This is a genomic window from Flaviaestuariibacter flavus, assembly GCF_004337505.1.
GTDB lineage: Bacteria > Bacteroidota > Bacteroidia > Chitinophagales > Chitinophagaceae > Flavisolibacter > Flavisolibacter flavus.
On record NZ_SJZI01000050.1, the window covers coordinates 112,009 to 167,858 of the forward strand.

The window sequence follows — 55,850 nt, forward strand, 5'->3', positions numbered from 1 at the left end:
CATTTGTACTGGCGGATCAATCCTGCACAAACCGCAATTGCACACCTTTCTGCTCAAGCCATTCCACCAGTTCCTGCACACCCTCCGGTGTGCGGGCGATGCGTGATGGATCTGTTGCAAGTACCACATCATATTGCTTCGACCCGTTTTCGATATTCGCGCGCAGGCGGCTCAGTTCGGCGCGTTCCGAAAACGCGGAGCCGCCGCCTACCTGGTCACCATAGATATCGTCCGGGTCAACATGGTAGTTGCCGGCGGCAGCCTGCTTCAGTTTCAGGATCTGGTCGCAGACGTTGGCTTCGGAGGAGCAGCGGGCGAGCAGGGCGGCACGGCGTTTAATATGATCGGTCATGCTTATCTTTTTATCCGGCAGTTGCTGATCGCGATGCATTCGACCATTCGTTACCGGATGCCAAAGCTATCAACAAAAGCCCAGGTGGCGGGTAACATAACGAAAAAGGCCACCGCGTGCGGTGGCCTTTTGTATCGTAAAAGATCGGCTTAGAAACCTTTCTTCTCGCCGGCTTTCTGCATCGGGTTGATACCGGTGCTCTGGCCGCGGGCTGCGCCCTGCTTCTGCTTGAACATCTGGAAGCGGGTCGGCTCGGGGATAGGGTTGCCGTAGGTGTTGTTGCTCTCGTCGATGTCGGCGGTCTCGCGGTTGGGGTCCAGCTTGATGCCGGTTACGCGCTTGTCCTTCATAAAAAACTTGGTGACCTTGCCTTCGTTGAGGCGCCATACCTGGGCGGGGATGCGGTCGATCTCCTTGGTGCCGTCCTCGAAAGTCCACTCCACGATGATAGGCATCACGAGGCCGCCCTTGTTGGAGAAGGAAAGCTCGTAGAAGTGTTTGTCACCAAACTTCTGGGCCGAAGCCGCGTCAACGGCTTCCACCGAAGCATTCTGGGGCACGCGGTAGCGGGCGGTGTCCACGGGCTCGAGGCCGCGGTCGTAGCGCCAGTAGAAATCGCGCAGCGAGGTGTCGGCGTCCGTCCGGAACTTGATGCTCGGGTCCTGGCGGTTGCGCTGCTTCGAGATGTCGTCGTATGCGGGCACCTGGGGCTTGGGCAGGGTCGCCATACGAACGGTGTCGCGCATGAAGGGCGAGTTGCTGCCGGCTTCCACCTTGGCGTATTTCACGCTGTCGATGGAGATATCAGTGGCATCAGTGCTGTAGAACCAGCCGCGCCAGAACCAGTCGAGGTCTTCGGCGGAGGCGTCTTCCATGGTGCGGAAGAAGTCGGCCGGCTCGGGGTGCTTGAAGGCCCAGCGGCGGGCGTACTCCTTGAAGGCATAGTCGAACAGCTCGCGGCCCATAATTGTCTCGCGCAGGATGTTGAGGCCGGTAGCGGGCTTGGTGTAAGCGTTGGGGCCGAAGCCGACGATGTTCTCCGAGTTGGTCATGATGGGCTCCAGCTGGTTTTTGGGGAGCTTCATGTAGTCGGTGATCGTCCAGGCCGGGCCGCCGCGGGTGGGGAACTTGTTGTCCCACAGTTCTTCGGTGAGGTATTCAACAAAGGAGTTGAGGCCTTCGTCCATCCAGCTCCACTGGCGCTCGTCGGAGTTGATGATCATCGGGAAGAAGTTGTGGCCCACTTCGTGGATCACCACGCCGAGCATGCCATTCTTCGTCGTCTCCGAATACGTGCCGTCCTTCTCGGTGCGGCCGTAGTTGAAGCAGATCATGGGGTATTCCATACCGTTGGCGGCTTCCACCGACTGGGCAACGGGGTAGGGGTAGGGGATGGTGAACTTCGAGTAGGTCTTGATGGTGTGTGCCACGGCCTTGCTCGAGTACTTGCGGTACAGGCTGTAGGCTTCCTTGCCGTACTGGCTCATGCACATTACCTTTTTGCCTTCCACGTTGGCGGCAAGGGCGTCCCATACGAACTTGCGGGAAGAGCCCCAGGCAAAGTCGCGTACGTTGTCGGCTTTGAAGATCCAGGTCTTCGTGTTCTTCGCTTTTTTCATTTCCGCGGCCTTGGCCTCGGCCAGGGTCACGATCTCAACAGGCTCGGAAGATGTCTGGGCTTTCTGCCAGCGGCCATACTGGGCGGGCGTCAGCACCTGCTGCAGGTTCTGGCACAGGCCGGTGCCGGCAACCACGTGGTCGGCCGGAACGGTCATCTGCACCTTGAAGTTGCCGAAGGAGAGGGCAAACTCGCCGCGGCCGGTGAACTGGTGGTTCTGCCAGCCCTGGAAGTCGCTGTACACGCAAAGGCGGGGATACCACTGGGTGATGGTGAAAATATGGTTGCCGTCTTCGGGGAAGAATTCGTAGCCACCGCGGCCGCCCATGGAGATGCGGTCGGGTATCTTGTAATTCCAGTCGCAGTTGAAGACGAATTTCTGGCCCGGCTTCACGGGTGCCGGCAGCTCCACGCGCATCATCGTTTTGTTGATGGTGTACCTGAGGGCTTTGCCGGTGGCGTCGGTGAGCTTTACGATGTTGACGCCGTAGCCGTTATCCTGCTTTGCTTTCTCCAGGTTTTCGAACTGGGCCACCGAAGTCTGGCGGGGCATGCCCGAGGAGTTCTGGTAGCCCGCGTTCTTCGTGGAGCTGTGCTCGTTTTCATCGAGCTGCAGCCAGATGAAGGTGAGCTCATTGGGTGAGTTGTTGAAATAGGTTACGGTCTCGGAGCCGCTGAGGCGCAGGGCGGGCTCGTCGAGGGTGGCCTTGATGTCGTAGTCGACGCGCTGCTGCCAGTACTTGGGACCCGGCGCGCCGCTGGCCGTGCGGTATTCGTTGGGTGTGGGCAGAATGCCACCGAGCTGCTCGAACTTGTTCCCGTGGTTGGAGCCCGGGTTGTTCTGCGAGTTCTGGGCACAAAGAAAGCTGCCGGCTACCAGCTGAACGCTGCAAGCTAGAAGAAGCTTTTTCATGTTGATCTATTGTGTTTTTTAAGTGACTAAGGGAGACGCTCAAGCGCCATTTTCAAAGCTAAGCCAAAAACCCCGGCTGAAACAAAGAGCACCCATTCGCGGCGCGGCACCCGGAGGCGCTCCACGAAAAGCCAGGAAAGCAGCAGCACCACGCCCACCACCACGATCTGCCCGGCCTCCAGGCCCACGTTGAAGCCGAAAAGGCTCCAGCCCATGCTCTGTCCTTTTGCCAGCAGGAAGCGGAGCGTGTTGGCGAAGCCGAGGCCGTGTATGAGCCCGAAAACGAGGGCGAGCGCATAGTTGATACGCAGCAGTCGCGGGGTGAAATCCTTCCGGAACAGGTTGCTCGCCGCCGTAAACACGATGGTGCAGGGGATGAGAAACTCCACCCAGGCAGACGGAACATCCAGCACGTTGAAAACGCTCAGCCCAAGGGTGACGGAATGTCCGATGGTGAAGGCCGTCACCAGTACCAGCACCTGGCGCCAGTCGCGCAGCAGGTACACTGCCGACAGCACCCAGACGAAAAGCAGGTGGTCCAGCGCGTCAATACTCATGATATGTTCCCATCCCAGCTGGAAATAAAACCCGAAATCGCCCATGTAGGTGTTTTGCCTTTTAACGTTTTTCAGCAGAGCCGGTCCAAAATAATCCAGAGTTTTGCAGCAAGCAAAAATAATCCGTCAATGGCGCTCCTGTCGTTTAAATGGTTCCTTCCGCTCCTTGCGTCTTTTTTCCATCCGTTCTATGTTTCGGTGACCGAGATCACGCACAACGCCCGGGAAAAAGAATACGAGATCTCCTGTAAGATGTTCGCGGAAGACCTTGAGCAAACGCTCAGGAAGCAGCATAAATTGTCCGTGGATCTTTCCTCCGATGCGCAGCATGCGCAGAACGACAAGCTGGTGGCTGCCTACATGCAGGCGCACCTGGCGGTGAGCGCCGACGGCAAGGCGCTGAAGCTGCACTACCTGGGTTTCGAGCGCGACAAGGAAGCGGTCTGGTGCTACTTCGATGTGCCCGGTGATGCCCCGAAGAAGGTAGACGTGCAGACATCGATCCTCCACGACTTCACCGAAAAGCAGATCAACATCGTCCATGTGTCGGTATACGGCAAGCGTCAAAGCCAGAAGATCGACTACCCGAACAGGGGGGCGAGCTTTAACTTTTAATCGCGCACGCGCTCGCACAAGAGGGCCGCTTGCGGCCCTCTTGTCATCCTGAGCGTAGCGAAGGATCTGAGGATCCGGGCTTAGTGAATGACCACAACCATTCGAAAGCTCCCGGCCGAAAAGCGCTATCGCAACGGGTGCGCATCCTGGGGCGGCCAGTGCGGAAAGAACCGGGTGTTGAGAAAATCAAGTCCGGGATTTATTTGCGCGATCAGCTTCATTTTCTTCGCCCTCGTCCAGCCCTTCAATTCTTTCTCCCGCCGTATGGCGTTCAGTACATACCGGCTCGTTTCGTAATAGAGCAGGTAATGAACCCCATATCTTGCGGTAAACCCGCTAACACCGAGATAATGTTCCACCAGGCGCGCCTTGAGATTGTTGGTGATACCGATGTACAACACCGAGCGCAATGCATTGGTCAGGATGTATGTATAATAACAGCGTTGTGGCATTGAGTAAAGCTCTAACGCCTCATACTCCTCACCATGATGTTTTCACCAGCATCTGGTGTTTTTTTCCTGCTGGCAACGATTTTCCGTTGCAAAGTCTCTCTGCTTTCGGGCTTTTCCTGATTGGTAGCTCAGATCCTTCGCTACGCTCAGGATGACAAAAGGACCGCGGTGCGGTCCTTTTGTGCTCAAACTATGGCTTATTCCTCTACTTCGCTCTCTTCCGGCGGTAGCTCCGCCTTCACCAGCACTTTGTCGATGCGGTGGCCGTCCATGTCGATGATCTCGATGTGAAAGATCTTCCATTCGAGGGTGTCGCCGGTATGAGGGATGCGCTCCAGCTCGTGGAGGATGCAGCCGGCAAGCGTATCAAACTGGTACTCGTCGTCGAGGTATTCGGTTTTGTCGAAGTAGGAGAGGAAGTCGTAAAAGTTGATCTGGGCATCCACCAGGTAGGTGCCGTCCTCGCGGGCCACGATCTCGTAGTCTTCCACGTCGTCGGTATCGGGGATGTCGCCGATGATGGCTTCCATGATATCGGTGAGCGTGATCATGCCCAGCACGGAGCCGTATTCGTCTACGATGAAAGCCGCGTAGTTCTTGGTGGCGCGCAGCTTCTCCATCACCTGGTAAGCGGAGTTGTTATTGGGTACAAACAGGGCGGGCTTCATGATCGAGCGCAGGTGCGTCAGGTCGGTAAGGTCGGCGGCTACGTACAGGTCCTTGATGGAAACGATGCCTTTCATGTTGTCGACGTCGCCCTCGCAAACGGGGTAGATGGAATGCGGTTCGGCGATGATCCGCTCGCGCACCTGCAGCGTTACGTCGGTCAGGTCGAAGCAGGCCATGTCGCTGCGGTGGGTCATCAGGGAAGTGATGTTGCGGTCGCCGAGGTGGAAGATGCGCTCGATCATTTCGCGCTCCTCTTCCTCGATGGTGCCCGCTTCGCTGCCTTCGGTGATGATGGCCTTGATCTCTTCTTCCGTCACCGTGTCGTCCGACACCGTGCGGATGTTGAATATGCGGAAGAACGAGTTGGACGTCTTGTTCAGAATCCACACAAAGGGGTGTGTGATCTTGGCGAAGATCCGCATCGGGGCAGCCATCATCTTGGCGATGCGCTCGGCACGCTGCAGGCCGATGCGCTTCGGGATGAGCTCGCCGAACACGATCGAAAGAAAGGTTACCAGTATTACCACAAGGGTGGTGGACAGGCCTTTGGCATAGGGGCGGAGGCTATCGAAGCGTTCGAAAAACGGTTCGATGTAGGCACCGAATTTCTCACCGGAGTACACACCGGTCAGGATCGCTATCAGGGTAATACCGATCTGGGCGGCGGAGAGAAAAATTTCGGGGTTTTGAGAAAGGTCAAGGGCCGAGCGGGCACGGTCATCTCCTTTGTCGGCCATCACTTCAAGACGTGCCTTCTTTACAGAAACCAGGGCGATCTCCGACATCACAAAAAGTCCATTCAGTAAGATCAGTCCCAGCAATATAAATACTTCCATCTACAGGTCTTCGGTTGTTTATCGGGGTAAAGCTATCACTTTTTGGGCCAAAGGGGGACCCAGCTCAGCGGCAATCATCCCCCGAAAGGGGCCGTTTATCGGAATTCAGCTCAGCGGCAACGCTTTTTAGGGGAAATTTGCCGTCCGCCAACATAGTCTGCATTTATGCTCGCCCGAACCCGTCTTCCTAAAACCCTGCTCTGGGTCACCCAGCTGCTGTTTATCTACGTCGGCCTGTTTACGGCCATGCGCGTGCTCCTTTTGCTGCTCTTCGGCCCGCAGGGCGAGCGGATCGGCGACCTGCTGCCTTCCTTTTTCCTGGGGCTCCGCTACGACCTCCGCTGGATCAGCGCCCTGCTGCTGCCCATCGTGCTGCTGAGCCTCATGCCGCGCCTGTCGCCCTTTTACGCGGCACGCAACAGCCGGGCTTGGACCTGGTACCTGGCCTTCGCCACGCTCTTCGTCGTCTTTTTCTTCGCGGCCGATTTCGGTTGCTTTGCCTACAACAACACCCGCCTCAATGCTTCGGCGCTCAACTTCGCCGAAGACCCGGGCATCTCGGCCCGTATGCTCTGGCAATCTTACCCCATTCTCTGGATGGTGGCGGGGCTCGCGCTCGTGGTGCTGCTGCTCCGCTGGGTATTTCGCCGCACGCATAGCTATGTAGACGTGCGCACCGCGGCCAAAGAGGCGCCCGACCGCCGCCGTTTTGTGCTTTGCTTTGCCCTGCTGCTCGGCTTCTGGGCCTGGGGCGGTGTTACCGGACCGCTGCGCTGGAAAGATGCCTTTGGCCTGCAGGATTCTTTCCGCGCCTACCTGGCTCTCAACCCGCTGCAAAATTTCTTTACCACCCTGCGCTTCCGCAAGCCGCAGGCCAGCGAGACGGAAGCCCGCCGCTATGCCGCCGACCTGCGGGGCTGGATGGGATTGCCGGGCGATGGCGTGGACTACCGCCGCACCGTAACGCCGGCCGCTCCGTCGCAAAGGCCCAACGTGGTGCTGGTGCTCTGCGAGTCGTTCAGCATGTACAAAAGCAGCATGAGCGGCAACCCGCTCGGCACCACGCCTTATTTCGATTCGCTCGCCCGTGGCGGTGTCTTTTTCGACCGCTGCTTCTCCCCGCATTTCTCCACCGCCCGCGGGCTCTTCGCCACGCTCACCGGAATTCCCGACGTGCAGCTGTCCAAGTTCTCCACCCGCAACGAGGCCGCCCTCGACCAGCATATCATCTTCAACGATTTCGAGGGTTACAAAAAGCTTTATTTCCTCGGCGGCGACCCGGGCTTCAACAATTTTTCCGGTATCCTGCGCAATATCCAGGGGCTCCAAATGCACACCGAAAACCAGTTTGCGCAGACGCCGGTCGACGTCTGGGGTATTTCCGACAAAGACCTTTTCCTGAATGCCGCCGCTACGCTGTCGCGGCAGGAAGGACCTTTTGTAGCCCTGATCCAGACAGCCGACAACCACCGACCTTTTACCATTCCCGAAAAGGAGCGCGCCTTCCGGCCCCGGGCAGTACACCCCGATACCCTGAAGAAATACGGGTTTGAGTCGCTGGCTGAATACAATGCCTTCCGTTATGCCGACCACAACATCGGCACCTTTATGGAAGCCGCCCGCCGGCAGCCCTGGTTTGCCAACACCATCTTCGTCTTCGTGGGCGACCATGGTGTGTCGGGCAACGCACAGGAGATCTACGGGGATGTGTGGACCCGCGAGCGGCTCACCGACGAGCACGTGCCGCTGCTGTTTTATGCGCCCGCCATCCTGCAGGCGCAACGACGCCACGAGGTGGTTTCCCAGATCGATGTGCTGCCCAGCATCGCCGGAATTGCAGGTATCCGCTATACCAACAGCACGCTGGGCCGCGACGTCGTGAAAGGCAACGAACGCCACTATGCCTTTACCATCCAGCACGACGAAGGCCGCATCGGCATCATCACCGATGATTTCTATTACTCCCGCAATCTCAACTTCAACCGCGAGGAGCTGCATTTTCTTCCGGGCTCCCGTATTTATACGGTCCGGCAGCAAGACTCCATCCGGCGCAGCATGGCGCCTGTGACACAGGGTATGTATGAAACGGCCCGGTGGATGCTCCTGAATAACAAAAAGACGTACGTAAAGCATTAGCGCAGGTCCTCGAAAGAGAAAGAACGCAGATCTTTTATAATCCTTATGACTTACGCAGCCTTCGGCTACGCTCAGGCTGACCACTTCGGCTACGCTGAGGCTGACAATGCCAGGGTGAGTTTGCCGAACCGTTCGAGCATGAGCAATCCTAAAAAATCATAACCCATCTGCGTATTTCGCTTGCGGAACCAGCGTTCCTTCTCTCCGTGAGCGGTTACTATCTTCGCGCCATGGACGACGAGTTTTTCATGCGCCAGGCACTAGTGCAGGCACAGCGTGCATTCGATGAGGACGAAGTGCCGGTGGGTGCCGTTGTGGTGTTGGGGGGGAAGATCATTTCACGGGGTTATAACCAGGTGGAGCGGCTCAATGATTGTACGGCGCATGCCGAGATCATCGCACTGACTTCCGCTTTTTCCTACCTGGGCAGCAAATACCTGCCGGAGGCGACATTGTATGTAACGGTAGAGCCCTGCCTTATGTGCGCCGGTGCATTGTATTGGAGCAAGATCGGGCGGATCGTTTTCGGCACCACCGACGAGAAGAACGGGCACCACCGGGTTACTGGCCCTAATTCGCCTTTTCATCCAAAGACCGTGGTGGAATACGGGGTGCTGGCTGAAGACAGCCGGGCGCTGATGAAGTCTTTTTTCGCCCGTAAACGCGGCTGAGCTGGCCCGGTTCTTTGAAGCGAATTCGCCCAATTAGGCCACCCGGGCTTATTTTTGGGCTTCCCTTAGCTTTGAAACCCAATGAGACTTTCCTATAGTCAGGCTACTTCTTTTCTTGCCGGTGGCGGAACCATGGGCGAGCTGGCCCGGAACCACAATTGGGCCGACACAGCGCTCGGCCCGCCGGAAACCTGGCCGCAGAGCCTGCGTACCACCGTCAGCATCCTGCTCAATTCGCAATTCCCCATGTTTGTATGGTGGGGCCCGGAGCTGACGGCCATTTACAACGATTCCTATATCCCCATTGCCGGCAAGAAGCATCCTAAGCTCCTGGGGCAGTCGGGCCGCGAGGCCTGGGCGGAGATCTGGAGCGACCTGGGCCCCCTGGTGGAGTCCGTGTTTGCGGGAATTTCCACCTGGTCGGAAGACCAGCTGCTGGTGATGAACCGCCACGGCTACGACGAAGAGACCTATTTCACGTTTTCCTATAGCCCGGTGCTTAACGAGCAGGGGGTTGTCAGCGGGCTTTTCTGCGCCTGCATCGAAACCACCGAAAAGGTGTTGGCCGCGCGCCGCCTTCACGAGAGCGAGCGCAACCTGCGCAATACGATCCTGCAGGCGCCGGTAGCCATGTGCATCCTGCGCGGGCCCGAGCACCGGGTGGAGATCGCCAATGAACGCATGTTTGCGCTCTGGGGACGGCAGGCAGCGGAGATGCAGGGGCGACCCATTTTTGAGGCCTTGCCCGAGGCGCGCAACCAGGGCCTGGAGGAATTACTGCACCGCGTATTTCATTCCGGCGAAAGCATCGTGGCCAACGAGCGCCCGGTTGACCTGCCGCGCGCCGGCGGCATTGCCACCGTTTATGTCAACCTTGTATACGAGCCCTTCCGCGATGGCGACGGTACAATTGGTGGCGTGCTGGTTGTGGCCTATGATGTGACCGACCAGGTGATGGCCCGCCAGAAGATCGAGGAGATCGTGGTGCAGCGCACCCGCGAGCTGGCGGCGGCCAACGAAGCGCTGACGCGCAGCAACCAAGACCTGAAGCGCTCCAACAACAACCTCGAGGAATTTGCCTACGCGGCCTCGCATGATATGAAGGAGCCGATCCGGAAAATCCACTTTTTCGCCGACCGCCTCAAAGGCGAGCTGCAGCAACAGCTGAGCCCCGAGCAGAGCGCGCTTTTTGGTCGCCTGGAAGGTGCCGCGCGGCGCATGGGCAACCTGATCGACGACCTGCTCAGCTACTCGCAAACAACCCGCGGCGCGGCCGAGCAGGAAGAGACTGATCTTGGCAAACGCCTCGAGCAGGTGCTGCACGACCTCGAGCTTGAAATTGAGGAAAAAGGTGCCGAAGTGCGCCCCGACCGGCTCCCGGTGATCTACGGCAACGGGCGGCAATTTCAGCAGCTCTTTCAGAACCTGCTGAGCAATGCGCTCAAGTACAGCCGTCCCGGTGTGCCTCCGCAAATTGATATCCGCTACCGGGAGGTTCCTGCCGCAGCCGTGCGCGCCCATCTTCCACCAGAGGCTACGGCACACCGTTACCACCTCATCGAGGTAACCGACAATGGGATCGGCTTCGAGCAGAAAGATGCCGACCGCATCTTCAACGTGTTTACGCGGCTGCATGGCAACAACGAATTCCGCGGCACCGGCGTGGGGCTGTCGATCGTTCGGAAGGTAGCGGAGAACCACGGCGGTTACGCCTGGGCGGAAAGCGACCCGGGCTCCGGCGCCTCCTTCTATATCCTGTTGCCGGTGGCCGGCAATGACACCGCGTGAGTTCGGTTTACCGATCCTGGTACTGCCTTACATTTGTCGTACTAAAAATTATCCCTTATGGCATTTACACTCCCCGCACTTCCGTATGCGCACGACGCACTGGAGCCCCATATCGATACACAGACGATGCAGATACACCACGGCAAGCACCACCAGGCTTACGTGGACAACCTGAATAAAGCCATCGCCGGCACCGAGCACGAGAACAAGAGCCTCGAAGAACTCGTGAAGAATGCAGGCGCTATCTCGCCCGCCGTGCGCAACAACGGTGGCGGCCACTGGAACCACTCGTTTTTCTGGACGGTGATCGGCCCTAACGCCGGCGGACAACCGACCGGCGCCCTGGCGGAAGCCATCACCAAGGCCTTCGGTTCCTTCGACGCATTCAAAGAGAAATTCAACACCGCCGGCGCTACCCGCTTCGGCTCCGGCTGGGCCTGGCTGATCAAAAAAGAAGACGGCTCACTCGAAGTAACGTCCACGCCGAACCAGGACAACCCGCTGATGGAAATCGCCGATGTAAAGGGCACGCCGCTGCTGGGTTGCGATGTGTGGGAGCATGCTTACTATCTCAAGTACCAGAATCGTCGCCCCGAGTACCTCGCTGCGTTCTGGAACGTAGTAAACTGGAACAAGGTGAGCGAGCTTTTCGAAGGCAAATAAGCAACAACCTGCTTTGATAAAGCCCTGGCATCTCTGCCGGGGCTTTTTTTGCGGTAAAGGGGCATGGTTTTTTTGCCGGGAGCCGAAACGATAAATTCATGAAACGCTTCACCTGCCGGCTGCTCCCGGCTTTGCTGGCTACGGGCCTCCTGCTGTTTTCCTGCACCAGTAACGACACCGCTAAATCATCAGGCGACAGCACAACAACGGTTGTCGGTGGGCCGGATACCGCACAAAAAGGGGCTGCCCTCGAGCTGGTGTTCAGCGATTCGTTGTTTCAGCTGACGGGTGTAGCCAGGGAACCGGGCGGAAGGTTGCTGGTAAATTACCCGCTCTGGAATGGCCCGTACCGGTATGCGGTAGTAGTGGCCACGGGCGGTACGGCAAAGCAACCTTACCCGGACTCCCTGACCAACATGTGGAAAGCAGGCAGCCCGGGCGGCAACAAGTGGGTTTGCGTGCAATCGGTTTATGTGGACGACAGCAGCCGCACCTGGGTGCTCGACCCGGCGGCGCCCAAGCTGATGCGCGTTACCGGCGGCGGCGCCAAGCTGGTGCGTATGAGCCGCGACGGCAAAATGGAGCGCACCTACTCTTTTAACGGCGTGATCAGCGATACGTCTTATGTCAACGACGTGCGGATCGATGTGCAACGCAACTTTGCCTACATTACCGATTCCAAGGTCGGCGGCATCGTGTTGGTGGATCTTGCCACCGGAAAAATGCGCGAGGTGTTGAAAAAGCATCCGTCCACGCAGTCGGATCCCAATTTCAAATTCATCATCGACGGGCATGAGCTGATGAAGAACGGCAAGCCGGTAAAATTCAATTCCGATGGGATTGCCCTTACGCCGGATGGCGCATGGCTGTATTACAAGCCGCTCACCGACGACAAGCTCTATCGCATCAGTACGGAATACCTGCGCGACCCGAAGGTGAGCGATACGGCGCTGGGCGCCAAGGTGGAAGACCTCGGTCACTTTACCACCACGGACGGAATGATCTTCGACAAGGCGGGCAATCTCTACCTCGGGGATCTGCAGAACTACCGGATCGTTCGCGTAGACAAGAACCTTAAGGTTTCAACGCTGGTTCAGGATCCGCGGCTCATCTGGCCCGACAGCTACTCGATCGCCGACGGCTACCTGTATATCTCCTGCTCGCAGATCAACAAGCAACCCGAATACAACAACGGGCAGAACAAGCGAACAGGTCCGTACACGGTTTACCGCGTGCGGCTTCCCTGAAGCCGGCAAAGGTGTAGTTTTGATTCATGTTTGAGCGCCTGATTGCAAACGTGGCCCGGAGGGTGGAACTCAACGCCGGGGAGCAGGAATATTTCACGTCGCTGCTGCAGGTGAAGACCGTGCGCCGCCGGCAGTTCCTGTTGCAGGAGGGTGAAGTGTGTCGCAACGAATATTTCGTAAACAAAGGCTGCCTCCGCGCCTACGTCACCGATGCGCGGGGCACCGAGCATGTGCTGCAGTTTGCCATTGAAGACTGGTGGATCGGCGACATGCACAGCTTCATTACCCAAACGCCCGCACGCATCACCATAGATGCGCTTGAAGACAGCGAAGTGTTCTCCATCAGCCGGAGCGGCTGGGATGAGCTGATGGAGCGGGTGCCCAAGTTCGAGCGCTTCTTCCGGATGCTCCTCCAAGGCGCTTTTATCACCTTGCAGAACCGCGTTACCTCGGCGCTGAGCGCTACGGCCGAGCAACGCTATGCCGAGTTCCAGGAACGCTACCCGCAGTTTGAGCAGCGCGTGCCGCAGCACCAGGTTGCTTCTTACCTCGGCATCACGCCCGAGTCGCTGAGCCGCATCCGCAAGCAGCGCGCTAAATCTTCCTGATCGGTAAATAGTACCATAAATGCACCGTCGGGGTCCATAGGCGCTGGCACGGTTTGGGGTACCTTTGCATCATGAACAGGGCTTCCATACCGGTGTACGACATACCCTCGATCGACAAGGGGGCGCGTCACGGGCTGCTGGTGGCCCGTCTCGGGGCGTACGTGCACACGCATTACGAGCACCTGCACCACCCGCACCGGCATTCGTTTTACCACCTGGTGCTGTTTACAGAAGGCGCCGGCACCCACGCCATCGACTTCGAGCCCTTTGCGGTCGGGCGCGGACAGGCCTACTTTATGGTTCCCGGGCAGGTGCACAGCTGGCAGTTCAGGGGGAAGGTGGACGGTTATATCGTTCACTTCAATGAATCCTTTTTCAGCAGCTTCCTGCAGAATGGCCGTTACCTCGAGCGCTTTGCTTTTTTCCAGGGCGTGCCGGGCAGCAGCGTCTGCCAGTTGCCGGAAGCGGTGCTGGCCGAAGCCGTGCCCCTGCTGGAGTCACTGTGCGGTGAATACGGGCGCGGCGACGCGGCTTCCACCGACCTGTTGCGGGTAGAGTTGTTGCGTTTTTTCCTGCTGGTGGAACGGCATTGCGGCGCTGCCCGCGAAGGGCAGGTTACACACAAAGCCTTGCTGCTGCAGCATTTCCGCCGCCTGGTGGAGGAGCACTACAAGGAGCTGCGCCTGCCCCGCGAATATGCCGCACTGCTTTATATCACGCCTAACCACCTCAACGCACTTTGCCAGGACCTGCTCGGCAAAACGGCCGGCGACGTCATCCGCGACCGCGTGTTGCTGGAGGCAAAGCGGCTGCTGGTGCACACGGGGGGCACCGTGGCGCATGTGGCCGCTGAGCTGCAGTTTGAAGACCCGTCTTACTTTAATCGCTTTTTTAAAAAATACGAAGGCCAGACACCCGATCAGTTCCGGAAGATCCAGTTGAGCCTGTAAAAACTGAAAACTATGTGTGCTGTAAAACAAGATGTAAAACCCGCACTGCTCCCTTCGATTTTGAACAATAAATGCCCGCGCTGCCGCCGTGGCGATCTATTCCAGCTCAAAGGCGCCTTCCGCATCAAGGGGCTGATGAAGATGAACGAGCGGTGCCCGGTATGCGGACAGCCGCTGGATATGGAGCCCGGCTTTTATTATGGCACCATTATGATCTCCTACGCCATTGCCGTTCTCTTCAGCGTCGTTACGTTCATTGTATGGTGGCTGACGATCGGCATGTCGCTTCAGGACAGCCGTTTCTTCTGGTGGATCGGTGTCAACGCGGTGCTGCTGGGGCTGCTGCAGCCGCCGCTGATGCGGCTTTCGCGCACGGTATGGATCTATTTCTTTGTAAAGTACAGCCCGCGCTGGAACGAAGGCGACGTGGTGCAACGGTATAACTACAACAAGGACCAGATGGGAAACTGGTAGGGAGATTTTTCGATCTCCGATTTCGGATGTCCGATTTGTTCGTGGATTTTGAAGATAGAAGGAGGTGCTGGCGCCAGCTAAATCAGACATCGGAGATCGGACATCATCACATTCCCTATGGTACCGGGTCGTAACCCGAGCCGCCCCAGGGATGACAGCGGCCGACACGCTTCACCGTGAGCCAGAAACCCTTAAGTACACCATACTTGCGAAAGGCCTCGAGGCCGTATTGCGAGCAGGTAGGCGTGTAGCGGCAGGAGGGGCCGAGGAGCGGCGAGATGCCCTTCTGGTAAACGCGGATCAACCCGATGAAGGGCAGGGCCAGGATCTTACTGAGCCGTTTCATGGTATTTCTTTTTAAGCTGGCGCAGGCTCTTGCCTACGGCTGCAAAGATGGTTTCGTACTCCGGCAGGGTCTTGTCGATGTAGATGAAAAATACCTCCAGTTTGAGGCCGTTTTCGGTGGCAAAGGCGAGCAGCTCGGCTTTTTGAAGGCGCCAGGCCTCGCGCATGAGGCGCTTCACACGGTTGCGGTCGACGGCCTTTTTGAAGTGCTTCTTGCTGCAGCTGAAGCCGACGCCGATGCCGCTATCGCGGCCTTCAGCCGGGGCCCAGCGGTACCAGCTCAGCACCGGGAATACCGAAAAGCGCTGCCCGCCCCGGAAGAGGGCGTCGATGGCGCTGCGGCTTTTCAGTTTCTGGCGGCGGGGAAGACCGTTGGGTTTCATGAATAGCGAATATCGAACAAGGAATATCGGATATCGAAGTGACGCCATCAAAGCCCTTTATTCGGAGCTCGATATTCGTTATTCGAGATTTAAACAAAAAGCCCCAATACCGGGGCTTTTGAATATACTGCGAAGCCGCTAGGGCTTTTTGTTTACTTCAGTTTCTTCTCATCGCTAACGGTCAGCTTGTGACGACCTTTTGCACGGCGGCTGGCCAGAACCTTACGGCCGTTGGCAGACTGCATGCGCTTGCGGAAACCATGGACGGTCTTACGGCGGCGGCGATGGGGTTGGAATGTACGTTTCATATCAGTTTCTTTTTTCCCTTTTTGTTCAAAATACCCGGGGAGAACCGGAGGTTTTCGGTCGCTGCCTACAGGTCACCACACCCGTTGGCTTTGTGAAAGGACCGCAAAAGTAGGAAAAAGAACTGGAAATCTGGAATCTTTGGATCTGGAATCTTGAGCAAATTCACAAAAGATTCCAGATTTCCAGATTCCAGATCAGAGATCCGGGCTGTTGAAAGTATCACCTTGGTTGATATCCCCGGTTTCGAAGCCTTTTTTAAACCAGTACATCCGCTGGGCCGAGGTGCCGTGGGTGAAGCTTTCCGGTACGGCATAGCCCTGGGCCTGCTTCTGGAGGTTGTCGTCGCCAATGGCGTTGGCGGCGCGGAGTGCTTCCTCGATATCCCCCGCTTCGAGGTAGCCCTTGCCCTGCTCATAGTGGGCAAACACGCCGGCGTAGAAGTCGGCCTGGAGCTCCATTTTTACCGAGTAACGGTTGTATTCTTCCTCGCTGAGTCGCTGGCGCATCTTGGCCATTTTTTCCGAAGTGCCCATGAGAGTCTGGATGTGATGCCCTACCTCGTGGGCCACCACATAGGCCATGGCAAAGTCGCCGCCGCCGCCAAAGCGGTTGCGCAGCTCATCGTAGAAGGCAAGATCGACGTACAGTTTCTGGTCGGCCGGGCAGTAAAAGGGCCCCGACTGAGCCGTGGCGCCACCGCAGCCGCTTTGCACCTGGCCGGTAAACAACACGAGGGTCGGCGGCGGGTAACTTTCCCCGGCTTTACGGAAGAGCTCGCCCCAAACGTCTTCGGTATCGGCAAGGACGACTTTCACGAAGCGGGCCAGCTGGTCTTCTTCGGCCGACCGCTGCGTCGTTTGCTGTCCCGGGAGGGGAGGCATCGTATTGTTGCCGGTGTTGTCCGAGCCGCCACCAAGTAAAAAGTTGAGTACCAGTGCAATCACACCTAAAATACCCCCGCCGGCGGCGATAGAGCCGCCCGACATGCCGCGCCGGTCTTCTACATTACCGCTCTCGCGGCGTCCTTGCCATAACATAGGTTCATCGTTTGGAAATCAAATATCGAAAAGCATGCCGTGCGGGAGCCGGCAGGTAAGCACGGCTTTTGTGTTGCCGCGCAAAGGCGGCCTTCTCCCACGGTGGCTCAACTCTCCGGCAGCGTCACCCAGTTGAAGCCGTCCCGTGCGATCAGCCCTTCGGCATCTTCCGGCCCCCAGGAGCCGGGCGCATAGTTGGGGAAATCTACCGGCGGGCGGGCGGCCCAGGCTTCCATTACCGGGGCAATCACCTTCCAGGCAGCCTCCACCTGGTCGGCGCGCATGAACAGGGTGGCATCGCCCTCGATGACGTCCTGGAGCAGCGTTTCGTAAGCCTCCGGCTGCCGGTCTTCCTCATTTTTTTCGGCATAGCTGAACACCATATCTACGGGGCGCAGCACCATATGCGGGCCGGCCTGCTTGGCCTGAAAGCGCAGCCGGATATCCATCTGGGGCGCGATGGCGATGCTGAGGCGGTTGGGCCGCCAGGTCTGCGCTGCTTCCTGGGGGAACGCATAGTCAGGGGCGGGCTTGAATTGAATGGTGATGAGTGTTTCCTTTTCGGCCATCGTCTTCCCGGTGCGTACATAAAACGGCACGTCTTTCCAGCGCCAGGTATCCACGTACAGCTTCAATGCAGCAAACGTCTCTACGTTTGAGCCGGGGTCGACGTTCTTTTCGGCGCGGTATCCGGGAACCTTCTTTCCTTTCATCCATCCCGGGCCGTACTGGCCACGCACGGCATGCTGGTGCACGTCTTCGGGCTGCAGCCGGCGTATCGCCTGCAGCACGTCCAGTTTTTTGTTACGGATCTCGTCGGCTTCGAAGGATATCGGCGCTTCCATTGCGATCATACACAGCATCTGCAGCACGTGGTTCTGCACCATGTCGCGTAAGGCGCCCGAGCTTTCGTAATAAGAACCGCGGTTTTCTATGGCAACCGTTTCGGCCGCCGTGATCTGCACATAGTCGATGTAATTGCCGTTCCAGATGGGTTCGAACAGGGCATTGGCAAAACGCAGGGCGAGGATGTTCTGCACCGTTTCCTTGCCCAGGAAATGATCGATGCGGTAAATCTGTTCTTCCGCAAAAAGTTTGCGGAGCAACTCGTTCAGCGCGCGCGCGCTTTCCAGGTCGTGGCCGAAGGGCTTCTCAAACACCATGCGGTGGCGTGCCGGATCGGAACAGAGCTTGTGCCGGTAGAGTTTTTTGGCGATGACCGGTGCGAGCTGGGGGGCAACCGACATGTAGAACACAACCTGTGCCGGCTCTTTTTGCTGTTTTTCAAAAGCGGCCACCTGTGCCGACATCTCCTTATAGGCTTTGTCCTGGCTGAGATCCTGCCGGCTGAAGCGCAGGTGCCCAAGGAAGCGCTTCCAGTGCTGCCGCAGCAGCTCGGGCCGCCGGGAAAATTGTTTTACGCTTTTGCGCAGCTGTTCGCGGTAGGCTGTGTCGCCCAGTTCACTGCGCCCGATGCCGACAATCAGCAGCTTCTCGGGCAGGTAGCCGTCAACGAACAGGTTGAACAGCGCCGGGATGAGCTTGCGGTGGGCGAGGTCGCCGGTACCGCCGAATATGTAGATAATGGTAGGAGACATAAAAGCAATTTTTCGATCTCCGATGTCGGATCTCTGATTTGTTTTTCAACCTAAATCAGACATCAGGCATCGCACATCAGACATCTGTTATTGGTTCCATTCGGTGTGAAAAACGCCGTCTTTGTCGGTGCGCCGGTAAGTGTGGGCGCCAAAGTAATCGCGTTGCGCCTGGATCAGGTTGGTGGGAAGGCGCTCGCTCCGGAAGGCGTCGTAATACGCAATGGCGCTGCCCAGTGCGGCCACGGGAATGCCGGCCTGCACGGCGTCGCAGAGTACCGTGCGGGCGGCGCCGGCGCGCTCGCCGAGCCATTGCGCCAGCGGGGGATGGAGCAACAGGTTGGGAAGGTCGGGACGTGTAGCAAAAGCTTTTTCAAACAGGGGCAGCAGTCCGGACCGGATGATGCAGCCCGCCCGCCACACCTGTATCACGGCCGGCAGCGGGATGTGCATTCCGTACGCCTTCGAGGCCTCGGCCAGCAGCGACAGTCCCTGCGCATAGGCGATCACGAAAGAAAAGGCCAGCGCTCTCCCGAGCTCGGCTTCGTCGATATTGACCTTGCTGACCGGCTGGCCGTTGAGACGCGACGCTTCTACCCGCTGCTCCTTGTACACCGACAGATCGCGCAGGGCAACTGCCATGTCGATCGTAGGAATAGAAACAGGGATATTCATGGCATCCTGCGAGGTCCATTTGCCCGTGCCTTTCGACCCGGCCTGGTCGAGGATCTTGTCGACAAGCTCCAGGTGCGCGGGATCGTCGGCATCCACGACCTTGAAGATCTCGGCTGTGATCTCTACCAGGTACGATTGCAGCTCGCCTTCGTTCCACCACGAAAAGACGCTGGAGAGTTGCCCGTTGTTATAGCCTGCACCGCGGCGGAGCAGGTCGTAGGCTTCGCTGATGAGCTGCATCAGTGCATACTCGATGCCGTTGTGCACCATCTTCACGTAGTGGCCCGCCGCGTCGCGGCCCATATAGGCCACGCAGGGCTTGTCGCCAGCCTTGGCGGCGATGGCTTCCAGGATCGGTTTGAGGTAATTGTACGCGGCTTCGTCGCCTCCGGGCATCATGCTGGGGCCGAGGCGCGCTCCAAGCTCGCCGCCCGACACGCCCATGCCGAAAAAGTGGATTCCCTGCGGCTGCAGGCGCTGTATGCGGGCGTTGGTGTCCTGGTAAAACGAGTTGCCGCCGTCGATGAGGATGTCGCCGGATTCGAGATGCGGCAGCAGGTTCGCGATCACATCGTCTACCGGCTTGCCTGCCGGCACGAGCATCATGATCTTACGGGGCGTTTTAAGGGCGCGGGTAAACTGCGTGATATCGGTGACGCCCTTTACCGTAGTGCCGTCGGCTGCCGCGGCTTCCAGGGCGTCGGCGCGCTCCTGCTTCAGGTCAAAGCCGATTACGGAAAAGCCATGGTCTGCCATGTTGAGCAGCAGGTTCGAGCCCATTACACCGATGCCGATCATGCCGAAGTCGAAGTTTGCTTCCATGCCGCCTAAGTTAGGCAGGGGCCAAAAAGAAAGGTTCCAAAGGGTTTTATAGGTTTTAAAAGGTTACTGGATGATAGCCGGAATTAACCGCTGACCCAAACCTCTAAACCTGTTGAACCTTTTAGAACCTCTTAAAATCTTTTTAGACTATTGTTTCGCTTTCACGCTGTCCATGCCACCCTGCGGGCGGGGCTGCTGCGGACGCTGCTCGCGCGGCGGCGGAATGGTGGCGGGCTCCACTTTGCCGTTGTGGCAGGTAAAGCAGGTCACCGTCAGCTTCGTATCGAGGTGTTTCGGGTTGCCGGCAAAACCAAAATATTTCTTATTGACGTCGTTGGTCATCTTCAGCATCTCGCGGGCGATGAGCTTGTGCTTGTTGCCGTCGGAGGCGAAGTCCCAGGTGCGGGTGCTGTCCACGCGCACATGGCAGAAGTTGCATTTCTGGCCCAGGGCGGCGCTGAAATGGTGCATCACGCTGTCCATCTGTTCCTTGCTGATGTTCTTGGGCAGGATCCTGAGGTTTTTGTACTTCGGCTCTTCACCCTGAATGGTGAAGGAGAGGGCCAGGACGGCCACGAGTACGGAGCCGGCGATGATCGTTTTCTTCATGTTGCTGTATTCGGGTGTCTAATTTATAGAAAAAGAGCGGCTCCTGTTCGTTAACAAAATCCTCTGGCCGTCATTTGCTACCTTTGCGGGCTCAAGTTGCTGAAAAATGGGTAAACTGGCCGAAGAATTCAACGAGTACCGCGCGAAGATGAACGAGGTGATTCTTTCCAAGAACAACCTGGTGATGAAGCGCCTCTGGAACCTGGATACGAACACCTACGAAAAAGGCGCCCTTGATGTAAAAACTAAGGAACTCCTCGGCCTTGTGGCCTCGATGGTGCTGCGTTGCGACGACTGCATCAAGTATCACCTCGGCAAGTGCCACGAAAACGGCGTGACGACGGCAGAACTCTACGAGACCTTTGCCGTTGCCAATATCGTGGGTGGTACGATCGTGATCCCGCATACGCGGCGGGCGGCGGAGTATTGGGAAGAACTGGTTGGGAATAACGAATAACGGATATCGAATTACGAATATCGGTTTCCCCGGAAAATCCCATAAAAGCCTGATGAAAATCCCATGGCGCCCTGAGGCAGGTAAATGAGCTTTATCAAAAGCTTATTTATGAAAAGCAGGGATTATGACCTGGAAGATAGATTGATCCGGTTTGGTGTTGTGATAATACGGATGGCGGAAAAGTTGCCGTCAACCTATGCCGGGCGGCATCTGGCAGGTCAACTTACAAGAAGTGGAACATCGCCGGCTTTGAATTATGGAGAGGCACATGGAGCAGAAAGTACGGCCGACTTCATTCACAAGATGAAGGTTGGCTTAAAGGAGTTGAGAGAAACATTTGTCTGTCAGAAATTCATTCGCCTTCTGGGTTGGATGGATCAAAGGCAGCTTGAAACAACGATCGACGAAAACAATCAGCTGATAGCAATTTTTGTTACCAGTATAAAAACGGCAGAAAGAAATAACAATAACAAAAAAGGTCGAGGTAACGTTAGCAGTTCGGACTGAACCCGAAATTCGATATTCGTTATCCGATATTCGATATTCAAATGGAAACGACAACTATAGACCGGCCCCAGCTTTCCCCTAAAGATTTCGCCACCGACCAGGAGGTGCGCTGGTGCCCGGGCTGCGGCGACTATTCGATCCTGGCGCAGGTGCAGAAGGTGATGCCTTCGCTCGGCATCCCGAAGGAAGATATTGTGATCATTTCGGGTATCGGCTGCTCCTCGCGTTTCCCGTATTATATGAATACCTACGGGATGCACTCGATTCACGGCCGCGCCACGGCGATCGCCTCCGGCCTCAAGGCCGCGCGCCCCGAGCTGAGCGTGTGGATCGTTACCGGTGACGGCGACGGCCTGTCGATCGGCCTCAACCATACCATGCACCTCATGCGCCGCAACTTCGACGTGAACGTGCTGCTGTTCAACAACCAGATCTACGGCCTTACCAAGGGACAATATTCACCGACTTCGGAGGAGCAGAAGATCACCAAGTCGACACCGATGGGCTCCATCGACCACCCCTTCAACCCGCTTGCGGTAGTGCTGGGCGGCGACGCTTCATTCGTGGCCCGCTCCATGGACCGCGACCCGAAGCACCTGCAGGCCATGCTGCTCCGCGCGCAGGCGCACCACGGTACCTCTTTCCTCGAGATCTACCAGAACTGTAACATCTTCAACGATGGCGCTTTTGAGATATTTACCGAGAAGGGCACCAAGGCCGAGGAAGCGCTGTTCCTTGAAAACGGGAAGCCGCTGATCTTCGGCGCACAGGCCAACAAGGGCGTTCGGCTCAACGGGCTGCGTCCCGAAGTGGTGACGCTGGGCGAGGGCTTCACCGCCGATGACCTGTGGATCCACGACGAAAGCGACCTGCTGAAGGCGCAGCTGCTCACCCGCATGTTCGACGATCCGAAGGCCGACCGCCACCTGCCGCGCCCCTTCGGTGTATTCTACCAGAACGAGCGTCCCACCTATGAAGATATGATGGGCCTGCAGCTGGAAGAAGCAAAAGCCAAAAAGCCGGCCGACCTCGACAAGCTGCTCCGCGGCAACGAGGTGTGGACCATTGTATAACTACGGAAAAAAAAATTAGCGGCCGGTCAAACCCCGGCCGCTTTTTATTGTCTGATTGTTGCCGGTAACCCCGGCTTTAAACAACCAATCAATGAAAACACACTTCCTGCTGCTTCCCGCGGCACTGGTCGCGGTTTTCTCCTGTACGAAACCGATTTATAGCGACGAGCGCGTTCAAGAGCGCGTCGTATCACTCTACTTTCGCGACAGCACCTCCAACGCTTTGCTAATAGGCCGCAGCGGAGAGCCTTTTCATGCCGATTCCATCCAGGTTGTTGAAGCACCGAACAGGCCTTATTATGGCACCGAAACAGGCTATGGGCAAGACCGCGACACCGCCGGGAAGTTCGGTGTCACATTCGTATATTATACGGGCTCCACAAAAGCAACCGATGATGACCTGACGCCGGTGGCTTTCGATAAGACCTATTTTATCCAGCTGAGCCGAACCGATGCAGATACGGTGCGCTTTGAAAAAGCGGCCGGGGCCGACGTCCGGCTATCCTGGAACGGCCGCTTCGTCCAGGAGCTGCCGCGCAATGAGATCCTTGTAAAGGCGACCATCCGCAAATAAAAAACGCCCCGACGGGGCGTTTTTTATTTGTATAGCGGCAGTTAAACCGCGCCGGTGAACTGTTTGAGAAAGCGTACGTCGTTCTGCGAGTAAAGCCGCAGGTCGTTGACGTTGTAGCGGATCTGCGTGATGCGCTCCACGCCCATGCCGAAGGCGAAGCCCGTGTACTTGTTCGGGTCGATGCCGACATTTTCGAGCACTTTGGGGTGTACCATGCCGCAGCCCATGATCTCTACCCATCCCGTATGCTTGCAGAGCCCGCAGCCGGAGCCGCCGCAGATGGTGCAGGTAACGTCCATTTCGGCCGAGGGTTCGGTGAATGGGAAATAGGAGGGACGGAAGCGCACCTTGATCTCGGGGCCGAACATTTCCTTTACGAAGAAGTAAAGCGTTTGCTTGAGGTCGGCAAAAGAAACGTGCTCGTCGATATAGAGTCCTTCCACCTGGTGGAAGAAGCAGTGCGCGCGCGCCGAGATCGTTTCGTTGCGGTACACGCGGCCGGGGCAGATCACGCGGATGGGGAGCTGGCCTTTTTCCATCTCCCGTATTTGTACGTTCGAGGTGTGGGTGCGCAGCAGCCAGTCGGGGTTTTGCTGGATGTAAAACGTGTCCTGCATATCGCGGGCAGGGTGGTTCTCCGGCAGGTTGAGCGCGGTGAAGTTGTGCCAGTCGTCTTCGATCTCCGGACCGTCGGCAACCGAGAAGCCGAGGCGCTGGTAGATGGAGATAATCCGCTGGCGCACGAGGCTCAGCGGGTGGCGCGAGCCGGGCTCAAGGGCATCGCCGGGAAGCGAGAGGTCGGGGCCGGGGCCGCTGGTCTCGATGCCATCGCCGAGCGTGGCCCTGGCGCCTTCATAGCGGGCTTCGGCAGCCGTTTTAAAGTCGTTCATCACCTGCCCGAACTCTTTTTTGCGCTCGTTGGGCACATTGCGCATCTCGCCCATAAGGCCTTTTACAATGCCTTTTGTTCCGAGGAATTTGATGCGGAATTCTTCTAATTGCTGGGGACTGCTGATTTCAGCCGATTCAATTTCTTTCCGGTAGTCACTGATCTGTTGCAGGATGGCTTCCATGGCCGCAAAGATACAAAGGTCGGCCCGTCTATCCGTCTCCATGCCCAACCATCTGAACCTCTTGCCCCCCCTGAACCTCCTGAAACAATTGACTCTTCTTACAGTTTCACCCGCACCGACACATTCGCCACGCGTCCTTCGATCGGCGCCCAGAGCTCCCGGAAAACGGGGTCATGGGGGCGTCCGCCTGCCACCAGCGACTCCACTTTGCTCTGCCGGTAATCGAACAGGTTTTCGCAGTTCAGCACAAATGAGAAGGCTTTCCAGTCGTACCGGATCATGGCGGCGGCCAGGAAATAGCCGGGCGTCTGCCGGCCTTCCTCAAGGTATTGCCGCCCGATATGGGAGGCTTCGAGTGAAGCACGGAAATGACTGGTGAATTCATAACCGGTCACCGCGGCAAACTTGTCGCGCGCAATGAGCGGCTGTCGCGGCTGCAGCGGCATATACCGCCGGGTGGCGTCGGTGTAGGTATACCCGAGGTAGGCTTCGAACTCGTCGATCCGTAGTTGCACGTAGGTTTCAGAGCCTTTTGTCTCCAGCGGTTGGCCATCCGGTACGTTGAGCAGTTCGGGTGTGCCGTTGCCGCGAAAGAGTTCCGCCACATTTTGTACCGATGTCAGGAAAAAAGATTGGTTGATGGCAAGATCCACTTCGTCGAAGCGCTTGTGAAAGTTGACATCGAGGTTGCCCCCTGTGGAGCGTTCGGCTTTGGTAGCGCTGTTGGTAAGCAGGATATACTCGCGTTCGTCCACATCGCTTTCGTAAACCGTAGGAATACGGTAGCCAAGCCCGCCGCCTACGCGGGCGGTCCATACGGGGCTGAGGCGGTACAACAAAGAAATCCGCGGCAACACGAAGGTGCCGTAGCGGTTAACAAAGTCGGTACGCAGGCCCGATTCAAGGGTCAGCTTCGGGTGCAGGCGCCAGTCGTCCTGCAGGAAGACCCCGACGGTGGAGTAGGATTCGGCCGGAAGCGGCTTTATCACGGACCCGTAATCCTGCCCGTTGACATTGACGCCGCCAACGAGGTCGTGCTTTGTGGTCTGGTGCAGGTAGGAAAGCTCCGAATACCAGGAGAGCTGCCCGGCGTGAAAGGGCTGCGAAAACGTATTGTTATTGATAAAGCGGTCGAACCAGCTGGCGGTGGCTTTCAGTTGCAGGCGCTGCTGCGGGGAAATGCGGTTTTCCCACTGCAGCTCGCCGCTGTGCCGGTAGGTTTCGTTGCGGATAAAGAAGGAATGGGTCACATTGGGCTCGCCGCGAAGCGCCAGCAGGTCGCCGCCGGTGCGCTCTTCGAGGAAAGCATTGTAGCCGAGGAGGAGGGTCTGGCGACTGTTGGGATAAAGGAAAATCACCGGGTGCAGGTTGAGGCTGCGGCTGCGCGCCACGTCGCTGTAGCCGTCGCCATCCACATCCTGCTCCTGCTGGCGGGTGATGCCGCCGAAAAAGGAATAGCCCACCTTTCCCTGGCGGTTCGACAGCCAGGCGTTCACATTGGATTCGCCGAGTGTGCTCTGGTTAACCAATAAAGTTTTTTCAAATTGCCCGGCTACAGGTCTCCGGGAGATGAGGTTGATCATGCCGGCAATGGCACCGCCGCCATAGAGCGTGGATGAGGATCCCTTGATGATCTCCACCTGCTTCAGGTCGAGCGGGGGGATCTGGAGGATGGAGAAGTTGCCGGCGAAAGCGCCGAAAAGCGGCAGACCGTCGCGAAGCAGCTGCGTGTATTTACCGGGCAATCCCTGCACGCGCATCTCCGTGTTGCCGCTGACCGCCGAAGCCTGCTGGGCCTGGATGCCGGCCACGTCGGATAACAGGGAGCCGATATGTCCCGGCTTGATGCCCACTTCTTCATTCACCTCCTCGTAGCCGAGCACTTCCACGCGGGTGGGGAGGTTTTCGATGCGGCTTTCGGTGCGGGTGGAAGAAACGATCACAGCCTCCTCTTCTTTTTCTGACAGTTCCAGGTTTACGAGTACGCGATCGCCGGTGGTTCCGGTAATGGTGATGCTGGCCGGGTTGAACCCGACGGCGGAAACCGTTACGGTTTGGCGGGTTGTCACGGCGTTCACGACAACCACCCCGGAGTCGTTGGTGGCTCGTCCCGCCGCGCTACCAGCGGTCACTGTAGCCCCGGCTATGGCTTCGCCGGTGCGGGCATTTCGAACTTCGAAGCGGATATTTCTTTGGGCAAGGAGCGTGGCAGAAAAAAAGCAAAGGAGGATGGTAAAGAAAGCCTTCATGGCGGTGCGTTGAGCAACAAAACTACCAACCGTTTACTTAAGTTTGCCGCAAATTGAAACGATGTCAGATTACCTGAACCTGGTGGATTTCCTGGAGCCCGTCAATACGGCGATCCTCTCGGAAGATATAGGCTATAAAGAGGGACAGATCGGTAAGGTGATCGCCACATTCGATGAATCCTTTCCCGACCTCGACGCGGCGCAGCTGGTACTCGTAGGTTGTCCCGAGCAGCGCGGCGCCGGCATCAAGGCGCCCAGCAGTGCCGCAGATGCCGTACGGCAGGCCTTTTACAGCCTTTATTACTGGCATGCCGATGTGGCCATCGCTGATGTCGGCAATGTAAAGACCGGGTCTTCCGTGGCCGACTCCTATGCCGCGCTGAAGATCGTCGTTCGCGAGCTGATGAATATCGGCAAGCGCGTGGTGGTGCTCGGTGGCTCCCACGACCTGACACTCGCGCAGTATTATGCATTCGCGGATGATCAAAAGTCAATCGAAGCCGTAGGGATCGATGCGGTGGTGGACATTCATATTGATTCGCCGCGGCGTGCCGACAACTTCCTGATGGAGATGCTGACGGCCGAGCCGAACTTCATGACGCATTACAATCACCTTGCTTTCCAGAGCTACTTCGTACACCCTAGGATGCTGGAAACGATGGATAAGCTGCGTTTCGATTGTTTCCGGGTAGGCACGGTAAAAGAGCACCTTGAGGAAATGGAGCCGGTGATCCGCAGCTGCCACCTGCTGACGTTTGATATCTCGGCTTTTGCCCACGCTTTCGCGCCCGCCACGATGCTGTCGCCGAACGGCCTCAACGGCGAGGAAGCCTGCACCCTGATGCAGTATGCGGGAATGAGCCCCAATATGCAATGCATCGGCATCTACGGCTACCAGCCCGAAAAGGACCGCGACGGGCTCACCGCCATGCAGGTGGCGCATATGCTTTGGTACCTGATCGACGGTTGCAGCCGCGGCGCCCGCGAAGTGAGCCTCGACGAGCGCGATCACTTCAATGAGTTTCATACCCTGTTTGCCGAAGTTGATACGCTGTTCCTCCAAAGCAAGCGCACGGGCCGCTGGTGGATGCAGTTGCCCGATGAGCGCTTTATTGCCTGCTCGTACCGCGACTACCAGCAGGCCAGCAGCAACGATATACCGGAGCGCTGGCTGCGGGCGCAGGAGCGGCCGTAGGAATATCGAGCAAGGAATGTCCAATAATGAATAAGGAAATGCAAAGCCCCCGCCATCGGCGGGGGCTTTGCACATAAAATAATCAATGCTGTCCTTTTTACGGGTGCGGCACTTCACGTAAACCTTGCGAATCGAATATGGAGCATAAAATAGCTCCTTCGAAATTCAATATTCGTTATTCGATATTCTTACTTCTTCAGGTTGTCGCGGATCTCCATCAGCAGCTTTTCCTGCAGGGTATACTCAGGCGGCTTGGGTGCTTCCACCACCGCGGCTTCTTTCCGGCGCTTCATGCGGTTGATACCTTTGATCACCATGAAGAGGGAAAGCGCAATGATCAGGAACTTGATGATACTGGAAAGAAAAGATCCATACTTGACGGCGCCCCATTTGAGGTCCTGGATATTTTCCAGGTGCGCTGCTTTCAATGCGGGGGCCAGGATCGCCGGCGTGATGATGTCGTCGGTGAGCGACGTGATGATCGCGCCGAAGGCGGCGCCGACCACTACGGCAACCGCGAGGTCGACGATATTGCCTTTAAGCGCGAACTCCCTGAATTCCTTTGCAAATCCCATTGGTACTGTGTTTTGGTTGGTTCAAAGATAGATGTCCCTACTAATTTAGGATACCTTGACCAATAAAACGAATCGATTCATTTGCCGCTTTTTCGCATAGGCCACAACGTAAAAAGCCCCCTGCCGGAGCGGGGGGCTTTTTGATCCGGTATTTGCTTACCAGATGCGCGTCCGCGCTTCCGGTGCTTTATACATTTTGTCGCCGGGCTGGATGTTGAAGGCAGCGTACCAGGCGTCCATATTCACGATGGGGCCGTTGGCACGGTGCTCGCCGGGCGAGTGCGGGTCGGTGAGGATCAGCTGCGCAAGCGCCTCGGGTGTGGCGTTGGAGCGCCAAACCTGTGCCCAGCTCAGGAAGAAGCGCTGCTGTGGCGTAAAGCCGTCGATCTTCTTTCCTTCCTTGAACTGCTTCGTTTTAGTAAAGGCCTCGTAAGCCATGTTGAGACCGCCAAGGTCGGCGAGGTTCTCACCCAGCGTAAGGCGGCCGTTCACGTGCACGGTGTCGAGCACGGTGAAGGCGTTGTACTGGGCCACCACTTCGTCGGCACGCTTCTTAAAGAGGTCGGCGTCTGCCTTCGTCCACCAATCGGTAAGGTTGCCGTTGGCAGCGTACTGGCGGCCGGAGTCGTCGAAGCCGTGGGTCATTTCGTGACCGATCACCGCACCAATACCGCCATAGTTGACGGCGTCGTCCGCACCGAAATCGAAGAAGGGAAACTGCAGGATGCCGGCCGGGAAGGCGATTTCGTTATTGCTCGGGCTGTAGTAGGCGTTGATGGTGGGAGGCGTCATGCCCCATTCGGTACGGTCAACGGGTTTGCCGATGCGGCCCACCATTTCGTTGTAGCGCCATTGGGCTGAGCGGCGCACATTGCCCAGCAGGTCGCCGCGCTCGATGGTGATGGAGCTGTAGTCTTTCCACTTGTCGGGATAAGCGATCTTGCGGGTGAAGGCATTGAGCTTCTCCAGGGCGCGCTGCTTCGTGGCCTCGCTCATCCAGGTGAGGTTCTTGATGCGGTTGGCAAAGGTTTCCTGCAGGTTATTCACCAGCTCGAGCATGCGCTCCTTTGCTTCGGGCTTGAAGTATTTGGCCACGTACATCTGGCCCAGCTGGTCGCCGAGCTGCTGGTCGATGAGACCGCTGACGAACTGCCAGCGGGGTGTCATTTCTTTCTGGCCCGTAAGCACCTGGCGCAGCTTGAAGTCCTGCTGGCGGAAGTCGTTGCTGAGATAGGCAGCCGTGTTGTTCAGCATGTTCCATTTCAGGTAGGTCTTCCAGTCGTCCATCGGCAGGGCGCTGAGCAGTACATCTACGATGCGCAGGTAATTGGGGTTGCTGACGATCACGCTATCGGCACCTTTGATCCTGGCCTCGTTCAGCATCCATCCCCAGTCGATGCCGGGAGTGAGGGTGGCGAGGTCTTTTACGGCGTACTTATTATAGGTCTTGTAAGGATCGCGGAGCTCTACGCGGGCATACTGGGCTTTTGCCAGGGCCGTTTCGATACGCATTACCGCGTCGGCATGACGGGCTGCTGTGGCTGCATCTTCGCCGATCAGCCCGAACATTTTACCCACGTGTTCGCGGTAGGCGCTGCGGATATTGGTGCTCCGGGTATCGTTCTTCAGGTAGTAGTCGCGGTCGGGGAGCGTAATGCCACCCTGCCCGATCGAGGGGATATACTGGTCTACCTTTTTCCGATCCTGGCCCACACTGGTACCGAGCAGGCCGCTGCCCATGCCCTGGGTGCGCTCCTGTACCAGCTCCTTGAGGAAGTCGGCAGGCGCGTTCAGTGCGTCGATCCGCTGCAGGTCGGCCTTGATGGGCGTATAACCCAGGTTGTCGATCGCGGCCGTATCCATGCCGCTCATGTAGAAGTCGGCCACCTGCTGCACCTTGGGGTCAGCGCTTTTTTTGCCCGCTTCTTCCATCAGCGTGCGGAGGCGGCGGCTGCTTTCCTCGCGCAGCTCGTCGAAGGAGCCCCAGCGCGTCTTGGACGCCGGCACCGGGTTCTTCTTCAGCCAGGTTCCGTTGGCATATAAATAGAAGTTGTCGCCCGGCCGGACGCTCTGGTCCATATTGGCCGGGTCGATGTATTTTTTCTTCTTCGGCTTGTCATCACCGGGTGGTGTGAAAGCCACCAGTCCAGCTGATAAGCCCAGCAGGGCAATTGTTGCCAGTTTTCTCATGTGTGCGGGAATTTTAAGACGCCGAATTTAAGGCAGAGCGCTGATGAAAAAACCCTTAATTACAGGAGGGGCTGGAGTTTAACAGGAGCGGCCGTGAGCCGTGAGCCGTGAGCCGTGAGAAGATGAACTCAGTAAGATATGAAGGAATCGGGCTCTTGTCGTCCGAAGGATTCACGGTTCAGGCAAACGAAAAAAGCCGCCCCTAAAGGCGGCTCTATCATTTATCGGTCCTTCACAGATTATTCTTCGAGGTTGAGCGGGTAGGTGTACGCGCCGTCGTAGCCCGGGTAGATGCCGTCGAGACGGACGCGGCCGCCCGAGTTGGCGAGTGCCTGCGAAAGCTGGTCGACGGAGTTGATCTCCTGGCCGTTGACGCTGGTGATCACAAAGCCGGGGATCATGCGGGTGCGGCTCAGGGGGCCGCTTTCGCTGATCTTGTCTACCACCACGCCACCGGTAATGCCGTACTGGCGCGCCTTGTTCTTGTCGAGATTCGACAGCTCGGCGCCGATGCGGGCACCGATATTCTGGGTGATCACATCGCCTTTTTTCTTGAGCGTTACCTGGGCGGTGATTTCCTTGCTGTTGCGCATGAACGTAACAGCCACCTTGTCGCCGGGGCGGAAGGAAGCGATCTGGGCGCTCATCTGGATACCGGTATTCACCGCATTGCCGTTCACCTTGGTGATCACATCGCCCTTGCGGATGCCGGCTGCAAAAGCGCCGCCATCGGAGGATACACCCGATACGAGCACGCCTTCCTGGTTCACCGGCAGGCCCTGCTGCTTGATCTGCTCTTCGCTCAGGTCGTCGGTTGCGATATAGTTGATGCCGAGGTAGCCGCGCTGTACGTCGCCGAAGCGGATGATGTCGTCCACGATCTTCTTAACGATGTTCACCGGGATGGCGAAGGAGTAACCGGCGTAGGTTCCCGTCGGGGCAAGGATGGCCGAGTTGATGCCGATGAGCTCACCGCTGCCGTTCACCAGCGCGCCACCCGAGTTGCCCTGGTTTACGGCTGCGTCGGTCTGGATGAACGACTCCACCGGCGTCTCGCTCTGGCGTTTATTAATGTTGATGGAGCGGCCGGTTGCCGATACGATACCGGCGGTAACCGTCGTCTCGAGCGTCAGGGGATAGCCGATTGCCAGCACCCACTGGCCAAGCACGAGGTTGCCGCTGTTGCCGTATACGAGGAAGGGCAGCTTGGTGCCGTCGATCTTCAGCACGGCAAGGTCCGAGCTCGGGTCGCGGCCGATCAGGCGGGCCTTGTAGGTTTTGCGGTTGTGCAGGGTCACGGTGATCTCGTCGGCCACCCCATCGGCGCCGTTGGAAATCACGTGGTTGTTGGTAACGATATAGCCGTCTTCGGACACGATCACGCCCGAGCCGGAAGCACGCTGCTCCGGAATGACGTTGGGGCCAGCTCCGCCGAGCAGGTCGTTAAACCAGTCGTCGAAAAAGCCCTCACCGGTGCGTGGCGAGCGAATGTTGTTGGTGATCTTTTTTGCGGGGATCTTGGTCTTGATGTGCACCACCGCCGGCACCGCCGCATTGGCGGCCTTGGTAAGGTCAACCATTTCACCCGGTGCACCCGGGCTGCCGCCCGTAAAGCCTGCATAATTGGCGGGAAGGCCTTTTTCCGCAGAGCCGATCAGGTAACGGTCGGGTGACAAGAACTTGTTGTAGGCGAAGATGCTGCCAAAGGTGGTCGCAGCACTAATGCCGACGACGGCCAGAACTTGTTTCCATTTCATAGTGTGCTATTGAATTGAGTTATTTAATACTGTCAAATTGTATGCCTCTACCTTACAAAATAACTATCGCGCGACGCCTTTCTTACTACCGGTGGTTCAGTTTAACAAACATTTACTAAGGTCTTCGTAGTTCGTCAAAATTATAAAGAAAGCAGAAACTTCAGCGTGTCCACACCATCGGCGAAGGTGTCGAGCGCCGGGCATTGCGCGCCACCGAAGGGCACCTGGCCCTGCCCGACAATGCACTGGATGTCCTTGCGTTCCGACAGCGATTTTTCCGCTTCCACGGCGCTTTTGTAGAATTGGTAATGCACCTGGCTGATGGGCGCGAAGGGGCTTTCGGCTTCCAGCAGCAGCACCGTTCCATTGGTCATATAGAAGTGGTGGTTGATGATGTGCACCGCCAGGTTATAATCGTAGTTGTTCCGGTATTTGTTGTGGTGCTCCAGCTCTTTATACTTGTCGAGCGCCCGCAGGAGCGGTTCAAAATTATAACCTTCCGGTACCCGCAGGGCCGTGACGTTGCGGCAGCCCAGACCGAAATATTGGCAAATATCGTCTGCCAGTTTTTCCAGTTCTCCGGCCGTTTCGTCGCCTGTAAGCAGTGCCACCGAGGTCCGGTTCTTCCGGATGATGTGCGGGTATTTGGCGAAATAGTGCTCAAAGTAGCGGGCCGTGTTATCGGAGCCAGTAGCGATATAAGCTTCGCAGCCCGTCAGGCGCTCGGCCAGCACGAAGTAGGGCGCTGCATCGGGGCGCTCACGCAGCAGCCACTCGACGAGGTGGGTGATCAGCACCGTGTCTTTCGACGAGGGCTTGATCCAGGCATAGTGCCCCGCGAGAAAGGTACAGAGCAGGTCGTGGAAGCCCACCAGCGGGATATTGCCCGCCATCACGAGGCCGACTTTTTTCGGCGCCGCATTTTCCTCCGGAATGGCATAGCGCATTGCCAGCTCTTCAAGGACCGGGCGCCGCAGGAAGGCGGTCCGGATATTTTCGGTGGCGAGGTCCACGAATCCAGGTGTGAACCAGTTATTTTGAATATAGGCGCGCTCCCGGGCCGTGGCCCAGCTTTCGTCGTTCAGCGCGAGGTAATCGCCCAGCCGGGCCAGCAGATCAATCCGTTCTTGCAGTTTTAGGTGCATCCGTTATTTTTGTCCCGCAAATTTACTTCTAAATCAAACCGACTTATGGCCATCAAGATAACGGATGAATGTATCAACTGCGGCGCCTGCGAGCCCGAATGTCCCAATAACGCGATCTACGAAGGCGGGGTGGAATGGTCCATCGCCGACGGTACCTCGGTAAAAGGCGCCTATATCCTGGTAGACGGCACCACGGTAGACGCCGGCCAGCGCAACGCGCCCATCGCCGTCGATACTTACTATATCGTGCCCAGCAAATGCACCGAATGCCAGGGTTTCCACGAAGAGCCCCAGTGCGCGGCCGTTTGCCCGGTCGACTGCTGCGTTCCCGACGAAATGTACCAGGAAACCGTGGAGGCGCTGATGGAAAAGAAAGAGCGCCTGCACCTCTGAGAATAACGAATAGCGAACAAGGAATATCGAATTTCGAGACGATGCCCCGGCAAACGGGGCATTTTCTTTTTGACGGTTTTAGGCGATTTCGATTTTCGTTATCCGATATTCGTTATTCGATATTCAATTTTTATGAAGAAAAAAATCGCCCTCGTCACCGGTGGTTATTCCGGTGAGGCTGTCATCTCCTATAAATCGGCGCGCACCATCTACAATAACCTCGACAAGGCGAAATACGATGTCTATACCATCGACATCAATCCCGAGGGCTGGTATTACGAACATGAGGACGGGCAGAAGACGCTTGTCAACCGTGAGAATTTCACCCTTACCGTCGGCGCCGAGCTCGTGCGCTTCGACGCGGTGTTCGTAGGGCTGCACGGCACGCCCGGCGAGGACGGCAAGCTGCAGGGTTATTTCGATATGATCGGTCTCCCTTACTCTTCCTGCAACGCCGCCACTTCGGCGCTCACGTTCAACAAGCGCTACACGGTGGCCGTGGCCGCGATGGCCGGGATCAACGTAGCCAAATCGGTGCACCTTTTCAAGCACACACCGCATGATGTCAACGACGTGCTCGATCGCCTTCGGCTGCCGGTATTTGTAAAGCCCAACAACGGGGGCTCCAGCATCGGCATGAGCAAGGTGACGGAGGGCGGCCAGCTGGCGGCGGCACTCGAAAAGGCTTTTGCCGAAGACGACCAGGTGCTGGTGGAGGAGATGATCAACGGGCGCGAATTTACCGTGGGGGTATACCGTGCCGAAGGCAGGATCAATGTGCTTCCGATCACGGAGATCATCGCCCACAACGAGTTCTTCGACTTCGAAGCAAAGTACCAGGGCAAGTCGTCGGAGGTAACCCCCGCCGATATCGACGAAAGCTGGAAAAAGAACCTCGAAGACGCCGCCACCCGTATTTATGAAGTCTTTAACTGCCGCGGCGTAGTGCGCATCGACTTCATCTACAACGATGAAAAAGGACCGCACATGCTCGAGATCAATACGGTGCCGGGCCAGAGTGAGGCTTCGGTGATCCCGCAACAGGTGCGTGCCGCCGGTATGAACCTGCAGGACTTTTATGGCGCCCTGGTGGAGCAGACCCTTGCCGGCGGCTGATTGCTTATCTTGCACCCCGATTCCAAACTTATCCATTGAAACAATTCATTCGTAAAAACATCACGGGCCGCCCCCTTTGGGTAAACATACTCTGGGCGCTCGGGCTTGTGCTGCTGTTGCTGCTGCTGTTTGTGCTGTCGATGAACTGGCTTACCCAGCACGGCGTGGCCCGGCAGGTGCCTTCGGTTACCGGCAAGCCGCTGGCGGAGGCGCAGAAGCTGCTCGAGGACAACGGCTTTGATATTGTCATCCAGGACTCCGTTTATTATGATTCGCTGCCGCCTTCGGCCGTGATCAAGCAGGTGCCCGAGGCCGATGCCGTTGTTAAAAAGAGCCGCCGCGTGTACATCACGGTCAACCGCGTTATTCCGCCCGATGTGGACATGCCCAACCTGCGTGGGTATAGCCTGCGCAACGCGGAGCAGTTGCTCCGCAACCTGGGTCTGCGCATCGGCGATACCACCACGCGGCCCGACTTTGCGAAGGGCACCGTGCTGGAGCAAACCGTTAACGGAAATCCCGTCGCCCCCGGCTCCAAGATCCGCGTGGGCTCGCGCATCGACCTGGTGGTAGGCAGCGGTGTCGGCGCCGAGTCGCTCGAAGTGCCGTCGCTGGTGGGCATGACCTACGAGCAGGCCCGCGCCCTCATCGAAAGCGACGGCTTTATCCTCGGCTCGGTAGTGGCACCCGGTGTGCGCGACTCGCTGGCGGCATATGTAGTGCGCCAGAGCCCCGACGTGCGCGATGGCAAGGGGCGCGCCTACCGCATCCGCCCCGGCCAGATGATCGACCTGTGGCTCGATGTCAGCAAGCCCGCGCCGCCGCATGTCGACACCGCCGCGGCTCCTCCCGCCACCGCGCCGGCAGATGGTGGTCAATAACAAAAAAAGTACAGCATCATATGAACAACATAAGCGTAGACGAGCTGAAAGCCAAAATGGACCGCGGCGAAAAGATCAACCTGATCGACGTGCGCGAGCCGCATGAATATGCCGAAGCCAATATCGCCGGCGCCCGCCTGTATCCTCTGGGAAAGATCCAGACCATGCAGGTAGACGAGCTCGAAGACCTCAAGGATGAGGAAGTGATCATTCAATGCCGCAGCGGTCACCGCAGCATGATGGCCTGCATGGTACTCGACCAGCTCGGTTTCAAGCATACATACAATCTTGTCGGCGGTATCCTTGCCTGGCAGGAGAAGTACCCGGTACAGAAAGCGTAGGCAATATCGAATACCGATCAGGGAATATTGAATTTTGACATAGAAAAACCCGCCAACTGGCGGGTTTTTCTATGTGGTTAATGCTCAAATTTCAAACGGATGTTTCATCGTAGCCCGTTTGAATCCCGGCACCTCCTTCAGCTTTTGCGATTCCTTGATCGATATTCGAAATTATTCTTCCTTAAATCATTCTACAGTCGAACATTCAATCCGACCAGTACATTCGTTCCCGCCATCGGGTAGTAGAAGTTTTCCCGCACCAGGCTGTTGTCGTACTTGTAGGAATACGTATAGCCGTTCGATTCGTAAGCGCGGTTCCAGATATTGTTCACACGCACAAAGGTCTCCAGCCCGCTGAGGCCGCGCGTGGGCGCCCAGTTGTAGCGCAGCTCGGCATCCTGCACGAAGTAGCCGCGCAACATGCGGTTGGCCTGTGCCGAATTATCCAGGTACTGCTTGCTGACACCCTTGCTGATCAGCGATACTTCAAATCCTTTCGCTGGCTTTGCGATGATCGTACCGGCGCTAGTGAGCCAGGGCGAATACGCAATTTGCGTGTTGTTATAGTTCAGCGTGTCGTAGCCATCGAAATCGAAGTTCACGTCGTAACGCGGCAGGTAGTCGGCAAAGGTCTTCAGGATATTGCGGCTTACGGTAACATTGGCTTGAACTGAGAGCCAGCTGTTGATTGCAAGGCCTCCCCAGGCTTCAAGACCGAGGCGATAGCTGTTGGGCACATTAACGCGGATGGGATCGCCCACGTCATTCAGCTTGCCGGTAAGCACAAGCTGGTCGCGGTAAAGCATGTAAAAACCGTTCAGGCCGTACTGGGCACGCTTGCCGTGGTGCTCCACGCCGGCTTCGATGTCGTGCAGCTTTTCTGCTTTCGGATCGGCAATACCAACACCGGTTTCATAATCGGTGCGGTTCGGCTCTTTTTGCCCGAGCGCATAGGAAGCGTACAGGCTGTAGCCGCGGCCTTCGTAGCGGAGGCCGGCCTTGGGGTTGAAAAAGTTGTACTCGCGGGCCACCTGCAGGGTCGGGAACTTACGGGTGCCTTTTACGAGGTGTTTTACATAGCGGTATTGGAGGTCCGCCATCAGGTACAGGTTCTTCGCGATGTTGTACCCAAACTTGCCATACACGTTCGCATCGTCCTTAAGCGCCGGGAAGCGATACCACTCATGGTCTTTCGGCGCGCCGCTGGCTGCCCAGGTTACCACACCATAATGGCTGCCATCGAAGCGGTTGGCCGAGCCACCGAAGGTGAAGTCGTAGTCGTTCTTTTTGTAATTGGCCGCAAACGTGAAGCCGTAGAGATCGTTCTTCAGCCAGAGCTGCCGCACAAGGTCGCTGCGGCGGATCGTGCTGCTGCCGACCATAACATCCGGGAGGCCATAGCTGCTGTACTTCTGGCTGTACTTATACTCTTCATAGAAGCCTTCGCCATGAGTAAGGAAAAGAGCGCCACTGAGGGCGAGGCCATTTTTCAGGGTGTGGTTCAGGAAAAGCTGGTAGTGATCCTGCCGGTAGTTGTCGGTCTGGTTGGCATAAAGGTACCCGTTGTAGCGGCGCGGGTTGGCACCAAACAGGTTGGCCGAGTCGGCACTGGTGAAATAAAGCGAACCCAGGTTGTTGTTATAGTGGGTAAGCAGGCTGTCGGGGTTGTAAAAAAGCTTGAACTCCGGAATGCCGTTCCAGGCCTGGTAGGTTTTTTCACGACCGCTGAAGACGTTGAGGCGGATCGAGGAGCGCTCGCCGAGCCAGGCACCGGAGAGGTAATACGACTGCAGGCTGGAAGCGCCGCGGTCGATATATCCGTCGCTGGAAACCCGCGACAGGCGCGCGTCTACCGTAAACCGGTTATTGATCAAGCCGGTGCCCGCTTTGACGGTATTGCGCCAGGTGTTGAAGGATCCGTAGGTGTTGAACAGCTCGGCATAGGCCTGCCGGCGCACTTCGTTCGTGCTCAGGTTGATTGTGGCGCCAAAGGCCCCGGCCCCGTTGGAGGAGGTGCCCACCCCGCGCTGGATCTGCATGGAGCCTACCGAGGAGGCGAAGTCGGGCAGGTCTACAAAGTAAACGCCCTGCGATTCGGGGTCGTTGTACGGGATGCCGTTCAGCGTCACGTTGATGCGGGTGAGGTCGGAGCCACGTATGCGGAGACCTGTGTAGCCGACACCGTTGCCCGCGTCGGAAGACACCACGGTTGAGGGCGTCTGGTTCAGTACGAAGGGCAGGTCCTGGCCGAGATTCTGCCGCTCGATGGCGGCCCGGTCAAGGTTGGTCTTGGCAAACGGTGCCTTTGCCGAGGCGCGCGTACTTCGGACTTCTACCGGGTCGAGCTGAAGCGTGTCTGAAAGGCGGGAACGAAGTGTGTCTTGTGCGCCGGCCGAAGTGGCCAGCAAAAGAAAGCTTGGAAAAAATGCAGTCCTTTTCATTTAAATTGGTTTAAAATGAAAGGGAAATGCACGCAAAAGAAGGAGCGTAAGGAGGCGGAACCTTCCCTGCGCAGGCATTACCCTGATCAGGTTCGACGGGTATGATCTCAGCTCGGACTTTTGTATCCGGGCACCCCGAGGATGTCGGCGCAAATTTATACCGGCGCTTCCGTTTTGCTGTAACATTTTTTATGCACCGCCGTTTTACAGGCAGAAACCCCAAAACTCCCGATATGAAAAAATTACTCGCGTTCGCCTTTTTGCTCCTCGGTGCCGGCTCCCTGCAGGCGCAGAAAACCATCAACGATGACAATGCCCGCGTGCGCTCCGTGCCTGCCTTCCGCGGCATCCGCGTTTCCAGCGGCATCGACCTCTACCTGAGCACCGGCGAGCCGGCGGTGGCGGTGTCGGCACGTGAAAGCGAGTTCCGCGACCGCATCCGCACCGAGGTGGAGAATGGTGTACTGAAGATCTGGTACGATACCCGCGATCTCAAGAACATGGTGTGGGGCAACAGCAAGAACCTCCGCGCCTATGTGTCCGCCCGGGAGATCGAGCAGCTCGGCGCTTCCGGCGGTTCCGACGTATTTATCGACGGAACGCTGAGCGCGCCCACCCTGAAAGTCGACCTTTCCGGCGGCTCCGATTTCAAAGGGCGGGTGGCCATCAGCGGTAAGCTTGAATGCCATGCCAACGGCGGCTCCGATGTCATTATTTCCGGTACGGCCGGCGACCTGGAAGTGCATGCTGCGGGCGGCTCCGATTTCAAAGGTCGCGAGCTTGTTGCCGAAACGATGCGTGCCGAAGCTTCGGGCGGCTCCGATATCGATGCCACCGTCAACCGCGAGGTGCGCGCCTCGGCCTCCGGCGGCTCCGATGTTTACTACCGCGGCAACGCAAGCCTGGTGGAGAGTAACAAAAGCGGCGGCTCCGATATCAAGAAGCGCGGGTGACAGGCGCTTAAAGAATTCTAAAAAAAAGACGCTCCCGCAGCGTCTTTTTTTTAGAAAGTTTTGGTGGAACCGATTGAGCCTCCTACATTTGCACTACAACAGCGCGAAGTAGAGCAGCGGTAGCTCGTCGGGCTCATAACCCGAAGGTCGCAGGTTCGATCCCTGCCTTCGCAACTACCAAAGGACTCCGGAAACACCGGGGTCCTTTTTTGTTACAGCTCTTCTGGCTTATAATCCGCCCCGGGCGGTACGCAGGCCCATCCTGCTTTTGTAATTACTATTTGACTGCGGGAGCCGGAGGCGTCTCTGTGGCTTGGAGGAAGCTTACTAGAGTACGGGAATCGTGTGTTTGTATTTTTCTCTGCGGGCCATCTATCACAATCATGACAATACACCTCCTGTAGTAACGGGGCTGACGAAATGCAACCGGCTTTGTATGAAATTTTCAAGCGCGTCAATTTAAATAGTAACATAGCTGCAGCCTGAATAAAGTTATCCAGTATGTATACCGTTTATGTTCTCTATTCGTCCGGGTATGACAAAATCTATATTGGAATGACTTCAGATCTGACCGAACGTTTGCGATCGCATAATGAACTTGGCAAAAAAGGATGGACGATCTCCTTTCGGCCGTGGACGTGCATTTATACTGAGCTATTCGGTAAAAAGCCGCAAGCGCTAGCCAGAGAAAAACAGCTGAAAACGGCAAAGGGCCGGGCCTTTATCCGAACATTATTGAAGAAAACATAAATCTAAACCATTCGGACGGGCTCATATCCGCCAGCTGGCGGACGCAGGTTCGATCCCTCGCAACTACCAAAGGACTCCGGAAACACCGGGGTCCTTTTTTATTACAGCTCGCCGGGTTCCTATCCCGCCAGGGCGGGACGCAGGCTGATCCCTAGCGAATGCATCCGCCCTTTCTTTGCCTCTTCAGACGTCCTTCAGATGTTTCCGTCCTGGTTGCCTTAACGTATGGGCAACTCAATGCTTAGCCGGCAGCCTTTGCCCGGTGCCGAGTCGAGGTGCACTTTACCCCGGTACACTTCCGCGCGGTTGCGGATATCCGAAAGCCCCATCCCTTTATGCGGGCGGCGCGTGTCGAACCCGGTGCCATCGTCAGCAACCCAGAGGCGCAGCATGCCGCCGTCCTGCCGGATGCCGATCTCCACGTTGGTGGCACCGGCGTATTTGACGATATTATTGAGCTGCTCCTGGACGATGCGGTACATCGTCAGCTGCAGCTCTTTGTGCAGCTTTCTTTCGGAAGAGAGGCCGTAATGGAAATCGATATGAAAGGCACGCAGCGAAAGGTATTGGGTAATGAGCTCGTCGAGGGTGGCGCGGAAGCCGATGTCGTTGAGCACCGGCGGAACGAGTTGCTTTGAAAGAAAACGGATCTCGTTGATGGAGCGCTGCACGAGCTCCTGGCTTTGGCGGATGAAGTCGGCGCGGCGCTCGGGGAAGTACCCGATATTTTCCACATAAAGCTTCGCAGTGGTCAGGATCTGGCTGACGTTATCGTGCAGCTCCTTGCCGATGTCCGAGCGCTCCCGCTCCTGGGTGCGGATAATCGCTTTCGATATTTCCTTTTGCGCGTTGATCTTTTGTTCGATTACCCGCAGCTCCAGCTCGCGCCGGTGGGTGATATCGGTTGCGATTGCGAAGTAGTGTTCCACTTCTCCTTTCGGACTGAATGCCGGCTGGCCTTTGAGCTCGAGCCAATAACTTTGACCGTCGCGGCGGTAATGCCGCAGCTCGCAGTTGAAGGCTTGCTTGTCGCGGATGCTTGTGCGGATGTGGGCCAGCACTTTTTCGTTTGTACCGGGACCGCGCAGCAGGAGCCAGGGCAGATGTCCGGTTATCTCGGCGGCGATAAAACCGGAAAGCTCACAGAAGGCTTTGTTCACCCAGGTGATGTATCCTGCGCTGTCGGTCATGAAAATGCCGTTCGTTGTTTCGGTGGCGATGAGGGAAAGGCGCCGCAGTTCCGCTTCCGCCTGCTTGATGCGGGTGATGTCCTGCATGGCGCCGATCATCCGGGTTGCGCGGCCATCGGGAGCGCGCTGGATAAATGCCCGGTCGAGCACATTGGCAATGCTGCCGTCGGCGCGGTAGAATCGATACTGCATCTCCCATTGCGCGCGCTGCGGATCGCGGCGGGCATCCTCCGCAGAGGCAAGCACCGCTTCCTGGTCTTCGGGATGAATGTTCACGGTCCATACGTCCATCTGCGCCGGCGTTGCATAGCCGAAAAGCTGGGTAAAGGCGAGGTTGAAGAAACAGGTATTCCGCTCTACATCAAAGTCCCACACGGCATCGTGGGTGGCTTCGGCCAGCAGCTCGTAGCGCAGGTTGGTCTGCTGCAGCCTTTCTTCGCGTTGCTTGCTTTCGAGTATCACCTGGAGCAGGTGCACGGCACGCTCTATCGTTTTCACTTCTAGTGCCGACGGTACTTTCGCTGTGCGGTAATACATCGCAAAGGTGGCCATTACGGTGCCGCCGCTGTCGATCACCGGCTGCGACCAGCAGGCGCGGTAACCGAAGGAAAGCATGACGTCGCGCCATTCGGTCCAGCGGTCGTCGCGGGCAATGTCGGTTACCACCATGGGCTCCTGCTGGTGCGCGGCGGTGCCGCAGAAGTCCATGTTCCAGCCGGTGGGAATTCCTTCGTTCAGGCGCTCTACGAATCCTGCGGGCAGGCTACGGCTCGCAAACGGGTAAAGCCGGTCGCCGCGGCACTCAAGAAGGGAGCAGGTCATATCGGGATGAAGCTTCTCGATGGCGTCGATATAAAATAGCACCAGCTCGTGCAGGCCTTGCTCCCCGCGCGCGTTCATCTCCAGAACCTGTCGTTCGAGGTGTTCCAGCCCGGGGTAATAATCAATGGGATTTTCCCCCGAAAAGGTGCCGTCAACGTCTTCGGGGAAGGGCAATTGGTCAGTTTGCGGTAGCAGGTCTTCGCACATAGTTTTCGTTTGAAGGCTTCGCTGCAAAGGGTAGTATAAGGTACACCCGGGAACGGGCTTCTTCCGCGGCTGTCATTACAAAATAACCTGCTTAGGGGATAGCACCTAGGGGTTCCGGAAAAATACCCGCAGCCTACCACGAGCCGGCCATCACCGCGAATTCCCCGTCATAAGGGGGCGCTGCGCCGGGGCGCCAGCTTTGCGACACCACCCCGTCGATAAAGGCCGCGCTGCGGCAGCCCTGCTGCACGAAAAAGCGCGCAAGCTCCTGGAAGGTCACCGGCTCGCGGCTGATGGCAAACAGGATGCGGCCGTCGGCCAGGATGCCCACGCCGTTGCGGATATAGCGGCTCTGCGCGCGGGTGAGCTTCGGGTTTACAGCTCCGTTGATGACGAGCATCGGCGCGATCTCGACGGCATATTTATAGTCGCTTGTTTTTATCTCGCCGAGCGGCACCAGCACCGCCCGGTTGTCTTTCGTGATGGCAATCACGGCCTGCGGCTGCATTCCGAAATTGACCTTCGGATTGTTGACCCGCACCAGCGGTGTGATGGTCTGCCCGTTCTCGATATAAAGACCTACGGGGCGATAACCACTGTTGCCGTTGGCATACATCTGTATGTTCATGGCAAAGCGCAGCCGCGGCTGCAAGGCCGCAAGCCTGCTGAGCGTGCTGATATTGCTTCCGGCATGGCGGTAGAAGAAGGCCGTGCGGCCGGCGGTGGCCACATAGCTATCGAATGACTGGCAAAAGGCGGTGGCCGGGAGCAGCAAGGCAAAGAACAGGAGGCGTTTCATGATATCATGTTTTTGTTGGAGGGCAGTATCGCGCCTTCCGCACTAACGCCGATCAATACGCGCTATTGCGCTCCTGCGAAAATCTTAGTTGCTCTCCAGCTTGCTGAGAAAAAAGGCTGCAAGGAAACCGAGTACCGTTACGATGCCGATAAAGTCATGTGCTTCGTCATAGGCTTCGGGGATCATGGTGTTGCTCAGCATCGCCAGGATTCCGCCGGCGGCCATCGCCACCATGCCGCCGGTGACGGCCGGCGACAACTGGCTGAAGAAGACAAAGCCGAGCAGGGCAGCCACCCCCGACAGCAGGGTGATGATGATCCAGATGCCGAAAATGAAGCGCGCGCTGCGGCCGGCTTTCTTCATGCCCGAGGTGCTCGAAAGGGATTCCGGTATATTGGAAAGAAAGATCGCAATAACCGCGGCGATGCTTACCGCGCCGCCGTGCATCATAGTCAGCCCGATGGCTACCGACTCGGGTATCCCGTCTATGAGGGCGCCGATGGCGATAGCGGTGCCGCTGCCGGGATGTTCGGCCTCGCTCGGCTGCAGCTTGCGCGAGCGCTTCCGGTGCCGCGCCCCATGGTGGCTCAGCAGGTAATTGGCTCCCGTGTACAGGAAGGCGCCGGCAAGAAACCCGATGGCCGTGGCTGCAAAGCCGCCTTTGTTATAAGCTTCCTCCATCAGCTCAAAGGCCAGTGCGGAGATAAGCACGCCACTGCCGAAGCCCATGATGAGGCCGATGCTGCGTGCCGACACCTGGCGGTAATAGCCGATCAGTGCGCCGAGCAGCAAGGCTGAGCCGGATACAAGTCCCCAGCCGGCGGCGGCGGCCCATTTGGGAAAAAGCAGGAAGTAGAGTGTCATACGATTAAAGGTCGTCATGATTTTCATACCCGCGCAGAAACAGTTTGGGCACGTTTTTTATGCAATAACCATCACCGTTACCGACGCTGATCTCCATGCGCGTGTACGGCACAGGTATTGGCGGCGGGCGGTTTCATACAACAAAAACCATTTGCCCATGTTAGCAATGAATTTCCGCGGCCCCTTCCGTGTGCGGGCCGATCGCAGCAAGCCGATGCCGCGTATCGAGCATCCGCAGGACGCCATCGTTCGCGTTACCCGCTCCTGCATCTGCGGCTCCGACCTGCACTTATATCATGGCCTTGTGCCCGACACGCGTGTCGGGATGACCTTCGGACACGAGTTCACCGGCGTAGTGGAGGAGGTGGGCCCCGAGGTCACCAATATTAAAGTGGGCGACCAGGTGCTGGTGCCCTTCAACATCGCCTGCGGCTCCTGTCCCTTCTGCAAGCAGGAGCTGTTCGGCAACTGTCATGAGTCCAACTCGGAGGCAACCGCGGTGGGTGGCATCTTCGGCTATTCGCATACGGCAGGCGGCTTCGACGGCGGGCAGGCCGAATACGTCCGCGTGCCGTATGCCAATGTCGGGCCCACGATCATCCCGGAAGGCATGGATCTCGACGACGCCGTGCTGCTGACCGACGTGGTGCCTACCGGCTACCAGGCAGCCGAGATGGCCGGCATCAAGCCCGGCGACACGGTGGTGGTGTTCGGCGCCGGACCCATCGGTATCATGGCTGCGCGTTGCGCCTGGCTCTTCGGCGCGGGCCGCGTGATCGTGATCGACCACATCGAGTACCGCCTCGACTTTGTGCGTCGCTATGCCTTCTGTGAAGCTTATAATTTCGAGTCGCTCGGCGACCCGGTGCTCTTCCTGAAAAAGACGACCGATTATTTCGGTGCCGACGTGTGCATCGATGCCGTCGGCTGCGAGGCCGCCGGTAGTACGCTGCAAACGCTCACCGGCCGCAAGGGCCTCCTGCAGGCCGGCTCCGCCACCGCGCTGCAGTGGGCAATCAACTCCGTGAAAAAGGGCGGTATCATTTCCATCGTGGGTGTGTACGGCCCCACCTTCAACATGGTGCCGATCGGAAACGTGGTGAACAAAGGCCTCACGATCCGCGCCAACCAGGCCTCGGTGAAGCGCCTGCTGCCACGCCTGATCGATCACGTGATGTCGGGACGGCTCAACCCGAAGGAGATCATCAGCCACCGCATTCCGCTCGAGGAAGTTTCGGATGCCTATAACATCTTCTCGGCCAAGCGCGACAATTGCATCAAGCCGATCCTGATTCCTTCGGCGGCATAGGGAATGGTCACTGGTGAATAGTGAATGACGCAATTGAAAGGACATTTTAGAACAGCGAAAAGTGCGGCGTACGAATTGACCAGTTAACCAATTAACAAATCAACCAATCAACAGTCATGGAACACCTACACAACAGAACGACGGAGGATATGGAAAGCCTGCGGGAAAAGTTCAGGCATATACCGGGATGGGGGATGGATACAGACCCGGACGATCATCCCAATTATCCCATGAAGCATTATACCGGCGATGATCACCAGCGATCCAACTACGAGCGGCCCACGATGCAGCCGGTGACCGTAGAAGTACTGAAGTCGAACGAGCGGCCGACACTCTCGGCGGTCTATGGCTCGTCCACACCGCCGTCGGGGCTCAGCGGCGCTATCCGGCGATATGCCTTCAAATACAGCGAAGGCTCCTTCGGGCATTGGCTCCCGCTCATCCTTGCCGATCGCGTCAACGTGATCGAGGGCTATATTGATGATTTCAGCAAGGGGCATGTGCCGAACATCTTCGCCGAGCATGGCTGGAAGTCGGAATGGAAGCATGCGCCCGTACAACTCGTGCGCAAGGTGGCGACGACCGTGGCGGTGGTCGCGGCAGTTGCCTGGTTGTTCTCGGGCAGCAGGAAAAAGAAAAGTCTCATCTGAGCAAAAAGAAAGGACGCCGGCGGCGTCCTTTCTTTTTATTTCTTATTCACCGAATCGCGCAATTGCCGCATCAGCATTTCCTGGTCGGCCACATAGTGTTGCATCGGCGCCATTGGCGGCTCATCTGTCCTTTGGAAGCGTTCCATCATGCTCAGGGTCACAAGTACCTTCAGCGCGCGGTGCAGGTCGCCGATCGACGCGTTATTCCGGTCGATGCTGCCCAGCCAGGCTTCCAGCTGCGCTTTTTTGCTGTCAAAGCCTTTGAGGCTTTCTTCCAGCCGCCGGCTGATCTGAAGGCGTAGCTGGCTGTCCCTGATCGGCGAAGCGTACCCCGCAGCCTCGTCATAATATTGCTTGTTGATGGCAATAAACTCAGTGGTCGCGCGGGTGGAGTCGCCGCGTCTTTGGTAGAGGTCCTGTAGTTCCTGCTCCAGCTTTTTTAACCCGCTCTCGGCTTCCACCTGCTCGTTATAAAGCCGTTCGATAAGTTGCTCTTCGCGTCCCTTGGAATAAAGCCGGCTGTTGGAAGCGGGTTCCTTGATTGCCTTGGAAGCGCTCCCGCTGCTGGCCACCACCGGCGCTTGCCGCTCCTGGCAGGAAGCCATTGTTGCCAGGAATAAAGCTGAAAGTAGGGGCAGACGCATATGCATGGAGTTTAACTGAAAAGGTTGACCAGCAGCAAGGGTAAGCCGATGGCGACACCGGCCCCATAAAGCAGATCGAGCCAGAAAAAAGACCCAAGGGCGCCCAGGTAGATGAGGCCGACAACGGGATAGCCGACGATCTTCAGCAGGATCGGGGTGTCTTCTTCGCGGAGCCTGCTCCAGATTGCCGACGCGTCGCCGGTGCTTGGAAAGGCGTGCATGGCGATGGATACGCCCAGGTAAATCAGCACATAGTCGACGGGCGACGCATTGTCGAACTTAAAAAACGGGAGTGCGGCAGGCAGTGCGATCAGTGCGCCGAGCAGCGTGTTGAGGAAAAAGGGGCCGATGCTGATCATGAGCGACTGCATGCGGCTTTCCGGTACTTCGTGCAACACGTAGCCCGCCGGGTTTTGTGCCTGGAAGTAAACGACTTTAAATACCGGCACCTTGTAAAGCCTGCAAAAGAGCTGGTGGGCCAGCTCGTGCACGATGACGCCGGGAAAGGTGAGGATGGTGATGAGAATTCCGGGGATGAACATGGGTGCGGTATTAGTTTCTGAAAGTTTCTTTACCTGATACGATTTCTGATACGTGGCTGAATTGCGGCTGCAGGGTGCTGTCGGTGGCAGCGCGGCGCATGAGCGCATCGCGATTGCGGAAGTCGCCCCGGAAATGATGCACCAGCGCCAGCGTAGCAAGGCAGTAGGGGTCGCGGGCATCATAGCGCAGTCCTTCCTGAACGAGTTGAAAAGCAGCGTTATCCTTTTTCTGCTTCAGCAACACGCGCGCCTTGGAGCCATAGGATGCAGGCAGTTCGCGGTTCAGCGCCAGAAGCCGGTCTGCATAATAAAATGCGGAGTCAAACTGTAGCTGCTCGCGTTTGGCGGTGACGAGGAGCTGCAGGCCGCGGGAATAGTCGGGGTCCATACCCAGTACCCCGTGCAGAAGGCGCTCGGCGAGCGGGTATTCTTTCCGGTTGACGGCCGAAGCGGCGCGTGCGAAGTCGGCGAAAAGCTCCTGTGGATGATTGGCCAGGTAGGTGGCCCAGGAGGCTTCGGGAATCTCGTCGGGGGCTTCGGTTCGTTGCGCGAAGAAGGCCTGCAGCGAATCGGAGGGGATGCCATCGTTCAGGCGGGAAACGATAGTTGTCGCCTCGGTAAGAAGTTCCTCGTCTTTGATCTCTTTGCCCTCGAGGCGCTGGCTGCACTTATAGGCGGTTTGTAGATCTTCGTTGTGATAGGCAGCGATGAGGAGCCGCAGGGAGGCCTCCTGGTAATGGGGCTGCATCCGCACGGCGACTTCGAGCTCGTGCTGCGCGGTAACAAAGCGGTGTTCGGCCATGGCGTGCTCGCCGCGTTTCTGATGGATGGCGGCAGCCAGCCCGGAAGGAAGGCGGAAAAGCCCGAACACGAGCAAAAGCAGCACGGCGCCGCCAAAAAGCCAGATCCAGCGGGGTATCGGGTAGCGGATAAAATGGTTCCGGCAGTCGGCACACAACGGGGTGCGGCCCGTGATCGCGGTAAGCGGGGTTTCGCAGCCGGCGCATACCGGTGCCTGCGTGCTTTCAGTGACGTCGTTGGGGGGCGTCGGGTTGTTCGTATCCATAATGCAGTTGCGTTTGGGACACGAAAGGTACTGATTTCTGCCCGCTTATGGATGACCTTCCCATTCCATATGCAGCAGGGGATAGGGTTTGCCCATGCCGTCCCTTTCCGAGCGGCCGGCGATGCGGAACCCGGCATGGAGGTAAAAGGTCTTCGCCTGGCCGTTCTGCTCGTTCACATCCACCTGGCGCAATCCCAGCCCGTGCACCGCAAAGCGCAGCAGCGCCGAGCCGATACCCCGGCCGCGCTGGTCGGGGCGGATGAAGAGCATCTCGATCTTGCCGCCGGCGGTGCCAAGGAATCCGCTGATGGCGCCCGTGGCGTCGCGGGTACAATAAAGATCGAGGAGCTCCAGGTAGCGGGGGATGAGGGCGCGGAAGCGAACGATGTCTTCTTCGCGCAAAAAGAAGTGGGTGGCCCGCACGGAGCGCTCCCAGAGTTCGAGCATTTCTTCAAAATCGGTGCTTCCGGGACGCCCGATGAGGGCCCCGGCTTCGGTAGTGGCCTGGGTCATATCTGCTGCATTGTTCATTTGGGTAGGATTGGGGTTTGTTTGGCGGGATAAAGGTCGCACCGGGGCTGGGCGCAGAAAGCCAAAGCGGTGCGAACTGCGGGAATGGAGCCCCGAACTGTCCGTGCAATCGTTCCCGGGCGCGCCGGGGGCAGCCTTCCGGCCGGCGGAAGCAGCGGCACAACGCCGAAAAGGGCTTCCCGACCCTATTCATAGGCCCAGTCTGGCGCTTCAAGCCTACCTTTGCGGCGATGAAGGCTGGATTTGTCAACATATTCGGAAAGCCCAACGCCGGCAAGAGCACCCTGCTCAACGCGCTGGTGGGGGAGAAGCTGGCCATCGTGTCGCCCAAGGTGCAGACCACCCGGCACCGCATCAAGGGCATCCTTACTACTGATGACTACCAGATCATCCTGTCCGACACCCCCGGTATTATCAGCGAAACGCGCTACAAGCTGCACGACCGGATGATGGGCGCCGTGAAAAGCGCCCTCGAAGATGCCGACGTGGGCGTGCTGCTGGTAGATGTGCAGGATAACCTCGAGGAGAACGACGCGCTTTTTTCGGCGCTGAAGCTCCGCGTGCCCTGTGTGCTGGTGCTCAATAAGGTGGACAAAGCCAAAAAGGAAACCCTCGAAGCAGCCCTGGAGTTTTTCAAAGACAAGCCCTATGCGAAGCGTATCGTCACCCTGTCGGCCCTGACCCAGAACGGCGTGCCGGCGCTCCTGGAGGCCGTGGCCGCGTTGCTGCCCGAAGGCGAGCCCTTCTTTGCCGAAGACGAGCTGACGGACCTTCCTGAAAAGTTTTTCGTGGCCGAGCTGGTGCGGGAAAAGATCTTCCAGTACCTCCAGGACGAAATTCCTTATGAAGCCACCGTGGTGGTGCAGGAGTTCAAGCACAAGAGCTCGCTCATCAAGATCGGCGCCATCATCGTGGTGCAGCGCGAATCGCAGAAGGCCATCATCCTTGGCGAAGGCGGCAAGATGATCAAGCGCATCGGCTCCGAAGCCCGCACCGAGATCGAGAAGTTTCTCCAATCGAAGGTATTCCTGGAGCTCTTCGTAAAAGTGCGGCCCAAGTGGCGCGAGAATGATTTATTGTTAAGAGAATACGGTTATTAAAATTTATAGATCGCCGATCTCCGATGTCTGATTTACTTCAAATCGGACATCAGACATCAGACATCAGACATTTCTTTATGGGTTTTACAGTAGCAATTGTTGGGCGTCCCAACGTCGGTAAGAGTACTTTTTTCAACCGCCTGCTGGAGCAGCGCAAAGCCATCGTGGAAGACATTCCGGGCGTTACGCGCGACCGGCAATACGGCGTGGCCGACTGGAACGGCAAGTCCTTCAATGTGATCGATACGGGCGGATTTGTGGCCGGTAGCGACGATGTGTTTGAGCGGGAGATCCGCAAGCAGGTAGGGATCGCCATGGATGAAGCCAATGCCATCCTGTTTGTGGTGGATGCCGCAACGGGCGTCACCGATCTCGACAGCGCCATGGCCGGGCTGCTGCGTCGCAGCAACAAGCCGGTATTTATGGTGGTGAACAAGGTCGACAACAATAAGCTGCTGCTTGAGGCAACGGAGTTTTACAGCCTCGGCTTCGACAAGCTGCACTTTATCTCTGCCATCAGTGGTTCGGGCTCCGGCGACCTGCTCGACGAGATCACGGCGCTGATCCCGGAAGAAACGGAAGAAGAAACGGAGGAAAACCGCGTGCCGAAGTTTGCCATCATCGGCCAGCCCAACGTGGGCAAATCGTCGCTCCTCAATGCGCTGGTGGGTGCCGAGCGCACCATCGTAAGCGATATTGCCGGCACCACGCGCGACACCATTCATACCCGCTATAACCTTTTCCAGAAAGACTTCGTGCTGATCGATACCGCCGGTATCCGCCGCAAGGCCAAGGTGCATGAAGACCTCGAGTTTTACTCGGTCATCCGTGCTATCAAGGCGGTAGACGAAGCCGACGTGTGCCTGATGCTGATCGACGCCGAGAAAGGCATCACCGCACAGGACCTGAACATCTATAGCCTCGCCGCCCGCAAGGGTAAGGGGCTGGTGGTGCTCGTGAACAAGTGGGACCTGGTGGAAAAGCAAACCAACACCGCCCGCGACTACGAGAAGGTACTCAAGCAGCGCCTCGCCCCGTTCAACGATGTTCCCGTTATCTTCATCTCGGCAAAAGACAAGGTCCGCATTTACCAGGCAATTGAAACGGCGCTCCAGGTGTATGAGAACCGCCAGCGCAAGGTTCCCACCTCGAAGCTCAATGAGGCGATGCTCAAGGCTGTGGAGAATTACAACGCACCGGTGATCCGCGGGCATAAGCTAAGTATCAAGTATATCACGCAGCTTCCGACCGTGGTGCCTTCATTTGCGTTCTTCTGCAACTTCCCCGAAGATGTGAAGACACCCTATAAGAATTACCTTGAAAACCAGCTGCGCGCCAACTTTGATTTCACAGGCGTGCCGGTACGGATTTTCTTCCGCAAGAAATAGCGAAGTTGAAAAATTGAAAGTTCATTATTTGGAAAATTCAACTGAGCGGTTACCTTTGCGCCCAATTAGTTAACTAAAATCAACAAGCGAACATGAAAAAAGTATTCGGCGTTATCGCCATTGCTACCGCTCTCGTTGCCTGCAACAGCGGTTCTGAGACCAAAACTACTACGGACACCACCACGACTGTTACTGCTGACACAACCGCTGTAACTGCTCCTGTTGTTGACACGACTTCGACTATGACCGTTGACACGGCTGCTAAGACCACTAAGGTTGACACGGCTAAGACTACAACGACCACTACTACCGAGAAGCACTAATTCTCTGTTGGTTGAAATAATAAAAGAGCCCTTGCAAAAGGGCTCTTTTATTATTATGGGATTCCCGGATTACCAGGCTCCGGTCATTTTGGCTACCTGTTCGCGCAGGGTTGTCAGCGCTTCTTCCTGGTGGAGAATAAAGGAGTTTTCTTCCAGGGCGCCGATCACCTCGTTCATTTCCTCTTTACTCTCGTATACCATTGTCCGGAACGGGTTTTCGTAGTCTTTCGCACGGGCCGCGCGGATGCCTTTCACCATCCATTCCTGCACACGCAGCGTTATCTGCATCAACTCGCGGAAGCGATCTGCATTGAATTGATTGGCATCGATCTCCCAAAGCTCGAACAGCGAGGCGAGCGCATGCGCCCGCTTCTGGCCGGGGTAGAGCGCCCCGTTGACCTCGTAGAATTCATGCACGTCGCTCCAGCTGTTGATCTCCCCCTTCTTGATGCCCTCGATGAGGGATTGCACCGAAGTGTCGGGCATCAGCTGGCCGCCTACATTGTGCCAGGGGCCGCGCGACGGTGCTACGGGAAGGTGTGGCGCAAACTCTTCAAAGCTGCTGGCGGCGGTTTCGGGCCAGAACTGCACCAGCTGTATCCCCGCATAATAAGCTACCAGGTCGCGGTATACGCGGTATGCCTCGCCGGCCTTGATCAGCAGCGTCGGCCGCGCGCTGTTTTCGAAGCCGTAGGCGCGCATGCCGCCTTTCAGGTTGAGGCTGCCATCGGCAAAGAGGCGGCGTCCTTCCTGCTCGAGGGCAGCTTCCTGCAGATCGCCCGCGTCGCCGTTGCGTGCATGCAGGGCGGCAAAACGCTCCAGCAGCCGCACGGCCGTCATGATCTCATTCACGCTGTCGGGCGCCAGGTAGTCGTATTCCAGCAACTGCACTTTACGGGTGCGTTTGTCGCGGTCCACATATTTGAATGCATTACGCGCCAGCGCGTACATATTGTATTGAAACCAGTAAGCCGGCATCACCGTCAGGCGGTTATTCGCTTCATCATTCGACACCAGGCTGAAGGGGAGCGGGATGTGCAGCTCGCTGCTGTAGTCGCCTTTGGCGATCAGGGTAAAGGTGGCAAACTTGGAGTTGTGCTTCAGGCTCACGCAGAGGCCGGGCCAGAAGCCGCGCCCCGCCACAATCTCGCCGTCGGCGGCGCGGCTGTTGTGGTTGGAGCCGATAGTGGCGCCGGCCGCCATATTGCTTTGGCCCATCACCAGCGCCGCGCATAGAAAGGAGTTGTTGTGGTGCTGCTCGTGCGCCGGGAAGATGAGCGAGTTGAGCACCTCGCAGCAGGAGATCGTAGCGTTGTTGCCCAGGTAGGAGTTGATGAGGCGCGCGCCGTATTTGAGCTGCGAATGCGAAGCCATTACGAAGCGTACGGCCTTGACGCCATAAAAAGCGCGGCTGCCGTAGCCCACCACGCCATTCACCAGCTCGCAGCCTTCGCCGATCTGCGACATGGCATCGGGCGCCGAGTTGATGGTGAGGTTTTTCAGCTTGTTGGCGCCCTTGATATAAGCATCCGTTCCCACCCACACGTCTTTTACAATGCTGGTATTCTTGATCACCGTGCGGTCGCCTACTTTGCCGTAGTAGCCCCGCTGGGCATCGTAGCGCAGTTGCGTCAGGTCGCGAAGGCGGTCCATCAAGTCTTTGTCGGCGCGGTAGCGGGCCCACATCCAGGCGTCGCCCGGGAGCATGCCGTTGAAGGGAATGATCTTACGACCCGCGTTTTCATTACATACTTCCAGCCACACGCGCACCGATTCGTCTTCGCCTTCCTTTAGAACACCGTTGCCGAATTTCGCCTTCGAGGTGGTATGGAGCTCGTCGATGTTGAGCAGCATCACCTCGTTGCCGATGATATAGTGCGAGAGATATTTCACGTTGTCCACCACGCAATTGTCGCCGAAGTCGCAGGAAATGATCGTGCTGTTGTACAGACCCACCGGGTGGGTTACGTTGTGATGCTGCAGCGCCAGCGGCTCCAGCTTGCCGATGCGCACCAGTCCGAAAAACTTACAGTTGCGCACCAGGTCGGGGTTGAAGGCATCCGACACCTGGATCTTGTTCCAGTCGTCGGATGTATTGCTGTTGCGCACCAGCACCTCGATCTCATGCGCCGTGAGATTGCGGTAGGAGATACCGTTGCGGTTCTGCAGGTTGCGCAGGTGATATTCGTCCTTCCCTTTGGGCAGGTATTGCGGGTCAATAAACCCGTAGCCGATGGAAGGAAGCGCGATTTTGCGGATATCGTTCATAGAAGCGAAATTATTAATGGAATATCGAATAACGAATAATGAATATCGGCCATTCAAAAAGACAAAGCCCTCCGAAAAGGGAGGGCTCCGTCGATATTCGATATTTATCTGATCGATATTCGTTATTCAACCGTCACGCTCTTCGCCAGGTTGCGGGGCTTATCCACGTCGTAGCCTTTGGCTACGCCGATGTGGTAGGCCAGCAGCTGCAGCGGGATGCAGTTGAGCATCGGGGCGAGGATCTCGTCGGTCTCCGGCACTACGATCACGTCTTCGGCCAGCGCGGTGCTTTGCTTGTCGCCGTCGTTGATGATGGCGATCACGCGGCCTTTGCGGGCCTTGATCTCCTGCATGTTGGAGATCACCTTTTCGTGGTAGGAGTCTTTGGTGGCGATAAACACCACGGGCAGGCTCGGGTCTACCAGCGCGATCGGGCCGTGCTTCATTTCAGCGGCGGGGTAGCCTTCGGCGTGGATGTAGGAGATCTCTTTCAGCTTCAGCGCGCCTTCGAGGGCAACGGGGAAGTTGTAGCCGCGGCCCAGGTAGAGGCAGTTGGTCGCGTCTTTATACTTCTCGGCAAGGGTCTTTATCGACTCGTTCTGCTGGAGGATGGCCGCCACTTTCTCGGGGATGCTGTCCAGTTCGCGCACCAGCTCCAGGAAGCGGTCCTGGCTGATAGTACCTTTCTCGAGCGCCAGCTTGAGGGCCACCATGGTAAGCACGGCCAGCTGGCCGGTGAATGCCTTGGTGGAAGCCACGCCGATCTCGGGACCGGCATGGGTGTAAGCGCCGGTGTCGGAGAGGCGGGCGATGGAGGAGCCCACCACGTTCACGATACCCATGATGATAGCGCCCTGCTTCTTGGCGTTTTCCAGCGCCACCAGGGTATCGGCCGTCTCGCCGCTCTGCGAGATCGCGATGATCACGTCGCCGGGGTGGATGACGGGGTTGCGGTAGCGGAATTCCGAAGCGTATTCCACTTCCACGTTGATACGGCAAAGTTCTTCGAAAATATACTCGGCAATGAGACCGGCATGCCAGCTGGTGCCGCAGGCAACCATCACGATGCGGTTGGCACTCATCAGCTGCTCGGCGTACTTGGCGATGCCGCTCATCGTGATGGTCCCGGCCGACGCGTCGAGGCGGCCACGGAGGCAGTCCTTGATGGTCTGGGGCTGCTCGAAGATCTCCTTCAGCATGAAGTGATCAAAGCCGCCTTTTTCAATGGCTGCCAGCTCCATGTCGAGCTTCTGGATGAACGGCGTCTGGCGCTCATTGCCCAGGTTTTTGAGAATAAGCTCGTCGGCCTTGATGATGGCCAGCTCGTAGTCGTTTACGTATACAACTTCCTTGGTGTACTCGATGATGGGGGAGGCGTCGGAAGCGAGGAAGTGCTCGTTCTTGCCGATGCCGATCACCAGCGGCGATCCTTTGCGGGCCGTGATGAGGGTGTCGGGATTATCCTGGTCCATCAGCACGATCACGTAAGCGCCGACGACGCGCTTGAGGGCCACGCGTACGGCTTCCTCGAGGGGGCAGCCCAGGTTGTTGCGGATGTCTTCAATAAAGTTGAGCAGCACCTCGGTGTCGGTGTCGCTGTGAAAGGTATAGCCCTTGCGCTGCAGGTCTTCCTTCAGCTGGGCGTAGTTCTCGATGATGCCGTTGTGGATCATCGCCAGCTTGCCCGAGGCGGAAAGGTGGGGGTGTGCGTTGCGGTCGTTCGGCTCGCCGTGGGTAGCCCAGCGGGTGTGGCCGATGCCGATATGCGAGTGCAGGTTCTTGCCAACGAGGGTTTCTTCCAGGTCGGCTACCTTGCCTTTTTTCTTGTAGACCTTCAGATCCTGGTCGAGCAGGGCCACGCCGGCGCTGTCGTAGCCGCGGTACTCGAGGCGCTTGAGTCCTTTGAGTACAACGGGATAAGCTTCACGGGGGCCAATATAGGCAACAATTCCGCACATAGTGGGTTGGTGAGTTTATGTTAAGGGGGCAAAATTCAGCAAAAACAGGGACACTACCAAGGTTCTGGGGTTCTAAGGTTTTGGGGTTCTAAGGTTGGTTCAGGCGGCTGATCAAAAAACCAACACCGGAACCATAAAACCCCGAAACCTTAGAGCCGCTCCTTAGCGAACGACTTCTTCAATGGGCTTGCCCAC

At 57.4% G+C, this 55,850-nt stretch carries 54 protein-coding genes, 1 tRNA gene and 1 riboswitch (1 of these 56 running past the window's edge); of the genes, 26 read left to right on the forward strand and 29 right to left on the reverse strand.

Annotated features, from left to right (window positions below; genetic code table 11):
- Positions 1–16 precede the first annotated feature (16 nt).
- From EPD60_RS14570 to EPD60_RS14580, 3 genes are all read right to left on the reverse strand, one after another.
- Positions 17–352 carry a recombinase family protein gene (locus EPD60_RS14570; RefSeq protein ID WP_165871560.1) on the reverse strand — a complete coding sequence of 112 codons (336 nt, stop codon included), beginning with the start codon at positions 350–352 and terminating at the stop codon, positions 17–19.
- A 149-nt stretch (positions 353–501) separates the two neighbouring features.
- Positions 502–2,883 (reverse strand): M1 family metallopeptidase, encoded by a 2,382-nt coding sequence (locus EPD60_RS14575; protein WP_131450253.1) that lies wholly within the window; start codon positions 2,881–2,883, stop codon positions 502–504.
- Between the two features lie 26 nt (positions 2,884–2,909).
- Complete coding sequence (locus tag EPD60_RS14580) at positions 2,910–3,485, reverse strand: HupE/UreJ family protein (RefSeq protein ID WP_131450254.1); 576 nt, start codon at positions 3,483–3,485, stop codon at positions 2,910–2,912.
- 84 nt (positions 3,486–3,569) lie between these two features.
- On the opposite strand from EPD60_RS14580, the gene EPD60_RS14585 reads away from it, so the two are divergent.
- Entirely contained in the window at positions 3,570–4,055 is a 486-nt protein-coding gene (locus EPD60_RS14585) for a DUF6702 family protein (RefSeq protein ID WP_131450255.1), read from the forward strand.
- Between the two features lie 125 nt (positions 4,056–4,180).
- On the opposite strand, the gene EPD60_RS14590 is transcribed toward EPD60_RS14585, so the two are convergent.
- Positions 4,181–4,507 carry a GIY-YIG nuclease family protein gene (locus EPD60_RS14590; RefSeq protein WP_131450256.1) on the reverse strand — a complete coding sequence of 109 codons (327 nt, stop codon included), beginning with the start codon at positions 4,505–4,507 and terminating at the stop codon, positions 4,181–4,183.
- 197 nt (positions 4,508–4,704) lie between these two features.
- Positions 4,705–6,012 carry a hemolysin family protein gene (locus tag EPD60_RS14595; protein ID WP_131450257.1) on the reverse strand — a complete coding sequence of 436 codons (1,308 nt, stop codon included), beginning with the start codon at positions 6,010–6,012 and terminating at the stop codon, positions 4,705–4,707.
- A 165-nt stretch (positions 6,013–6,177) separates the two neighbouring features.
- Here EPD60_RS14595 and EPD60_RS14600 point away from each other — a divergent pair, with 165 nt between their 5' ends.
- From EPD60_RS14600 to EPD60_RS14635, 8 genes are all read left to right on the forward strand, one after another.
- A complete protein-coding gene (locus EPD60_RS14600; RefSeq protein WP_131450258.1) occupies positions 6,178–8,148 on the forward strand; it encodes an LTA synthase family protein in 1,971 nt (656 codons plus the stop codon).
- A gap of 230 nt (positions 8,149–8,378) precedes the next feature.
- On the forward strand, positions 8,379–8,819 hold the full coding sequence (locus tag EPD60_RS14605; protein WP_131450259.1) for a nucleoside deaminase: 441 nt from the start codon (positions 8,379–8,381) through the stop codon (positions 8,817–8,819).
- Between the two features lie 81 nt (positions 8,820–8,900).
- On the forward strand, positions 8,901–10,607 hold the full coding sequence (locus tag EPD60_RS14610; protein WP_131450260.1) for a sensor histidine kinase: 1,707 nt from the start codon (positions 8,901–8,903) through the stop codon (positions 10,605–10,607).
- A 57-nt stretch (positions 10,608–10,664) separates the two neighbouring features.
- Positions 10,665–11,270, forward strand: a complete 606-nt coding sequence (locus EPD60_RS14615) for a superoxide dismutase (protein ID WP_131450261.1) — start codon at positions 10,665–10,667, stop codon at positions 11,268–11,270.
- A 98-nt stretch (positions 11,271–11,368) separates the two neighbouring features.
- The gene (locus EPD60_RS14620) at positions 11,369–12,517 is read left to right on the forward strand and encodes an L-dopachrome tautomerase-related protein (protein ID WP_131450262.1); all 1,149 of its coding nucleotides are present in this window, start codon (positions 11,369–11,371) and stop codon (positions 12,515–12,517) included.
- Between the two features lie 26 nt (positions 12,518–12,543).
- Positions 12,544–13,125 carry a Crp/Fnr family transcriptional regulator gene (locus tag EPD60_RS14625; protein WP_131450263.1) on the forward strand — a complete coding sequence of 194 codons (582 nt, stop codon included), beginning with the start codon at positions 12,544–12,546 and terminating at the stop codon, positions 13,123–13,125.
- A gap of 71 nt (positions 13,126–13,196) precedes the next feature.
- Positions 13,197–14,075 carry a helix-turn-helix transcriptional regulator gene (locus tag EPD60_RS14630; protein ID WP_131450264.1) on the forward strand — a complete coding sequence of 293 codons (879 nt, stop codon included), beginning with the start codon at positions 13,197–13,199 and terminating at the stop codon, positions 14,073–14,075.
- A gap of 12 nt (positions 14,076–14,087) precedes the next feature.
- Positions 14,088–14,549: a DUF983 domain-containing protein gene (locus EPD60_RS14635; RefSeq protein WP_131450265.1), complete on the forward strand. Its 462-nt coding sequence runs from the start codon at positions 14,088–14,090 to the stop codon at positions 14,547–14,549.
- 115 nt (positions 14,550–14,664) lie between these two features.
- On the opposite strand, the gene yidD is transcribed toward EPD60_RS14635, so the two are convergent.
- From yidD to EPD60_RS14670, 7 genes are all read right to left on the reverse strand, one after another.
- Positions 14,665–14,895, reverse strand: coding sequence for a membrane protein insertion efficiency factor YidD (yidD, locus tag EPD60_RS14640; RefSeq protein ID WP_131450266.1), 231 nt, complete (start codon positions 14,893–14,895; stop codon positions 14,665–14,667).
- Positions 14,879–15,277 (reverse strand): ribonuclease P protein component, encoded by a 399-nt coding sequence (gene rnpA, locus EPD60_RS14645; protein ID WP_165871561.1) that lies wholly within the window; start codon positions 15,275–15,277, stop codon positions 14,879–14,881. The genes yidD and rnpA overlap by 17 nt, the downstream gene beginning before the upstream one ends.
- 152 nt (positions 15,278–15,429) lie before the next feature.
- Entirely contained in the window at positions 15,430–15,585 is a 156-nt protein-coding gene (gene rpmH, locus EPD60_RS14650; protein WP_121353297.1) for a 50S ribosomal protein L34, read from the reverse strand.
- Positions 15,586–15,780: 195 nt separating this feature from the next.
- Positions 15,781–16,623 (reverse strand): KPN_02809 family neutral zinc metallopeptidase, encoded by an 843-nt coding sequence (gene ypfJ / locus EPD60_RS14655; protein ID WP_131450268.1) that lies wholly within the window; start codon positions 16,621–16,623, stop codon positions 15,781–15,783.
- 107 nt (positions 16,624–16,730) lie between these two features.
- Positions 16,731–18,221 carry a glucose-6-phosphate dehydrogenase gene (gene zwf, locus EPD60_RS14660; protein WP_131450269.1) on the reverse strand — a complete coding sequence of 497 codons (1,491 nt, stop codon included), beginning with the start codon at positions 18,219–18,221 and terminating at the stop codon, positions 16,731–16,733.
- An 87-nt stretch (positions 18,222–18,308) separates the two neighbouring features.
- Entirely contained in the window at positions 18,309–19,715 is a 1,407-nt protein-coding gene (gene gndA, locus EPD60_RS14665; RefSeq protein WP_131450270.1) for an NADP-dependent phosphogluconate dehydrogenase, read from the reverse strand.
- A 147-nt stretch (positions 19,716–19,862) separates the two neighbouring features.
- Positions 19,863–20,324 (reverse strand): c-type cytochrome, encoded by a 462-nt coding sequence (locus tag EPD60_RS14670; RefSeq protein WP_131450271.1) that lies wholly within the window; start codon positions 20,322–20,324, stop codon positions 19,863–19,865.
- A gap of 106 nt (positions 20,325–20,430) precedes the next feature.
- On the opposite strand from EPD60_RS14670, the gene EPD60_RS14675 reads away from it, so the two are divergent.
- The 4 genes from EPD60_RS14675 (at position 20,431) to EPD60_RS14690 (ending at position 22,935) form a co-directional block, all read left to right on the forward strand.
- Positions 20,431–20,781 (forward strand): carboxymuconolactone decarboxylase family protein, encoded by a 351-nt coding sequence (locus EPD60_RS14675; RefSeq protein WP_131450272.1) that lies wholly within the window; start codon positions 20,431–20,433, stop codon positions 20,779–20,781.
- A 108-nt stretch (positions 20,782–20,889) separates the two neighbouring features.
- The gene (locus tag EPD60_RS14680; RefSeq protein ID WP_131450273.1) at positions 20,890–21,288 is read left to right on the forward strand and encodes a four helix bundle protein; all 399 of its coding nucleotides are present in this window, start codon (positions 20,890–20,892) and stop codon (positions 21,286–21,288) included.
- A 41-nt stretch (positions 21,289–21,329) separates the two neighbouring features.
- Entirely contained in the window at positions 21,330–22,361 is a 1,032-nt protein-coding gene (locus EPD60_RS14685) for a 2-oxoacid:ferredoxin oxidoreductase subunit beta (RefSeq protein WP_131450274.1), read from the forward strand.
- A gap of 91 nt (positions 22,362–22,452) precedes the next feature.
- The gene (locus EPD60_RS14690; protein WP_131450275.1) at positions 22,453–22,935 is read left to right on the forward strand and encodes a hypothetical protein; all 483 of its coding nucleotides are present in this window, start codon (positions 22,453–22,455) and stop codon (positions 22,933–22,935) included.
- Positions 22,936–22,976: 41 nt separating this feature from the next.
- Here the strand turns inward: EPD60_RS14690 and pheS are convergent, their stop codons facing one another.
- Together pheS and EPD60_RS14700 are read right to left on the reverse strand one after the other, a co-directional pair.
- Positions 22,977–24,008 carry a phenylalanine--tRNA ligase subunit alpha gene (gene pheS, locus EPD60_RS14695; protein WP_131450276.1) on the reverse strand — a complete coding sequence of 344 codons (1,032 nt, stop codon included), beginning with the start codon at positions 24,006–24,008 and terminating at the stop codon, positions 22,977–22,979.
- A 98-nt stretch (positions 24,009–24,106) separates the two neighbouring features.
- Positions 24,107–26,257, reverse strand: a complete 2,151-nt coding sequence (locus EPD60_RS14700; RefSeq protein ID WP_131450277.1) for a TonB-dependent receptor — start codon at positions 26,255–26,257, stop codon at positions 24,107–24,109.
- Between the two features lie 61 nt (positions 26,258–26,318).
- Here EPD60_RS14700 and EPD60_RS14705 point away from each other — a divergent pair, with 61 nt between their 5' ends.
- Positions 26,319–27,452, forward strand: coding sequence for a formimidoylglutamase (locus tag EPD60_RS14705; RefSeq protein WP_131450278.1), 1,134 nt, complete (start codon positions 26,319–26,321; stop codon positions 27,450–27,452).
- Positions 27,453–27,640: 188 nt separating this feature from the next.
- Here EPD60_RS14705 and mscL read toward each other — a convergent pair whose 3' ends face one another.
- The 4 genes from mscL to EPD60_RS14725 all read right to left on the reverse strand — a co-directional run bounded on the left by mscL (position 27,641) and on the right by EPD60_RS14725 (position 33,119).
- Complete coding sequence (gene mscL, locus EPD60_RS14710) at positions 27,641–28,027, reverse strand: large conductance mechanosensitive channel protein MscL (RefSeq protein WP_131450279.1); 387 nt, start codon at positions 28,025–28,027, stop codon at positions 27,641–27,643.
- Between the two features lie 156 nt (positions 28,028–28,183).
- Positions 28,184–30,217: a M13 family metallopeptidase gene (locus tag EPD60_RS14715; protein WP_131450280.1), complete on the reverse strand. Its 2,034-nt coding sequence runs from the start codon at positions 30,215–30,217 to the stop codon at positions 28,184–28,186.
- A 239-nt stretch (positions 30,218–30,456) separates the two neighbouring features.
- Positions 30,457–31,974: a trypsin-like peptidase domain-containing protein gene (locus EPD60_RS14720; protein ID WP_131450281.1), complete on the reverse strand. Its 1,518-nt coding sequence runs from the start codon at positions 31,972–31,974 to the stop codon at positions 30,457–30,459.
- 140 nt (positions 31,975–32,114) lie between these two features.
- The gene (locus EPD60_RS14725; RefSeq protein ID WP_131450282.1) at positions 32,115–33,119 is read right to left on the reverse strand and encodes an acyl-CoA reductase; all 1,005 of its coding nucleotides are present in this window, start codon (positions 33,117–33,119) and stop codon (positions 32,115–32,117) included.
- Positions 33,120–33,164: 45 nt separating this feature from the next.
- Between EPD60_RS14725 and EPD60_RS14730 the strand changes: the two genes are divergently transcribed.
- The 4 genes from EPD60_RS14730 (at position 33,165) to EPD60_RS14745 (ending at position 35,850) form a co-directional block, all read left to right on the forward strand.
- On the forward strand, positions 33,165–33,512 hold the full coding sequence (locus EPD60_RS14730; RefSeq protein ID WP_131450283.1) for a 4Fe-4S dicluster domain-containing protein: 348 nt from the start codon (positions 33,165–33,167) through the stop codon (positions 33,510–33,512).
- A gap of 132 nt (positions 33,513–33,644) precedes the next feature.
- Positions 33,645–34,628 (forward strand): D-alanine--D-alanine ligase, encoded by a 984-nt coding sequence (locus EPD60_RS14735; protein ID WP_131450284.1) that lies wholly within the window; start codon positions 33,645–33,647, stop codon positions 34,626–34,628.
- 35 nt (positions 34,629–34,663) lie between these two features.
- The gene (locus tag EPD60_RS14740) at positions 34,664–35,509 is read left to right on the forward strand and encodes a PASTA domain-containing protein (RefSeq protein WP_243647843.1); all 846 of its coding nucleotides are present in this window, start codon (positions 34,664–34,666) and stop codon (positions 35,507–35,509) included.
- Positions 35,510–35,529: 20 nt separating this feature from the next.
- Entirely contained in the window at positions 35,530–35,850 is a 321-nt protein-coding gene (locus tag EPD60_RS14745) for a rhodanese-like domain-containing protein (RefSeq protein ID WP_131450285.1), read from the forward strand.
- Positions 35,851–36,041: 191 nt separating this feature from the next.
- On the opposite strand, the gene EPD60_RS14750 is transcribed toward EPD60_RS14745, so the two are convergent.
- Positions 36,042–38,291, reverse strand: a complete 2,250-nt coding sequence (locus EPD60_RS14750) for a TonB-dependent receptor (RefSeq protein WP_131450286.1) — start codon at positions 38,289–38,291, stop codon at positions 36,042–36,044.
- A 46-nt stretch (positions 38,292–38,337) separates the two neighbouring features.
- Positions 38,338–38,439: riboswitch (TPP riboswitch) on the reverse strand.
- Between the two features lie 85 nt (positions 38,440–38,524).
- Here EPD60_RS14750 and EPD60_RS14755 point away from each other — a divergent pair.
- The 3 genes from EPD60_RS14755 (at position 38,525) to EPD60_RS14765 (ending at position 39,994) form a co-directional block, all read left to right on the forward strand.
- Complete coding sequence (locus tag EPD60_RS14755; protein WP_165871562.1) at positions 38,525–39,244, forward strand: head GIN domain-containing protein; 720 nt, start codon at positions 38,525–38,527, stop codon at positions 39,242–39,244.
- A 102-nt stretch (positions 39,245–39,346) separates the two neighbouring features.
- Positions 39,347–39,418, forward strand: a tRNA-Met gene (locus tag EPD60_RS14760).
- Positions 39,419–39,745: 327 nt separating this feature from the next.
- Positions 39,746–39,994 carry a GIY-YIG nuclease family protein gene (locus EPD60_RS14765; RefSeq protein ID WP_131450288.1) on the forward strand — a complete coding sequence of 83 codons (249 nt, stop codon included), beginning with the start codon at positions 39,746–39,748 and terminating at the stop codon, positions 39,992–39,994.
- Between the two features lie 218 nt (positions 39,995–40,212).
- Here the strand turns inward: EPD60_RS14765 and EPD60_RS14770 are convergent, their stop codons facing one another.
- The 3 genes from EPD60_RS14770 to EPD60_RS14780 form a co-directional block, all read right to left on the reverse strand.
- Positions 40,213–42,213: a PAS domain S-box protein gene (locus EPD60_RS14770; protein WP_131450289.1), complete on the reverse strand. Its 2,001-nt coding sequence runs from the start codon at positions 42,211–42,213 to the stop codon at positions 40,213–40,215.
- Positions 42,214–42,346: 133 nt separating this feature from the next.
- Entirely contained in the window at positions 42,347–43,012 is a 666-nt protein-coding gene (locus EPD60_RS14775) for a phosphodiester glycosidase family protein (protein ID WP_131450290.1), read from the reverse strand.
- An 84-nt stretch (positions 43,013–43,096) separates the two neighbouring features.
- Entirely contained in the window at positions 43,097–43,903 is an 807-nt protein-coding gene (locus tag EPD60_RS14780; protein WP_243647845.1) for a ZIP family metal transporter, read from the reverse strand.
- Between the two features lie 130 nt (positions 43,904–44,033).
- Here EPD60_RS14780 and EPD60_RS14785 point away from each other — a divergent pair, with 130 nt between their 5' ends.
- Both EPD60_RS14785 and EPD60_RS14790 read left to right on the forward strand, forming a co-directional pair.
- A complete protein-coding gene (locus EPD60_RS14785; protein WP_131450291.1) occupies positions 44,034–45,185 on the forward strand; it encodes a zinc-dependent alcohol dehydrogenase in 1,152 nt (383 codons plus the stop codon).
- A gap of 116 nt (positions 45,186–45,301) precedes the next feature.
- Positions 45,302–45,835 carry a hypothetical protein gene (locus tag EPD60_RS14790; RefSeq protein ID WP_207896689.1) on the forward strand — a complete coding sequence of 178 codons (534 nt, stop codon included), beginning with the start codon at positions 45,302–45,304 and terminating at the stop codon, positions 45,833–45,835.
- 35 nt (positions 45,836–45,870) lie between these two features.
- Here the strand turns inward: EPD60_RS14790 and EPD60_RS14795 are convergent, their stop codons facing one another.
- From EPD60_RS14795 to EPD60_RS14810, 4 genes are read right to left on the reverse strand one after another with little or no spacing between them, the layout of a single operon-like run.
- Complete coding sequence (locus EPD60_RS14795; protein ID WP_131450292.1) at positions 45,871–46,479, reverse strand: hypothetical protein; 609 nt, start codon at positions 46,477–46,479, stop codon at positions 45,871–45,873.
- 11 nt (positions 46,480–46,490) lie between these two features.
- The gene (locus EPD60_RS14800; protein ID WP_131450293.1) at positions 46,491–47,021 is read right to left on the reverse strand and encodes a DUF3267 domain-containing protein; all 531 of its coding nucleotides are present in this window, start codon (positions 47,019–47,021) and stop codon (positions 46,491–46,493) included.
- Positions 47,022–47,031: 10 nt separating this feature from the next.
- On the reverse strand, positions 47,032–48,087 hold the full coding sequence (locus EPD60_RS14805; RefSeq protein ID WP_131450294.1) for a tetratricopeptide repeat protein: 1,056 nt from the start codon (positions 48,085–48,087) through the stop codon (positions 47,032–47,034).
- A 45-nt stretch (positions 48,088–48,132) separates the two neighbouring features.
- Positions 48,133–48,618: a GNAT family N-acetyltransferase gene (locus EPD60_RS14810; protein ID WP_243647846.1), complete on the reverse strand. Its 486-nt coding sequence runs from the start codon at positions 48,616–48,618 to the stop codon at positions 48,133–48,135.
- A 230-nt stretch (positions 48,619–48,848) separates the two neighbouring features.
- On the opposite strand from EPD60_RS14810, the gene era reads away from it, so the two are divergent.
- The 3 genes from era to EPD60_RS14825 all read left to right on the forward strand — a co-directional run bounded on the left by era (position 48,849) and on the right by EPD60_RS14825 (position 51,429).
- On the forward strand, positions 48,849–49,718 hold the full coding sequence (gene era / locus EPD60_RS14815; RefSeq protein ID WP_131450295.1) for a GTPase Era: 870 nt from the start codon (positions 48,849–48,851) through the stop codon (positions 49,716–49,718).
- A 77-nt stretch (positions 49,719–49,795) separates the two neighbouring features.
- The gene (gene der, locus EPD60_RS14820) at positions 49,796–51,106 is read left to right on the forward strand and encodes a ribosome biogenesis GTPase Der (RefSeq protein ID WP_131450296.1); all 1,311 of its coding nucleotides are present in this window, start codon (positions 49,796–49,798) and stop codon (positions 51,104–51,106) included.
- Positions 51,107–51,198: 92 nt separating this feature from the next.
- Positions 51,199–51,429 (forward strand): hypothetical protein, encoded by a 231-nt coding sequence (locus EPD60_RS14825; RefSeq protein ID WP_131450297.1) that lies wholly within the window; start codon positions 51,199–51,201, stop codon positions 51,427–51,429.
- Between the two features lie 69 nt (positions 51,430–51,498).
- Here the strand turns inward: EPD60_RS14825 and EPD60_RS14830 are convergent, their stop codons facing one another.
- The 3 genes from EPD60_RS14830 to pafA form a co-directional block, all read right to left on the reverse strand.
- Entirely contained in the window at positions 51,499–53,697 is a 2,199-nt protein-coding gene (locus tag EPD60_RS14830; protein WP_131450298.1) for a DUF4954 family protein, read from the reverse strand.
- A gap of 122 nt (positions 53,698–53,819) precedes the next feature.
- Positions 53,820–55,655, reverse strand: a complete 1,836-nt coding sequence (gene glmS, locus EPD60_RS14835; RefSeq protein ID WP_131450299.1) for a glutamine--fructose-6-phosphate transaminase (isomerizing) — start codon at positions 55,653–55,655, stop codon at positions 53,820–53,822.
- Between the two features lie 162 nt (positions 55,656–55,817).
- Positions 55,818–55,850, reverse strand: the final stretch of a protein-coding gene (gene pafA / locus EPD60_RS14840) for an alkaline phosphatase PafA (protein ID WP_131450300.1). Its footprint extends 1,590 nt past the window's final position; 33 of the gene's 1,623 nt are visible here — the last part of the coding sequence; the start codon falls outside the window, past its right edge; the stop codon is at positions 55,818–55,820.

Excerpts from the sequence above, each read along its gene's own strand:
- EPD60_RS14570 (WP_165871560.1), bottom strand. The coding sequence starts at position 352 with ATGACCGATCATATTAAACGCCGTGCCGCCCTGCTCGCCCGCTGCTCC.
- EPD60_RS14575 (WP_131450253.1), bottom strand. The coding sequence starts at position 2,883 with ATGAAAAAGCTTCTTCTAGCTTGCAGCGTTCAGCTGGTAGCCGGCAGC.
- EPD60_RS14580 (WP_131450254.1), bottom strand. The coding sequence starts at position 3,485 with ATGGGCGATTTCGGGTTTTATTTCCAGCTGGGATGGGAACATATCATG.
- EPD60_RS14585 (WP_131450255.1), top strand. The coding sequence starts at position 3,570 with ATGGCGCTCCTGTCGTTTAAATGGTTCCTTCCGCTCCTTGCGTCTTTT.
- EPD60_RS14590 (WP_131450256.1), bottom strand. The coding sequence starts at position 4,507 with ATGCCACAACGCTGTTATTATACATACATCCTGACCAATGCATTGCGC.
- EPD60_RS14595 (WP_131450257.1), bottom strand. The coding sequence starts at position 6,012 with ATGGAAGTATTTATATTGCTGGGACTGATCTTACTGAATGGACTTTTT.
- EPD60_RS14600 (WP_131450258.1), top strand. The coding sequence starts at position 6,178 with ATGCTCGCCCGAACCCGTCTTCCTAAAACCCTGCTCTGGGTCACCCAG.
- EPD60_RS14605 (WP_131450259.1), top strand. The coding sequence starts at position 8,379 with ATGGACGACGAGTTTTTCATGCGCCAGGCACTAGTGCAGGCACAGCGT.
- EPD60_RS14610 (WP_131450260.1), top strand. The coding sequence starts at position 8,901 with ATGAGACTTTCCTATAGTCAGGCTACTTCTTTTCTTGCCGGTGGCGGA.
- EPD60_RS14615 (WP_131450261.1), top strand. The coding sequence starts at position 10,665 with ATGGCATTTACACTCCCCGCACTTCCGTATGCGCACGACGCACTGGAG.
- EPD60_RS14620 (WP_131450262.1), top strand. The coding sequence starts at position 11,369 with ATGAAACGCTTCACCTGCCGGCTGCTCCCGGCTTTGCTGGCTACGGGC.
- EPD60_RS14625 (WP_131450263.1), top strand. The coding sequence starts at position 12,544 with ATGTTTGAGCGCCTGATTGCAAACGTGGCCCGGAGGGTGGAACTCAAC.
- EPD60_RS14630 (WP_131450264.1), top strand. The coding sequence starts at position 13,197 with ATGAACAGGGCTTCCATACCGGTGTACGACATACCCTCGATCGACAAG.
- EPD60_RS14635 (WP_131450265.1), top strand. The coding sequence starts at position 14,088 with ATGTGTGCTGTAAAACAAGATGTAAAACCCGCACTGCTCCCTTCGATT.
- yidD (WP_131450266.1), bottom strand. The coding sequence starts at position 14,895 with ATGAAACGGCTCAGTAAGATCCTGGCCCTGCCCTTCATCGGGTTGATC.
- rnpA (WP_165871561.1), bottom strand. The coding sequence starts at position 15,277 with ATGAAACCCAACGGTCTTCCCCGCCGCCAGAAACTGAAAAGCCGCAGC.
- rpmH (WP_121353297.1), bottom strand. The coding sequence starts at position 15,585 with ATGAAACGTACATTCCAACCCCATCGCCGCCGCCGTAAGACCGTCCAT.
- ypfJ (WP_131450268.1), bottom strand. The coding sequence starts at position 16,623 with ATGTTATGGCAAGGACGCCGCGAGAGCGGTAATGTAGAAGACCGGCGC.
- zwf (WP_131450269.1), bottom strand. The coding sequence starts at position 18,221 with ATGTCTCCTACCATTATCTACATATTCGGCGGTACCGGCGACCTCGCC.
- gndA (WP_131450270.1), bottom strand. The coding sequence starts at position 19,715 with ATGGAAGCAAACTTCGACTTCGGCATGATCGGCATCGGTGTAATGGGC.
- EPD60_RS14670 (WP_131450271.1), bottom strand. The coding sequence starts at position 20,324 with ATGAAGAAAACGATCATCGCCGGCTCCGTACTCGTGGCCGTCCTGGCC.
- EPD60_RS14675 (WP_131450272.1), top strand. The coding sequence starts at position 20,431 with ATGGGTAAACTGGCCGAAGAATTCAACGAGTACCGCGCGAAGATGAAC.
- EPD60_RS14680 (WP_131450273.1), top strand. The coding sequence starts at position 20,890 with ATGAAAAGCAGGGATTATGACCTGGAAGATAGATTGATCCGGTTTGGT.
- EPD60_RS14685 (WP_131450274.1), top strand. The coding sequence starts at position 21,330 with ATGGAAACGACAACTATAGACCGGCCCCAGCTTTCCCCTAAAGATTTC.
- EPD60_RS14690 (WP_131450275.1), top strand. The coding sequence starts at position 22,453 with ATGAAAACACACTTCCTGCTGCTTCCCGCGGCACTGGTCGCGGTTTTC.
- pheS (WP_131450276.1), bottom strand. The coding sequence starts at position 24,008 with ATGGAAGCCATCCTGCAACAGATCAGTGACTACCGGAAAGAAATTGAA.
- EPD60_RS14700 (WP_131450277.1), bottom strand. The coding sequence starts at position 26,257 with ATGAAGGCTTTCTTTACCATCCTCCTTTGCTTTTTTTCTGCCACGCTC.
- EPD60_RS14705 (WP_131450278.1), top strand. The coding sequence starts at position 26,319 with ATGTCAGATTACCTGAACCTGGTGGATTTCCTGGAGCCCGTCAATACG.
- mscL (WP_131450279.1), bottom strand. The coding sequence starts at position 28,027 with ATGGGATTTGCAAAGGAATTCAGGGAGTTCGCGCTTAAAGGCAATATC.
- EPD60_RS14715 (WP_131450280.1), bottom strand. The coding sequence starts at position 30,217 with ATGAGAAAACTGGCAACAATTGCCCTGCTGGGCTTATCAGCTGGACTG.
- EPD60_RS14720 (WP_131450281.1), bottom strand. The coding sequence starts at position 31,974 with ATGAAATGGAAACAAGTTCTGGCCGTCGTCGGCATTAGTGCTGCGACC.
- EPD60_RS14725 (WP_131450282.1), bottom strand. The coding sequence starts at position 33,119 with ATGCACCTAAAACTGCAAGAACGGATTGATCTGCTGGCCCGGCTGGGC.
- EPD60_RS14730 (WP_131450283.1), top strand. The coding sequence starts at position 33,165 with ATGGCCATCAAGATAACGGATGAATGTATCAACTGCGGCGCCTGCGAG.
- EPD60_RS14735 (WP_131450284.1), top strand. The coding sequence starts at position 33,645 with ATGAAGAAAAAAATCGCCCTCGTCACCGGTGGTTATTCCGGTGAGGCT.
- EPD60_RS14745 (WP_131450285.1), top strand. The coding sequence starts at position 35,530 with ATGAACAACATAAGCGTAGACGAGCTGAAAGCCAAAATGGACCGCGGC.
- EPD60_RS14750 (WP_131450286.1), bottom strand. The coding sequence starts at position 38,291 with ATGAAAAGGACTGCATTTTTTCCAAGCTTTCTTTTGCTGGCCACTTCG.
- EPD60_RS14755 (WP_165871562.1), top strand. The coding sequence starts at position 38,525 with ATGAAAAAATTACTCGCGTTCGCCTTTTTGCTCCTCGGTGCCGGCTCC.
- EPD60_RS14765 (WP_131450288.1), top strand. The coding sequence starts at position 39,746 with ATGTATACCGTTTATGTTCTCTATTCGTCCGGGTATGACAAAATCTAT.
- EPD60_RS14770 (WP_131450289.1), bottom strand. The coding sequence starts at position 42,213 with ATGTGCGAAGACCTGCTACCGCAAACTGACCAATTGCCCTTCCCCGAA.
- EPD60_RS14775 (WP_131450290.1), bottom strand. The coding sequence starts at position 43,012 with ATGAAACGCCTCCTGTTCTTTGCCTTGCTGCTCCCGGCCACCGCCTTT.
- EPD60_RS14780 (WP_243647845.1), bottom strand. The coding sequence starts at position 43,903 with ATGAAAATCATGACGACCTTTAATCGTATGACACTCTACTTCCTGCTT.
- EPD60_RS14785 (WP_131450291.1), top strand. The coding sequence starts at position 44,034 with ATGTTAGCAATGAATTTCCGCGGCCCCTTCCGTGTGCGGGCCGATCGC.
- EPD60_RS14790 (WP_207896689.1), top strand. The coding sequence starts at position 45,302 with ATGGAACACCTACACAACAGAACGACGGAGGATATGGAAAGCCTGCGG.
- EPD60_RS14795 (WP_131450292.1), bottom strand. The coding sequence starts at position 46,479 with ATGCGTCTGCCCCTACTTTCAGCTTTATTCCTGGCAACAATGGCTTCC.
- EPD60_RS14800 (WP_131450293.1), bottom strand. The coding sequence starts at position 47,021 with ATGTTCATCCCCGGAATTCTCATCACCATCCTCACCTTTCCCGGCGTC.
- EPD60_RS14805 (WP_131450294.1), bottom strand. The coding sequence starts at position 48,087 with ATGGATACGAACAACCCGACGCCCCCCAACGACGTCACTGAAAGCACG.
- EPD60_RS14810 (WP_243647846.1), bottom strand. The coding sequence starts at position 48,618 with ATGAACAATGCAGCAGATATGACCCAGGCCACTACCGAAGCCGGGGCC.
- era (WP_131450295.1), top strand. The coding sequence starts at position 48,849 with ATGAAGGCTGGATTTGTCAACATATTCGGAAAGCCCAACGCCGGCAAG.
- der (WP_131450296.1), top strand. The coding sequence starts at position 49,796 with ATGGGTTTTACAGTAGCAATTGTTGGGCGTCCCAACGTCGGTAAGAGT.
- EPD60_RS14825 (WP_131450297.1), top strand. The coding sequence starts at position 51,199 with ATGAAAAAAGTATTCGGCGTTATCGCCATTGCTACCGCTCTCGTTGCC.
- EPD60_RS14830 (WP_131450298.1), bottom strand. The coding sequence starts at position 53,697 with ATGAACGATATCCGCAAAATCGCGCTTCCTTCCATCGGCTACGGGTTT.
- glmS (WP_131450299.1), bottom strand. The coding sequence starts at position 55,655 with ATGTGCGGAATTGTTGCCTATATTGGCCCCCGTGAAGCTTATCCCGTT.